Here is a 55,790-nt window from a genome sequence, read left to right on the forward strand (position 1 = left end):
AACGGCTCAATCACCGACCATTCGAAATCCGTCAAATCAAACCGCGCCATCTCAGCCTCCATGATCCGAAGGTTGAATCACGCCACAGCCGATTCGGGAATCCCGATAATGGGTCTATGACCTAGTCGATGCCGCTTGAACGAAGAATCCTGCGGCCTTGCGACGTCCTCGGCACGAAGCCGTGCGAGCCGTTTGCGAAGCATGACTGCGGCGCCTCAAGGGGCCAACGTCGAGACGGATGCAGCCGCGCGGCTTGACGCTGCTCAAGGCGCGCCGATACAACAGATCGAAACTTATGCGAGGCGAGCATTGGTCCCGCCAAACGGAGACGCGGCTGATGGCGAAACCTCGCATCTGGTCGCCCTCGCATGTTCAGCCTATATCTGGCGGCCGGCTGAGCTTGTTCGCGTTGAAGGGAAACGAAGGGCTTGGCCAAGCGATCAGCCGGCTCCTCGGGCGACTTGCTCCGCGAAGCGCTGGAGGCGTCCACGGGCCGGCCGGTCGGCAAAGCATTCGCGGAAAAGCATCGCAGCGCCGGCGTCGTCTCCGGCGACCTTTTCGCTGGTGACGTCGCGGGGGCCGTCTGAATAATCGTCGACGATCTCATCAGCACGGGCGCAACGCTCGTACGCGCGGCTCATGCCGCGCGCGATCGCGGCGCGCGGCGGATCATCGCCTGCGTCGCGCACGGCCTCTTCATGCCGGACGCCGAGAAAACGCTCGCCGATCCGGCCATCGAGCTCATCATCACGACCGATACGGTTCCTCCCTTCCGGCTTCCGTCTGGTCCCGTCCGAGACAAGCTCGCCATCGCATCGGCTGCGCCGCTACTGGCCGGGGCGATCGCCCGGCTCCACGAAGACAAGCCGCTCACGGATCTCCTTGTGTTTTGAGTCGCGGCTCTCGTGGAGGACTCGGCGGTATGGTCCGTCATGCGGCTGCGGCTAAACTTGAGCTCGGTCGCACGCGTCTGATCGGGCTCCTCGGTGAAGCGTTAATCATGAGATCGGCGCTGGGCACAAGAACGCGCCGTATGCATGTCAGCACGTCAACCGACCGCATCACGCCAGCGCAGCGTCAGTCTCCCGTCTGGCGTCAGGCGGACCCGCGCGCCGAACGGAGAGCTTTCGCGATCGAGCGTCCGGCGCATCCACTCGACATCAGCTCTCGATGCTGGAACAAGCTGAAAACGCCGGATTTGAAGCACCGAGAGTTCGAGACTCGCAAGATGTCCGGTCAAGGCATCGAAACCGGCGAAATACATCACGGCGAGATCGCCGCGAAATTCCTCGTAGCCGCGAATGCCCTCATAATCGTTCAGGAAGTCGCCGCATCCGTAGAGGATCAGTCGATCCTTGTATATTTCGATGGCTTTCGCGTGGTGCGAGGAATGGCCGTGGACAAGAGAAACATTGGCCTGATCGATGAGGCCGCGCGCAAATCGTCGTTGCTCTTCTGGAACCTCATATCCCCAATTTGCTCCCCAGTGAATGGACGCGATGACCAGATCGCCTGGCCGCCGTACGCTCTCCACCTGTTCCGCGATCCGCGCGACGCTTTCATTGGCACAGTCGGAGAGAAGGTTCACGCCAGCGGCCACCGGAGTCGCTCCCCAATTCCGTGGGACGCCGCTCGTCGGGGACGCGAAAGAAAATACCAGCAAGCGTCCTCTGCCGGCGATCTCGAGGATCGCCGGCGCGCGCGCTTGCGCCAGATCCCGGCCAGCTCCGGCTGTCCTGATCCCCAAACGTTCGAGCGTAGCCAATGTTTCGAGCAGCCCGGCGCGCCCCCAGTCGAGGACATGGTTGTTGCCGAGGACGCAGCAGTCGACGCCTGCGGCCGTCAGGCACTCGGCGTTTTCGGGACTCATCCGATAGTTGATGCCCTTGTCCGCAAAGGAGTCGCTGCGCGTAATGCTGGTTTCGAGATTGATGATGCGCGCGTCGGGCGCCTTCCGGTTCAGCTCGTCCAAAGCGGCGCCCCAGATATAGGACGGCGCAACCGGCGCTGGAATCGATCCGTTCGCCTGCTCGGCGAGACGAACATATCCATTTGCCGAATGCACATAATCTTCATGCAGACGAGGGTCGCACGGATGCAGCAAGATCTGATCGATGCCGCGCCCCGTCATCACGTCGCCACAGAGAAAGACGCGAATGATGTGGCGCGGCGCCGGGGAGTCGAATGTGGACCGAGCCGAGGGGCTCATGCTCAATACCTTGCTTTCGATCGCCTTTGACGAAGGCGATCGGATCATTGCGCCGCTGGAACGTCGGGGCTAAGGCTAGCCGACGCGGCAATGTCCAAATATTGTTTGGCCAGGGGCAACCATTTCTTCGGCTTGCGCTGGTCATGCTCCAGAATGTGGACGAGCGATAATCGGGCGCGCAAACAGGCGCGGTAGGTCCGATAGAATGAAACGAGCTCCGGCGACGGCGTGTCGTCGCCTGAACTCTTAACGTAGACACTCACGAGGACTGGCTCTACCCAGTCCGCCCCCAGCCGGCTGCATTCGAGGCCGAGATAGGTGAGCTCATCCACCGGATCGACAAGGCGGAGCCGCCGATTGAACTCCAGGCAGTCAATAATGACCGGCGGTTGGCTGAGGTAGACATGCTCCGGCCTCAGGTCGCCGTGTCCCTCGACGATCCGGCCGCTTTCGGCGCGCGTCTCCAGGAGGCCGCTGCGCAAAGTATCCTCGACAAGACCCAAAAGCCGTTCGATGCGCCTACCATCGAGGTCGAATTCCGGAGCAGTCAGCACGGCTTCGTTCCGGGCGTGCTCTTCAATGAATTGCGCCACATAGGCCGCCGGGGCGAGATCCGCGGGCTGAGCGTGCTTGTAGAAGCCGACGAGCCGCTCAGCGACGGACGCTATTTCCGCGCCGCTGAGAGTGTGGGCGATAATGGCGCTGTCGAGCATGCGATCCCGTGGGAGGCGTCGCATGACGACCAGCCAGTCAACCGGACGCCCTTCCCCGTCTATCGAGAGGCGTCCATTATCGTTTCGAGTCAACGGCGCCACGCCGAGATAGATATCCTGCGCCAGACGACGATTGAGTCGAAGCTCCTCGCGACAGTTCTTCTCACGTGCTTCGATAGACCCGAAGTCGAGGAAGGAATGGCGGACCGGCTTCTTCAACTTATAAACGCGATCTCCCGCCAGAAAGACCCAAGACATATGGGTTTCCTCAACCTCAACCTTCGCCGGCTGAGGGCGATAGGCCGCTGGGCTCTTGAGGAAACAGACCTTCTCCTCGAGGGAGGTCTCGGGAATATCCGTCACGTTGCGCTCGATCATCTGACTGACTATTTACTCATCATAAATTCGATGCGTAAAGTGTTGACGCAGATCAAGGAGAGGAGTCTTCGGCGCCCTCATGTTGATCCGTGGCTCGTTGGATGGCTGCCGGAGACCGAGCGCTTGGGGGAATGACTTGACCACGCTCGCCGTGTCGCCGCCCCATCTCGCGCGCCTTTTCAATCGCCTTGACGCCGCCGATGCGAGCGACCCCCTTTTGAGACTAGAGCTTGAATTCTGGCGCGACAAGCGTGGAAGCCGGCTCATGCCGACCGCCGCCGATCTTACTCAGGGACCGGACGAAATTGCGGCCGGTATTTTCGTGTTCCAGCGATCTGACGGGACGAATGAATGGGAAGCGAGTCGGACCGGGCCTGAAGCAGGTCGTCTCCTGGGATTGGCGTCCCAAGAAAAAAGGCTTTCGAAAATGCTCGCGCCGCGCATCACCGCGCGTCTGCGGCGGCTTTTTGAGACGGTCGCTGAAACGGCCGAGCCTTTGGCCGCGGCGTTCGAGCTTCGCGTCAAGCCGGGCCGTCGCCAGTGGATCGAGGTTCTTGCAGCTCCGCTATCGTCGGACGGGCGCGACGTTGACGGCATATACGGCGGCATTGTATCCCGCGCGGAGGCGGCGAGCCCGATCGCGAGCTGACGCCGCCTCCGGCACTTCTGGCCCGGCGCTACCCGCTGTGACGTATGTCGATGCCGGCGATCATGAAGGGCTATATCGACACCTTCGCGCGCGGCTTCGCTTCTGAATCGACAAATCAAACTGCGATCAGAAGGTTAGGACCATTCGGCCATCGACCTCAAGACAGCGCGATAATTCGAAACCCATTTGGCGGAGCGCAATACGAAGGCGTTGGAATTGACTTTGCGGTAGAGTTTTTGGATCCGAAGAGATGAGCCTCAGGAGCGCTGGCGTCTTGATGTATAAGCGCATGGATGGGCAGCTTTTTGTACTTCTCGTGCATCCCGGCGGTCCGTTCTGGCGCAATACGGACCTTGGCGCATGGTCGATTCCCAAGGGCGAAGTGGCTGAGAACGAGGATGCCGAAACCGCCGCTCGCCGCGAATTCGCGGAAGAACTAGGCGCCATGCCGGCGGGCGCGCTAAGGCCGCTGGGCAGTGTTCAGCAGAATGCGCGGAAAAAGACCGAAGCCTTCACCATGGAGGCCGATTTCGATGCGACCTGCATCAGCAGCAACTTGTTTGAGATCGAGTGGCCGCCTCGCAGCGGGCGCATGCAGTCCTTTCCGGAAATCGATCGCGCCGCCTGGTTCGCGTTGCCGATTGCCCGCCAGAAGATCCTCCCCGGCCAGCAGATCCTGCTCGATCGTCTCGAAGCGCTTTTTGGGCCCGATGGGGGCGTCAATTGATCCGTCTGGCGCTGCCCATGGCGACCAACTTATGAGCCAGATTCTACTTATTCCGCCATGCCGTATGGAGACGGCCTACGCAGCCGGCGGAGCGTGAGCGACCGAGAGCGTCAAGTTCGTTGATGAAGATGATGCTCGGTGAACGCCGCTTTGCGCGCCTGTTCCAACGTCCCGGAAAACTGTTCGGCCTTTTCGATCAGAAAATGCTTCAACTCGATGACTTTGGACAAATTCTGTCTCGATTTGAACATCGTTTTCATTTGATCGGATTGCGGCCTAAGGCGAACTGTTCCCCTCTGAATGGGCGCGCGGGACAGCTATTGAGCTGCATCAAAGCTCGTCCGAGCCAGGAGATTAACGCTATCAATTAGCTGATCTGCCATTATTGCTCAGCGCGACCCTGAAAGCATTCTGGCGATCGATCGAGGGAACGGGAATGGCAGGCATCGAGACGATGATCATCGAAACGAAGGCGCTGACCAAGCGCTTCGGAGATTTCACCGCCGTTGATCAGGTGAATTTGAACGTCGGGGCGGGTGAAATCTTTGGCCTGATCGGGCCGAATGGAGCTGGCAAATCGACCCTCATCAAGATGTTGACGACGCTGCTGCCTCCCAGTTCCGGCTCCGCGACGATCGCAGGATTTGATCTCGCGAAACAGCCGCAAGAGATCCGCGCCCACATAGGTTATGTTCCTCAACTTCTGTCCGCGGACGGCGCATTGAGCGGCTATGAAAATCTGTTGCTCTCGGCGCGTCTTTACCTGGTCCCGCGAAGCGAGCGGCCGGCCGCATCGCCGCCGCCTCGAAGATGATGGGACTGGAGGACGCCGCTGCGAAGCTGGTGCAGGGTTACTCCGGCGGCATGATCCGCCGGCTGGAAATCGCCCAGAGCATGATTCATGAACCCGCTATCCTTTTCATGGACGAGCCGACGGTGGGGCTTGATCCCGTCGCCCGGCAAACGGTTTGGGACCACGTTCGCGAACTGAGGGATCGCCTGGCGCCGCCTTTCGTGCTTGATTACCTCGCGGCGCATGAGGTCGCGCACCTCCAGCACATGAATCATTCGCTCGCGTTTGGAAGACCGTGGGAAGCTTGTCCAAAGACGTGGCTGCCGCCGATCCTGGCTGAGGACGCATGGGATGGGCTTGCATCTGATCGGTCCCAGGACGAACGAGGCGGCCGGCGTGGCTACTTCCCCGAAAGCCGCGACTTCGCTGTAAGAGCAGAGAGCGGCGCGTATGCTTGCGAACGACGTCCGGCGGTTTCGGCCAGGAACCGGTCGACGGCTGGGCGACGCGCCGCGGCCTGCGCCCTAGTGAAAATCCCGCGCCTTCACCCTTATCGTGTCGAGGCGGCGATCCTCGACGTAAATGCCGCGGCTCTTTGCTCCGGGTTGCGGTCGCTCGCGCGGATCGACGCCGGAGGCGCCGCGATGGAATTCGTCGCCGCGCCCATGCGGTGGGCGGAAAGACAGAATCGCGGTCGCCGATGCTCGCAAGCGACGCCGACAAATCGGTCAAAGAGTTGGCGACGAGATGCACGACCTCCCCTTCCCGTTGAACACGGCCGGCGACGGCCAGCATTCCAGCGGATTGGATGATGCGGCGTTGCTGTTCGAAGAGCTTTGGCCAAATGACGAGATTTGCGATGCCGGTCTCGTCTTCGATGGTGATGAACATGACGCCTTTGGCGGAGCCGGGCATCTGCCGGACGAGGACAAGCCCGGCGGTTTGAACCCGGCGCCCTTCGGCTGACGAACCCTCTCGAATCTGGCTCGCCCGGACGCGCTCGTCGAGCCGGGCCAGGGCATCCTCGGCGGCGGCGAGTGGCGCTTTCAGCGCCGGCCACGGGATCGACTCGCGAAACAAAGCGTCTGTCAAATCGGGCGCTCCGCTCGTCGACGACCCGTCCTCTCCGGCGAGCGGTGGCGAGCTATCGCGATGATCCCGGTGAACGAAAAACAGTTTGGGTTCTCCACCTGATGATATATGATGCTGTTATCACATATTATGGAGGAGGACAATGCGAACACTGGTCGATCTCGGCGACGCGCAGCTCCAAGAGCTGGACAATCTCTCGAAGCACGAAAAAACCTCCCGCGCGGCGCTGATCCGGCAGGCGATCGACGATTATCTGGCCGCGCGGCGGCGCCGGCGGGACCGCGACGCCTTCGGCCTCTGGGGCGATCGCGCCGAGGACGGGCTCGCCTACCAGGAAAAGGCGCGCGACGAATGGTGAAGGCGCTCTTCGACACCAATATCCTCATCGACTATCTCAACGCGGTTCCCGAAGCCCGCGTTGAGCTCTCGCTCTATGCGGAGAAAGCGATCAGCATCATCACCTGGATGGAGGTGATGGTCGGGGCCGCAGCGGATCTTGCGGCGCCGACGCGCGATTTTCTCGGCGGTTTTGAGCTTGTCGGCCTCGACGCGCGCATCGCCGCGCGGGCGGTCGACCTGCGCCGGCGCCACAAGATCAAACTGCCGGACGCGGTGATCTGGGCGTCGGCGCAGGACCGCGCCATGCTTTTGGTGACGCGCAACGTCAAGGATTTCCCGGCCGGCGACCCCGGCCTGCGTGCGCCCTACGCTCTTTGAATCATAAGGTATTGAAGAAAATAGATATTGCTTCTGTCACTCGGACGCCTGTACGACCTCAGGCCTTTCGACCAGCTCGATCTGAACGCCTTTTCCAATGCGCCATCGCAATCTCCCACGCGGGCGTTGCGACGACCGATTGAATCCGCCCAATATGTCTCGATCAAATGCACGGAACGCCTGAAAGAAGCCGGCGTCGAGCCGTCCGTCGGCAGCGTCCGCGACAGCCACGACAACGCCCTCGCCGAGACGATCAATGGCCTCTACAAAGCCGAGGTCATTTGGCGGCGCGGACCGTGGCGCAACTTCGAGGCGGTCGAGTTCGCAACGCTCGAATGGGTCGACTGGTTCAACAACAAGAGACTGCTCGAGCCGATCGGAAACATTCCACCGGCCGAAGCCGAAGCGCGCTATTATGCGCAAATCGACGAGCCCGCCATAGCGGCGTGACTCAAACGAAATGGCCTCCGGCAAACCCGGGGCAGTTCAATACTACCTTCAGGCCATCAATCTTCTGTTCCGCGAAACCAGCTTGCCCGCGGGGGCTTCATCGCGCTCGGACGTCGCGTCGCGCTGCGGGACATCCGTTACCCGCTCTACCTGCTGGCCGGCGAGGCAGACGACATAACGACCAAGGAGCAGGTTTTCGCGGCGGCGGAGAGATGAGGAAAATGTAATGGCGAACGAACCTTTTCATGAATCGATCAGATTGTCTTTGGCTGCCGTCGGCGTCGGGCTTACAACCACGCTTGTCGTGATCTATGTCGCATGCGCGCTCGTGGCGTTGCTGCTGCCGGGCTTGCAAGTCTCTCACGCCTGGCTCGGACTCTTTACCGCAGCCCCACTGCTGTCGGCGGCCGGACTGGTCGAGGGCATCCTGAGCAACGTCGCTTTCGCTTGGCTCGCGGCAGCAGTGTTTGTTCCCGTCTTCAACGCCGTATCATGGCGCTGCGCCTAGAAGAGCCCAATTATGGAAAATGATCAGACGACGCCCGGTCGCAATCGCCCGCACGACGGACACAACCATCAGCATGGCGGAGGCCCGACCGGCATGGCTGGCTCCCAAAAGGTCACGGACCCCGTGTGTGGAATGACGGTCGATCCTCAAACGGCGAAGTTCCGCGCCGAGGATGCTGGCAAGACTTACTTCTTTTGTTCCGCGGAGTGCCGCGAGAAATTTCTCGCCGAGCCTTCGCAATTCCTCAAGGGCGGAGCCGCCGCGCCGGCCGCCGATCAGCCGCCGGCCGGAACGATATACACCTGCCCGATGCATCCGCAGATCCGCCAAATTGGGCCGGGCAATTGCCCGATTTGCGGGATGACCCTCGAACCCGTCGTCACAACGGGCGAGACCGGCCCCAGCGCCGAACTCACCGACATGACGCGCCGGTTCTGGATCGGCCTTGCTCTCGCCATCCCGGTGTTTATCCTTGAGATGGTCGGCCACCTAACGAATCTCCACATGGTGCTCGGCGCGCAGGCGGCGAGCTGGATCCAGCTGATGCTGGCGACGCCCGTAGTGCTGTGGGCCGGCGCGCCGTTCTTTGCCCGCGCATGGCGATCGCTCGTCACGCGCCATCTCAACATGTTCACGCTGATCGCGATGGGGACGGGCGTCGCCTGGGCCTATAGCGTCGTCGCCACCGTCGCGCCGGGCATTTTTCCCGCCACCTTCCGCTCCGCGGACGGCTCCGTCGCAATCTATTTCGAGGCGGCGGCGGTCATCACAGTGCTGGTGCTGCTCGGCCAGGTGCTGGAGCTTCGCGCCCGCGAACAGACCGGCGGCGCGATCCGCGCGCTGCTGGATCTCGCGCCGAAAATCGCGCGGCGCATCCGCCCCGACGGGACCGACGAGGACGTCGCGGTTGAAGCAGTGGCGGTCGGCGACAGGCTGCGCGTCCGGCCCGGGGAAAAAGTCCCCGTCGACGGCGAATTGATAGAGGGTCGCAGTTCGATCGACGAATCCATGATCACCGGCGAGTCGATGCCTGTGATCAAGAGCGCGGGCGCAAAGCTCATAGGCGGCACGCTCAACCAAAGCGGCGGTTTCGTCATGCGGGCCGGAAAAATCGGAAGCGACACCATGCTGGCGCAGATCGTCCGCATGGTGGCCGAGGCGCAGCGCAGCCGCGCGCCCATCCAGCGCCTAGCCGACGAAGTTTCGGGCTGGTTCGTCCCCATCGTCATCCTTGTCGCCGCGCTCGCCTTCGGCGCCTGGGCGATCTGGGGTCCTGAACCGCGCTTCGCCCACGGTCTGATCGCGGCCGTCGCTGTGCTGATCATTGCCTGTCCCTGCGCGCTTGGCCTCGCGACGCCGATGTCGATCATGGTGGGGGTCGGGCGCGGCGCCGGACTTGGCGTGCTGATCAAGAACGCCGAGGCTCTTGAGCGCTTTGAGAAGATCGACACGCTGGTCGTCGACAAGACCGGCACCCTGACCGAAGGCAAGCCGAAGGTGACGGCCCTGAAAGCGGTCGGCGGTCTCGATGAGGCTGAGCTGCTGCGCCTTGCGGCGACGCTGGAGCGCGCCAGTGAGCATCCTCTAGCGACCGCCATCGTCAACGCCGCAAAGGAGCGCAATCTGCTGCTCGGCGTCGCGACTGATTTCGACAGCCCGGTCGGCAAGGGCGTCAGCGGCGTCGTCGACGGAAAGAAGCTCGTCATCGGCAGCCATCGCATCATGGTGGAAGCCGGCGTCGATTTCTCTGCTCTCACCAGCGAGGCGGAAGCTCTTCGCGCCGAAGGCGCGACCGTGATTTTCGTGGCGATCGACGGAGGGGTTAGCGGCCTTCTCGCGATCGCCGATCCAGTCAAGGAGACGACGCCCGCCGCGCTCAAGGAACTGCGGGACGCGGGCGTCCGGGTCGTCATGCTGACCGGCGACAACAAGACCACCGCCGACGCCGTAGCGCGCAGGCTCGGCATCAGCGAAGTCGAGGCGGAAATCCTGCCGGAGGACAAAGGCAAGGTCGTCGCCAAATTGCGCAAGGAGGGTCGCATCGTCGCGATGGCGGGCGATGGCGTCAATGACGCGCCAGCGCTCGCCGCCGCCGATGTCGGCATCGCCATGGGCACCGGCACGGACGTCGCGATCGAGAGCGCCGGGGTCACCCTGCTGAAAGGCGATCTTCAGGGCATCGTGCGAGCCCGCAAGCTCAGTCACGCGACCATGAGCAACATTCGCCAGAACCTGTTCTTCGCCTTCATCTACAACGCGGCTGGCGTGCCGATCGCGGCCGGGGCGCTCTACCCCGCCTTCGGCCTGTTGCTTTCCCCGATTATCGCGGCGGCGGCCATGGCGCTCTCCTCCCTCAGCGTCATCGCCAACGCGCTACGGCTTCGCCACACGCCGTTAAACTGAGGAGGCCGTCATGATGGGATTTGATGGAATGACAGGCGACATGTGGGGGATGTCGCTGTTCGGCCTCCTGATTTTCGTTCTGGTCGTGCTCGGCGTCGCTGCGCTCATCAAATATCTCGGGCGCTAGGGCGCCAATCCGACGCTTAGCGCCCGAGCCCAAGGGCGTAGGTAATGTCAACGTCCGTAAATTGCTTTCGGTCAATGCCAAGTTTGATAGAGAGAATAATGTTCTGAGTTATGTTGTCGATTTAGAAAAAAGAAAGAGCGCTGCAATGAACAAATTCTTCGCAACGACGGCTCTCGCCTTCACCTTGAGCGGAGCCTTTCTCTCGCCGTCCATCGCCGAAGACGACGATCAGGCAGCGCCCACGATGGGGATGATGGGCGGCGGCTGCCCGACGATGGGCATGATGGGGCGCGGAATGATGGGCCAGGGCATGATGCGCGGCGCCCAGGCAAGGATGGGCGCCATGGTTTCGGGGCGGCTCGCCTATCTGAAGGATGAGCTTAAGATAACCGACGCCCAAACCGAAGCCTGGAACGGATATGCCGAGACCGTCAAGGGCCGGGTGAAGGTCATGCAGGACATGCGCGAAAGCATGATGGGAGCCATGCAAAAGGGCGGCGTCGTTGAGCGGATGGACGCCCGCATCGGCGGCATGGAGGCCATGCTCGAATCCCTGAAGGCTGTCAAACCGGCGACGGTCAAACTGTACGCAGTTTTGACTGACGAGCAGAAGAAAATCGCTGATCAGCTGATTGGCGTCGATTGCGGCGCAATGTGATAGAGCCGCCGGCCGTGCAAACGAGGGTATCGGATTTCACCAGATCTCGTCGTGGAACTCTGAACCGGCGAGGAAAGGCAAATTGCCTTTCCCTTCCGAATGCATACATGAATTTTAGTCGAACTGTGCCTGGACTGTGGCGCCGGACGGGGACGTGATCTGCACGGCCCCCTTTGGCTCGCCCTTGACCTCGGCAGGCGCTGTCCCAGTGAGCTTGTCGCTTCCAACCGGAGCCAGCGGAATGCGGGCGGCGTTGCCGCCAACGATGAGAATCGCAAGCCCCTTGTAGCCAGACGCATCGACTGGCTTGGCCAGTTCGTCGGCGAGATAAACGTCGATCGTGGCGTCCTTGACGAGCAATTCGACATGCATCTTTCCCGCATCGACCTGATGGCCACCATGCGGACCCTTTTGGTCGTGCGCAAGCGCAAATCCGGCGGCCGCGAACAGCACCCCGGCCGAAATGAGCATCGCTTTCATGACCTTCTCCTTTGTTGGGTCAATAAGATTGCAAGGGCGTCGCCGCTGTGGAAGGCGATAGGCGCGCCTGGTCCATCGCATGTAAATTCTCTAATGGCTTGCGGCCAAATTGCATGAACAGGATGGGCGTTAGGAAGGCATCGAGCAGCGTCGCGCTGACGAGGCCGCCGAAAATGGTGACGGCGACCGGATGCAGAATTTCCTTGCCCGGCGCATGGCCGTCGATCAAGAGCGGCACGAGCGCAACTCCGGCCGATAGCGCGGTCATGAGCACCGGCGTCATGCGTTCGAGGCTGCCCCGGATCACAAGCTGGCGCCCGAAGGGAACGCCTTCGCGGAGCGACAGATTGATGGTGTGGCTGATCTTCAATATGCCATTGCGCGAGGCGATCCCGGTCAGCGTTATGAAGCCTATCATCGAAGCGACCGACAGAGGTTGTCCAGCGATCCAAAGCGCCGCGACGGTGCCGATCAATGCGAGCGGCACGCTGCCCATGATCATCAGGGCGAACAAGGCTGAGCGATAGCGGCTGAAGAGGATCGCGAATACGAGCGCAAGCGAAATGAGAGAAAGGAGACCGATCATCCGGGTCGCCTCTTCCTGCGCCTGAAACGCCCCTTCGAGGCTCGTGAAGAACCCCCTCGGCAAATGCGCCGCCGCGATTTCGTTACGAATGTCCGCGACGATCCGCGCCATATCGGCCGACCCGTCGGCGTTGGCGAGCACGACGATGCGACGTTTGCCATTCTCGCGCAGGATCTGGTTTGGCCCGTCGGTCTCCGTGACCTCGGCGACATGGCGGATCGGGATCCAGCCCGACGGCGACTCGATGAGGAGGTCCGCCAGGCGGTCAGTCGTGCGAAGGCTATCGTCGAGGCGCAAGATGACGTCAAAGCGCCTGTTGCCGTCCACGATACGCGACATCAGTTTGCCATTGGACAGCCGTTGAAGCTGATCGGTGATCGCAGCGGGCTGCAGTCCATAGAGCGCTGCTCTTTGGTAATCAACCGCAATCTCGATCTGCGGAACGCGGACCTGCTTCTCGACTTGAAGATCGACCAGACCCGGAATTTTTGCGAGCCTACCGCGCAGGTCCTCCGCAACGCGCGTCAGGCCGTCCAGATCCTCGCCGAAGATCTTGAGCGCGATCTGCGCGCGCACGCCTGACAGCATGTGATCGAGCCGGTGTGAAATCGGCTGGCCTATATTGACGGACATAGGGAGGACGCGGAGGCGCGACCTGATGTCGGCGACGACTTCGTCGCGCGATCGTGCGGATTTGCCGAGATCGACCTCAATTTCGGATGAATGTACCCCTTCCGCATGCTCGTCAAGCTCGGCGCGCCCCGTCCGCCGGCCGACGGATTTGACCTCCGGCGTCTCCATGAGAAGTTGTTCGGCGACGAGGCCGATACGGTTCGATTCAGCGAGGGATATGCCCGGCGTGAAGACCGTGTTGATCGTTAAAGTGCCTTCGTTGAAAGGCGGCAGGAAAGCGCGGGGCAGCATGACGGCGGCGCCGCCTGCACCCATTACGCCGATCAAAGCAGCCGCCATGACAAGGCGGGGATGATCAAGGGCGCGCTCGAGCGCCGCCCGGTTCGCCCGCTTGAACATGCGCACGAGCGCGCTTTCGTGCTCGTGCAGGCTGGCGATGGGCGGCAGCAGGTAATACGCCATAACCGGCGTCAACGAGATCGAGACGATGAGGCTCGCCAGGATCGAGATGATATAGGCTTGACCGAGTGGAGCGAAAAGTCGCCCTTCGATGCCGGAAAGCGCGAACAGCGGCATGAACACGAGAACGATGATCATCGTCGCATAAATGATGCCGGACCGAACCTCCTGACTCGCAGAGACAATGACATCGAAGACGGAGCGAGCTTGCGCAGCGTGCCGGTTTTCTCGGAGCCGCCGGAATATATTTTCGACATCGACCACGGCGTCGTCGACGAGTTCGCCTATGGCTATGGCGAGGCCCCCAAGCGTCATCGTATTGATCGATAATCCCATCAAGTGAAATATGATGGCGGCGCTGAGGATCGAGACCGGGATCGCCGTCAGCGAAATCGCGGTTGTGCGCCAGTTGAGGAGGAAAGCGAAAAGAACGATGGCGACGACGCCGATGGCCTCGATCAAAACGCGCTCGACGTTCTGGATCGAGGTTTCGATGAAGTCGGCTTGCCGGAACAGTATGTTGTCGGCCCTGATGCCCGAAGGCAGGCTCGCCGAAATCGCTTTGAGCGCGGCCTCAATGTCGCGCGTGAGCCGAACAGTGTCGACGTCCGGCTGTTTTTCGATCGACACGACGACCGCAGGCTTACCCATGTAGCCGGCATCGCCGCGCTTCGTTTTGGCGCCGAAGCTGACTTCCGCGATCTGGCGCAGATAGATAGGGGCGCCGCTGGCGTTGGCGACGACGGTATTCGCCAGATCCTCCAATTTGAGCGTGCGGCCGATATTGCGCACCAGGAACTCGCGCGAAAATTGATCGGTAAAGCCACCGCCCGTGTTGACGCCGAACTGGGTCAACGCCTTCTCCAACTGGTCCGAAGTAACGCCGAGCGTGCGCATTGCCGCCGGGTTAGGCGACACCCGGTATTGACGAACCTCGCCGCCCATCGGGATCACCTGGGCGACGCCCGGAATGGCGAGGAGACGCGGACGGAGCAGAAAGTCGGCGGTCTCGCGCACGTCCATCGGCGATACTTCGGCCGGCGCTGTCAGGGCCAGCAGCATGATCTGTCCCATGATCGAGTTGATAGGCCCCATCTGTGGCGTGACATTCGCAGGCAATTGATCGCGCACGAGAGTCAGTCGCTCGGCGATCTGCTGGCGATTGCGATAAATGTCGGTCCCCCAGTCGAACTCGACGTAGACGATCGACAGGCCGACGCCTGAGACCGAGCGCACCCGCGAAACGCCGGGCAGCCCGTTCATTTGCGTCTCGATGATGAAAGTGACGAGCTGTTCGACCTCGGGCGGCGCAAGGCCCTCGGCCTCCGTCATGATCGTGACGGTCGGCTTGTTGAGATCAGGAAGGACATCGACCGACAGGCGGCTCAGCGTAAGGCCGCCCCAGAGCACCAGGACCATCGCGATCGCGAGGACGAGCAGGCGATTGCGCAGGGACTGTGTGACGAGGAAGGTGAACATCGGCGTCACCTCACCTGATTGAGAAGTTCAGCCGCCTGGGTCACGACCCTGCGCCCGGCTGAAAGACCGTCGATGACAAGGACATTGTCGCCATCGAGAGGTTGGGTTCTGACGATCCGCGCCTCAAATCGCTCCGCGCCCACATGCTCATAAACGACGTTTTCGCCGTTTGAACGTCGAACGACGCTCGCACGCGGCAAAGCGAGGCCCGCGGTCGCCTCGGACGTCTCCGCAAACACGCTCACGAACTGCCCGAGCCGAAGTCCGGCGGGATCTCTGATCGAAAAATTAACCGGCGCCGCCTGATTGCGATCCGCGAAGCCGGCCCCAATAAAATCGAGTGAAAGGCTGCGACCCTCCGAGGTGCGCGCGGAAGCTTTTAGACTGGCCGGCATGGGGTTGAAGGACAGCGCCTCGACCCATAGGTGGGCCGGATCGACGATCTGAAACAGTACGGCGTTGGGATCGGCGATCTGGCCAGCCACCGCATTGGCTGCGGCGATGACGCCGCCGACGGGCGCGACGAGCGCCTCCGGATCGCGCTTGACCGTGTCGACGGTGGCGCGGCGCGCCTTAAGGCCCTGGAGTTCGAGGCGAGCGTCATCGAGCGTCACCTGCGCGATGGCGGCCGACTTAACAAGCGTCTCATAGCGCGCGACACGCCGTTCGACGATCGAGATCTGTTGGGCGAGATCGCCCGCCTGTTGACGCAAGGTGGGCTGGTCGAGTGCAAGAAATGGCGTGGTCACATAGGCGAGGACGTCGCCCGCCTCGACGCGGGCTCCGAGACTTGGGAATCCGGCAGGCGGCGCCGAGAGACGGCCGGCGGCCGCAGCCTGGACGAGACCGCTTTTGTTTGGATCCGGAATGATGCGACCTGGCAGTTCGACCGTTCTTTTGTGCTCCTCCTCCCGGTTCACCGTCGTCCGCACGGCAAGGACGCGTTGGGTCGGCTTCGGCATGAAAATCGAGCCGTCAGGCAGGATCTGCGAGCGGTCGCCTTTAGCAGCAGGACTGCCTTTCGCTTCGTCCGGGTGATCGTGCCCTTCATGCGCCAGCAGCCGGACCGCCCCGACCGCGATGACGAGAAAAGCGGCGATCGCCGGCGCCCACAAGATTGGACGCTTCCGAAAGGCCAAGGCGGAGAATGCACCGAACAAGAGGCTCGCGACCGCGACGGCCATGGTCGATACGCCTCCGAGCAGAGAGCCCTGATTGGGACCCAGCAGGGGCTCCGTTTTTCTGGAACTTGTGACGGGAACTACGAGGGTGGCCGTGAGCACGTCGACATTCCCCCCATCCGTGACCGTGAAGATCAGATCGTAGCGGCCCGGGGCGCTCGCCCATGCCGCGGGGATGCGATAGGAGCCGTTTGGCGCCTTGACTGCCGTTGCTGGACCAGCAGGCGTCTCGACATCGATGATCGCGTCTCGAACGGGTTCGTTCGTCTCAAACCGGTCGAGCCAGGTTTCGAGTTCGGCTCCCTGCTTGATAGCGACGAGTTCAAAGGCTGAGGATGCCGCTTCGGCGCGGGGAAAATTGTTTGAGGCGACAGGCGCCGCGGTCTCGTGATCGTGACCCTCATGCGCCATGAGGCGCGGCGCTCCGACGAGGAGCGCGCACAGAAGTGCCGCGGCGACCGCGGCGAATTTCATTGACATGGAATTACCTTCGAGCTGAACGGTCAGCGGCCGCCGGACCCTTGGATTCGGCAGCGGCGGAAAGCGATCAGAGGAAGGCGTTTGGCGGTTCGAGCAGGGATGCCGGCGTTATTCCCCTTGCGGAGACGGGGCGCGCGACCAAGTATTTTGCGTTCGCGCCATAAAGAGGCGCAATTGGAGCTTTGCAGACAACGCAGGCCCCAATACAGCAGCCCATGCCCGAGCAGCAACATTCGTCCTGACAGGATCCATGCTCCGGCAGAGCGTCAAGGAGCGTTAGTTCAGCGGAAAGGTCCCTCACAGCCTGGCTAAATACCGCGTAGACCGGGGAGATCTGACCCCGCGCCACTGTTTTCGGAGAGGTTATGTCGATCATTTGTTGATCGCGGTGGGAGACCATTTCCGAATCGCGGTGACCCGGATGGGCCGAAGCTGAGACCGGAACAAGCGCTATCGCGGCCGCAAGTACGGCGACGAACCAAAGCGCAAAGCAAACGGTCGGACGGTTCACATCTCACCTTTCATAGGTTGGCATTTAGCACGGAAAAGCGGGCGTCACTATGGCAAGGCGTGGTCCAGACTGTTAATTTTCACGTCGAATTGACCCGGGTGGATGATGTGTCCCGCGTTGCGGACGGTGGGCCAAGTGGCGGAATTTTCTTTTCGTGTTTTGGGAGCTGCGGCGCTTGCCTTGAGACGGTCTCTCGTCCTGTACTGGCGCGGCGATACCATTGAGTTGCCCAAAGGCTCCGCTTGGACTCAAGCATGGAGGTTACCGGTTTTGGTGATGGCGTGCGTCGGATGGTCAGACCGTTCAATCGCTGATGGGCTGCGTCTATGCCGATTTTTTCTACCTGCGCGTTGAAACGCGAGGATGGTCAGCCCTGTTGGCGGGAGAGCATGCTCTTTCGCATTTGACGCCTCTCCAAATCGTCATTCTTTCGAGGCGATGCCCTCAATGCCGCTTTTCGCCGGTGGCGCTGGCTCGGCTTTGGGCGGCGCCTCGGCCGAGCACGCGAGCGGCGCCACGAAGGGGCTGAACACGGCGAGCGCCTGCATGAACACAGCCATGTTCTTGGGGGCCGTTTCCCTAAGGGAGCCTAAACTCGACACAATCTCCTGCGAGCCAAAACCGCCGCTGGCGACATTGTCGCGGAACTTGCCCTGCTCGCTCGTCAGCCTGTTGATCGAGAATTCGAGATAGCTCGGCACCAGCATCTGTATGCTTTCGCTATAAAAGCGGATGAGCGCCCGCAAAAGGGCGATGGACAGAAGGCTCTGGCCACACTTCCTTTCCTCTTCGAAAATAATCTGGGTTAGGACCGACCGGGTGATGTCCTCGCCGCTCTTGGCGTCGGAGACGACGAAATTTTTGCCTTTCTTGGCCATTCCGGCGAGTCTCGGCGCGTCACATATGCGCTCGCGCTTCTATTGTAGAGGCGCGCCTGTTGGCGAATCTCTTGATCGTGATCATTTGATTTTCTGATTACGCATGAACGTCGGCCACCTTCGGCGGTGAATATGGCATGGGCGGGGGCGCCCATATTCATAAATGAACGCACACCGAGGGCCGGCAGCCGATTTGATCTTGTGCGGGAGCACGGCTCTTCGAGCCCGCTAAGGTCGCCCACCCAGATGCCGCTGGCTCGGGTGCTTCGCCCGCAGTTATGCGAAACATTATGTCAGCCTCCCGGCATCTGTATAATTGATATCACAGATATCGAAAAGCGTTCTTGAAGCGGCAATTTACATTTGATAAGCTTCACAATGGATAGTTAAGATGGGCTCGCGAAGGACAAATCATGCTCACAGCGGCACAGTTGCGAGCCGCCCGCGCGCTTCTTGGGATCGACCAGCGCCGCCTGGCCGAGCTGTCGGACCTGTCAGTCCCGACGATCCAACGAATGGAGGCCAGCGAAGGGATGATCCGGGGCAATGTCGATTCCTTAATGAAATTGGTTGGGGCTCTAGACGCGGCGGGAATCGAGCTGATCGGCGACGGCGCCACTAGCCCAGGCGGGGGACGAGGCGCACGGCTCAAAGCCTCCGCCCGTAAGGACGCCGCGACCGGTACGCAAACCTATTCCCCTGAGCCGCGGCAAATGGCCGTCTCCCGCGCGCGGGAAAGGTAACTCTATGCCGCTCATGGCCGCACTTTCGCCCGTGGTCGGGCTCATTTGCGTCGGCGCCTTTTTCGCCGCCGCCGTCCTCGCCATCCCAATCTGCCGCTGGAAAAGCGCCGCGCCGATCATTTATGGCGCGTGCCTCGCGATCTCGCTGGCCGGGCTCGCCAACGCCCTTATCCGCCTTCTTTCCAGCGCGCCCGCTCTCGACGTCGTCCTGCCTTTGGGGCTGCCCTGGCTCGGCGCGCATTTCCGCATCGACGCACTCTCCGCCTTCTTCCTCGCCGTCATCAACATGGGCGGCGCCGCGGCCTCCCTCTATGGCGTCGGCTATGGCCGGCATGAGCGCGAACCGCAGCGCGTACTGCCGTTTTTCCCGGCCTTTCTCGCCGGCATGAACCTTGTTCTGCTGACCGACGACGCCTTCAGCTTCCTGCTCGCCTGGGAGTTCATGTCGCTGGCGTCCTGGGCGCTCGTGATGGCGCATTCCCGCGATCCCGAGAATGCGCGCGCGGGCTACGTCTATATCCTCATGGCGAGCTTTGGCGCGCTAGCCCTCCTTCTCGCCTTCGGCCTGCTGGCCGGCGCCGACGGCGGATACGCCTTTGCGGCGATCCGCGCCCATACAGGGTCGACGCTGCGAACCGCGCTCGTCCTTGGCCTCGTCCTGCTCGGCGCCGGATCCAAGGCCGGGCTCGCGCCGCTCCATGTCTGGCTGCCGCTCGCTCATCCGGCGGCGCCGAGCCATGTTTCCGCGCTGATGAGCGGCGTCATGACCAAAGTCGCAGTCTACGCCTTCATCCGGATCGTTTTCGATCTGCTCGGGCCGGCGTCCTGGTGGTGGGGCCTGCCGGTCCTCGCCATCGGCGGCGGGACGGCGGCGCTCGGCATCCTCTATGCGCTGATCCAGACCGATCTGAAGCGCGTCCTCGCCTATAGCACGATCGAGAATATCGGCGTCATTTTCGTCGCTCTCGGCCTCGCCATAGCCTTCGAGGCCAACGCCTTTCACGCCGCCGCCGCCCTCGCGCTGACGGCGGCGCTGTTCCATGTCTTCAACCACGCACTGTTCAAGAGCGTGCTGTTTTTCGGCGCCGGCGCCGTGCTGACCGCGACCGGCGAGCGCCAGATGGATCGCCTCGGCGGCCTTATCCACAGGATGCCGGTTACGAGCTTCCTGTTCCTGATTGCCTGCGCCGCCATTTCGGCGCTGCCGCCGCTCAATGGCTTCGCCTCCGAATGGCTGGTGTTTCAGGCCATTCTGCTCAGCCCACAATTGCCGGAATGGGGTTTGAAGCTGCTGGTGCCGGCGGTCGGCGCCCTGCTCGCTCTGTCGGCGGCGCTGGCGGCGGCCTGCTTCATTCGCGTCTTCGGCATCGTCTTCCTCGGCCGGCCGCGCTCGGGGCCGGCGGAGACCGCCATTGAAACCGATCGCTGGTCGCTCGGCGCCATGGCCGCGCTCGCGGCCCTTTGCGTCCTCGCCGGAATCCTGCCGGGGTTTGTGATCGACGGCGTCGCCCCGGTCGTCGACGCGCTGGCCGGCGCGCGAATGCCGGCGCAATCCAGCCTGCAATGGCTCTCGATCGTGCCGGTCGCGGAAAGCCGCAGCTCCTATAACGGCCTTCTCGTCTTCATCTTCATCGCGGCGTCGGCGGCGCTCGCCGCCTACGCCATCCATCGCTTCGCCTCCAAGGCCGTGCGCCGCGCGCCTGCCTGGGACTGCGGCTATCCGGACGCGAGCCCAATGACGCAATATTCGGCGGGCAGTTTCGCGCAGCCGACCCGCCGCGTCTTCGGCTCCGTCGTCTTCCGGGCGAGCGAGCACATCGACATGCCGGCGCCCGGAGACATGCGCCCGGCGCATTTCAGGCTTGAGCTGCATGATCTCGCCTGGGAGCTCATCTACACTCCGATCACGCGCGCCGTCTCCTTCGCGGCGGAGCGCCTGAACCGCCTGCAGTTCCTCACCATCCGGGTCTATCTCAGCCTCGTCTTTTTCGCCCTCGTGCTTCTCCTGCTGGCGCTCGCCGTATGGCCGTAATCATCGACATCGCCATCCAGAACGCGCAGATGCTGCTGGTGCTCGCGCTGGCGCCCCTGCTCATCGGCTTCGTGCGCAAGGCGAAGGCGCGCCTCCTGCGCCGGCGCGGTCCCTCGCTGCTGCAGCCCTACCGCGACCTCCTGCGCCTTTCGCGCAAGGAGGTCGTCCTCGCCGAAAGCGCCTCCTGGCTGTTCCGCACCATCCCTTATCTGATCTTCGCCACGACCTGGGTCGCGGCCTCGCTCGTGCCGACATTCGCCGCGGGCCTCATGTTCAGCTGGTCGGCCGACCTCATCGCGGTGACGGCGCTGCTTGGCAGCGCGCGCTTCTTTCTGGCGCTCGCGGCGATGGACGCGGGCACCAGTTTCGGCGGCATCGGCTCGAGCCGGGAGATGATGATCGCGACCCTCGCCGAGCCTGCCATGATCATGATTGTGTTCACGCTCGCCCTCCTCGCGGGCTCGACACAGCTCTCCATCGTCGCCGGCTTCATGCAGTCCCCGGCGGTTGGCCTGCGCGTTTCGCTCGGTCTCGCGGCGGTCGCGCTGGTGATGGTCGCCATCGCCGAAAACGCGCGCATTCCGATCGACAACCCGGCGACGCATCTTGAGCTGACCATGGTGCATGAAGCCATGCTGCTCGAATATTCCGGACGGCACCTCGCCGTCATCGAGCTCGCGTCGTCGTTGAAGCTTCTCCTCTACATGTCGCTCATTATCTGCATGTTCGTTCCGTGGGGGCAGGCGCCGCCGGGCTCCAGCGCCGCCGCGCAGTTCGTCGGCGTCGGCGCCTATGTCGGCAAGCTTGCGGTCGGCTGCGTCCTGCTCGCCCTGTTCGAGACGGCGATCGCGAAAATGCGCGTCTTCCGCGTTTCTGACTTCCTCGGCGCCGCCTTGATGCTTGGCCTGCTAGGAACGCTTCTGCTCTTCGTCTCGCGGAGTCTTTAAAGATGGGCCATATCGAATTCGACGTCGCTCACCTTTTCGCCGGCGGACTTGTGCTAACGAGCTTCATGTTGCTCTATCAGGATCGCCTTTTCGCGCTTCTCAACGTCTTCACCCTGCAGGCCGTCGTGCTCGCCCTGTCGGTGTCGTGGCAGGCCTTTGTCCAGGACGCGCCGCATCTTTACGTCACCGCGGCGATCGCGCTGATCTTCAAGGCGATCGTCATACCTGTGGCGCTGCATCGGATCATCATACGTCTTGGCATTCACCGCGACGTCGAAAACGTCGTCTCCGCCGGTCCCATCATGCTCGCCGGCATGGCGCTCGTCGCGCTCTCCATGGTCGTCATGCTGCGGGTCACCGCCGACGCTTTCCCGCTGGCGCGCGAGGATCTCGCCTTCTCCCTCTCGGTCATCCTGCTCGGCCTTCTGATGATGGTGACGCGCAATAATGCGGTCAGCCAGATCGTCGGCTTCATGTCGCTTGAAAACGGCCTAATCCTCGCCGCCACGGGAGCCAAAGGAATGCCGCTGGTCGTCGAGATCAGCGTCGCCTTTTCCGTTCTCATCGCCTTCATAGTCATCGGCACACTTTTGTTCCGCATCCGCGAACGCTTCGACACCGTCGACGCCGAAGCGCTCGACCGCTTGCGCGAGGGACGGCGATGATGGGGCTTCCACTCAATGGCGTGACCGTCATCCTCGCCATTCCGGCGGTCAGCGCCGTGTTGCTCGGTCTGCTTCCCGGCTTTCGGCTGGCGGCGCGGATCAACATGTTCGCCACGCTCCTGACTTTCCTCGCGGCGCTGTCGCTTTTCGTCGCAAAGCCCGCGCCGAGCCATTACATTCTGGTCGACGATCTCAACATCGTCTTCATCGTGCTGAATACATTCGTCGGCTTCACCACCAGCGTGTTCAGCGCCAGCTACATCGCCCATGAGATCGAGACGGGCCGGCTCAGCGCGGCGCATCTGCGCTTCTATCACGCCATGTATCAGGCGCTGATGTTTTCGATGAATCTCGCGCTGGTGACGAACAATATCGGCGTGATGTGGGTGGCGATCGAGATGGCGACGCTGACCACGGTGCTCATGGTCGGCATATACCGCACCCCCGAAGCGATCGAGGCCGCCTGGAAATATTTTATCCTCGGCAGCGTCGGCATCGCACTGGCGCTGTTTGGCACCATCCTCGTCTATATGGCCGCCCGTCCGGCCGTCGGCGAGGGCCTCGACGGCATGGTCTGGACCGTGCTAATCGCGCGCGTGCCGGCCTTCGATCCGGCGCTGCTCAACGTCGCCTTCATTTTCCTCATGCTCGGCTATGGCACCAAGGTCGGCCTCGTCCCGCTGCACGCCTGGCTGCCGGACGCCCATGCGGAGGGCCCGACGCCGATCTCGGCCGTACTCTCGGGCCTGTTGCTCAATGTCGCCCTCTACGCGGTGCTGCGCTTCAAGCTGCTGCTCGCAGCCAATCCCGGCGCCATCTCGCCGGGCCCGCTGATGGCGACGCTCGGCCTTCTGTCGCTCGTCTTCGCGGGATTCATGCTGTACCGGCGCAGCGACGTCAAACGCATGTTCGCCTATTCCTCGATCGAGCATATGGGCATCATCGTCTTCGCTTTCGGCATTGGCGGCCCGCTCGCCAATTTCGCCGGCCTCCTCCACATGACGATGCACAGCCTGACCAAGTCGGCGATCTTCTTCGCCGTCGGCCATATCGCGCAGGTCACCGGCACCCAGCGGATCGCCGACATTCGCGGCCTCACGACATCGCATCCCGAACTCGGTTGGAGCCTCGTCATCGGCGTCATCGCCATCGCCGGCATGCCGCCCTTCGGCGTCTTCATGAGCGAATTTCTGATCGTCAGCTCGACTTTCGCGCGCGAGCCGCTGCTCGCCATTCCCCTCGTCGGCGGCCTGCTGCTCGCCTTCGGCGCCCTGCTGCTGCGCCTGCAGGGAATGGCCTTCGGCACGCCCGCCGGCCCCGGCGTCCCGGAGCAGGCGTCCTACCTGCCGATGATCGCGCATTTCGCCCTTGTCCTGATGGCGGGCGTCTATCTGCCGGGGCCTCTCGTCGCCTGGTTCCAGCACGTCGCCGGCATACTCGGATAGGAGACGCAACGATGCCGACGCTCGCCGAGACCTTCGCCAGCGCGCTGGCCGTCGAGAACCACAGGCCATGGCCGCGCCATGCCGGCGGCTCCGATCTCTGGCATTCGATGGCGGAGCGGGTCGCCGCAGGGCAATGGACGCTGTCGGGGCTCTGGGGCGACAAGGACGCGGTCCACATGGCCCTGCTTGATGAAGCCGCGCATCAGTTCGCCGTCGTCACGCGCCCGTGCCCAAAGGGCTATTTTCCGTCCATCGGCCTCAATCATCCGCCAGCCATCCGGCTCGAGCGGGCAATCCACGATCTCTACGGCCTCGAACCGAGGGGGCTTCCCGACCAGCGCCCCTGGCTCGATCACGGCCGCTGGGGCGTGCGCCATCCCCTTTCCGCCCATCCCAGCCCCACCGTCGCGCCGGAGCCCTATCCGTTCCTGCCTGTCGAGGGGGCGAGCCTCGATCAGATTCCGGTCGGTCCCGTCCATGCCGGCATCATCGAGCCGGGCCATTTCCGCTTCACCGCCAACGGCGAGGCCGTCGTGCGGCTCGAAGAGCGCCTTGGCTATGCGCATAAGGGCGTCGACGGCCTGACGACAGGCGCCTCCATCGAACAAGCGGCGAAGCTCGCCGCGCGGACATCGGGCGACAGCACGGTCGCCTATTCTCTGGCATTCTCGCGGGCGGTCGAGGCGGCGCTGGAAATCGACGTCCCCGTCCGCGCCGTCTGGCTGCGCGCGCTGATGGCCGAACTCGAACGCCTCGCCAACCATTTCGGCGACATCGGCGCGATCTGCAACGACGTCGCCTTCGCGCTGATGCTCGCCCATTGCGGCGTCCTGCGCGAGCGCGTCCTGCGCACGGCGGCGGCCTGTTTCGGCCATCGGCTGATGATGGATTGCATCGTGCCGGGCGGCGTCGACGCCGATCTTTCTGCCAAGGGGGCGGCGTTGATCCGCGACCTCATCGGCGCCGCGCGTCGCGCCTTTCCGGCGCTCGTCGAGCTTTACGACGACACCGCTTCGCTTCAGGACCGGACCGTGGGCGCCGGCTTCCTTCAGCTCGCACTCGCCCGTCAATATGGCTGCGGCGGCTATGTCGGCCGCGCTTCGGGCCGCAATTTCGATGCGCGGCGCGATCTCCCCTATCCGCCCTATGACGCGCTGAGCTTCACCGTTCCCGTCCGGGAGGATGGCGACGTCAATGCGCGGGTGTGGATCCGCATCCACGAAGTCGAACAGAGCCTCTCGCTGGTCGAACAGATCCTCGATCGCCTGCTGCGCGCGCCCGGCCCGCTGCGCGCGCCCGTGACGGCGGGCCGGCGCGGCGAAGGCGTCGCGCTCGTCGAGGGGTTTCGCGGCGACATTCTCGCAATCGTCCGCATCGACGCGGAGGGGCGCATCGAGCGCTGCCACCTGCGCGATCCGTCCTGGTTTCAGTGGCCCCTTCTGGAAGCGGTCATCGAGGGCAATATCGTCGCCGACTTTCCGGTCTGCAACAAATCCTTCAACTGCTCCTACTCCGGGGCTGACCTTTAGGCCGCACGCGCATGCGCAAGATTCTTTTCGAGAGCATTCTCAAAGGGCCGCTGACCGAAGCCGCGCCCGGCCCTGAGGACGTCGAACTGGCGGCCTACGCGGCGCAGGTCGATCACGCCGCCCGCGCCCGCCTGGGACGAAGCCTCTCCATTCGCGAGATCGACGCCGGATCGTGCAACGGCTGCGAACTCGAGATCAACGCGCTCTCCAACGCCTTCTACGATCTGGAGCGCTTCGGCCTCCGCTTCGTCGCCTCGCCGCGTCATGCCGATGTTCTGCTCATTACCGGCCCCGTGGCGAAGAACATGAACGAGGCGCTGCTGCGCACCTATCAGGCGACACCGGCGCCAAAATGGGTCGTCGCGGCGGGCTGCTGCGCGCTAGATGGCGGCGTCTTTTCCGGCGGCTACGCCTGCGCCGGCGGCGTTTCCGCGCTGGTTCCGGTCGACCTCTATATTCCGGGCTGCCCGCCGACCCCGACCGCGCTGCTCAAAGGGCTTATCGCGCTGATGCAATAGCCCTTGAGCCGCGTCGGAAGTCGTCAGCATTGTAAATTCACGCCCACTATTGCGTCTCATACGATTTCTGAGCAATCGTGGTAAGCTTCGACTGTACGTCTGTTCCTAGGCGCTTTGGCGTGAGAATTGTGGATCTTTCGTTCTTTTGGGCGCATGCAGATTGCATGAAGCTTATCATGTAGGAAAGATCGACGCTTCCAAATGAGATCCGACAGCGCTGTCTGGCAATTCACTGAATAGCATTTGCTCACGGTGCTTCATCATTTTGCATACGCGAGGGGCGTTCCGGCGAGGGTGAGACGGATTGCTTCGAGGGAGCCGATAGAGCGGATGTCGGCATGAAGTGTGACTCCCTACTCGGTGTGGAATCCGTTGGTGATTGTTCGGAACCGGCGCAGTGACGAAATGCGCGCTCGGAGCCGTTGTTCGTCGCGGGAATGTCGTGGTGCTTACGAAGACGAGGAGATGTTACCTCGTTCTCTTCTTGATCATGCGGTGGAGGTTGACGCCAGTCTCGCAGGCCGGTGAAAGACGCATGAGTCCGTCGAGGCGGGTATTGAGCCGTGCGGCGTAGATTTTCAGGGTCGTGTCAGCAAGGCTTTGTCGCCGCCCGATCCGGCAGGCGCGGCCGAGCAGATGCCGAAGCTCGGGCGCGAAAATGTCGTCACCGGCGTCGACATATTGCGCGGCGCGGATGAGATGAGTGAGGCGGACCTGATTGTCGACTGCCGCCCAGCCCATTTGGCCGCCGTAGCGGTCGGAGACCCAGAAATCGGGCGGGAAGCCGCCAAGGAAGTCCTCCAAACCGCTACAAATGAGAGAAGTTGATACGAGGGACTTGACGCCAAGCGGGCCATTACGGAAGCGTACAAACAATCACAAACCTTCGCTGACCTCCGCCCCGCCGAGATCGCCACGGAAATTGCACCGGGCAATCGCGCCGTCCTGCTGGTCGACCAAGCCGGCCGGCACGTGTCGAACCGGCTCATCCTGCCGCATGGAAGCCCGACGCGCGGCAGAGTTCGATGCCGGAGCAAAAGCGTTTTACGCGGGAATTTGAGGAGGAGGCGGTTCGCCTGGTTCGTACGAGCGGGCGGACGCAGCGAGAAGTTGCGCACGATCTTGGAATCGGGCTGTCGACCCTGGTCCGGTGGATTGCACGCGGCCGGGATCGCTTGATTGAGGCGCCCTGGTCCGAGGTCAGCAAGCGCCGCAATTGCTCAGGCAGCCGGGTGATTGTAGCGGCGATGGCGTCCCTAACGGCCTCTGCGCTATGGCCGGCCAGTGCGGGGCCGTTCTTCACACGGGCGATGTCGCCGTGACCTTCCATGCGCGGCAGATGCAACAAAATCGTGAAGCGCGTCGTTCGCTCGATCAGCTCGATCTGAACGTCTTTTCCAATGCAGCCATCGCAATCTCCCAAGCGGGCGTTGCGACGATCGATTGAATCCGCCGGGCTGACGCTCGACTCCATATCCAGCACGACGCCTTTCGGCGAACGACGGCCATGAACGCGGTCGATCCATTGGCCCGAAAGATCGGCGAGCACGCCGAGGTTCTTTTCATCCGTCAGCCATAGCGTCTCGAAACGTCCCATTTGGCTCGCCGACGCGGCGCATCGGGAGGCCGTTTTGCCGCCGACGATCCAGCGCATCGCCGGATCATGCCGAAGCCGTCCTGCGTCGTTCGCATCCTCGTATCCAGCCAGTCGCCCGAACACGGCCTACCGCAACATCCCCACGAGCGCGTGCCGGCTGTTCTTGCCGGTGCGGGCGTCGGCGCGCCTCCCGCCCCGCCATGGCGCTGAGCCCGAGTGCGTCGTCGAGTTCGCGGTATGCGAGCAGACCAGCATCGGAGGTCACGACCGAACCGCGAAATTGCAGCGTCAGCTGGCGCCCGAAATTGAGCATGAGAACGCGCTCGCTCGATTCACCCGCCGGGTCCGTCATCACAGCCGCCGTCAAATCACACTAACATTCTGATTATAATAGATGAATCGCGGCCCTGACGCCAGAAATCAATGAGCTATCCGGTGAATGCGGGTTAACAAGTCACCAACGCTGCCATGCACTGCGCTCGCGCCGCCATTTTTGGTCATTCCTTCGGCCGCCACTTATGTCACTGTTCAAAATCTAGGATTGCATAACAAGTCAAGGTCCCCGTGCCGCCCATGGCGCGTCGGTTGGGCTTTTGTTCCAGCAACGATTCGTCCGCCGCGCGCCATGCAGCCAAAAAAGTCGGGCGCCGCGCGAGAGCGGCAAAAACTCTGGTGTTCAAGCGGCACTGAGAAAAGGCGGGGTTGGTTGGAAGATCGGGTGGAGGGGCAGCGCCGGCAGGTCGGGCTTGTGCTGGAGCCGTTGCCGTAGATTGCGGTTCGCCATAGCCGCTCGAACCTGGATCGTCACCGTCCATTCCATCGCCGCCTCCTCAAGTCGGCGATCTTCATGAAACGTGCTTGGTTAAGGTTTCCTTTTCCCCGTCACCCCAGAGTTTTTGCCGCTTTCGTCGAATGCACGCGGCTCATTGCAACCGTAAGAGGCCAACCTAAGTTTGGGCGTTAGGGGTCGCAGCCCGAGCCGACAGGACGCCTCATGAAATCGAAGCATTTCCAATATCCCGCGGTCGACGAGCGCGAACCTATTTTGATCGGCGCGCGTAATCTCAAAATGGCCCGATCCGCGCACGCTTATGTACGCGGCAATACACTCCAATTTTACGAATGGCTCGACGCGCTCGACGTCGGCGTGTTGCCGGAAGGGCCGCCCATTTGGATTTGTGGCGATTGTCACGTTGGCAATATCGGTCCCATCGCGGACGCCGAAGGGCGGATCGAAATCGAAATTCGTGATCTCGACCAGACGGTGATCGGCAATCCGGCGCATGACCTCGTTCGGCTTGGCCTATCGCTGGCCTCGGCGGCGCGCGGTTCCGATTTGCCGGGCGTCGCCACGGCCCAAATGCTGGAGCAGATGATCGAAGGCTACGAGCAAGCCTTCGACGCGCCGGATGGGAAGGTGGCAGCCGACATCCCGCAAACGGTTCATTTCGCGATGAAGCAGGCCGCAAAGCGGTCATGGAAGCATCTCGCGCGTGAACGCATCGAGGACACTGATCCCATCATCCCGCTCGGCAAACGGTTCTGGCCGATTTCCGACGCGGAGAAACAGGATATAGTCCTACTCTTCGAAACCGAGCAAGTTCATCAGCTTGCGACGATGCTACGATCGCGCGCCGATGACGCGGCCGTCCAGCTGCTCGACGCCGCCTTTTGGATGAAAGGATGCAGCTCTCTCGGGTTGTTGCGTTATTGCGCCCTTCTTGGCGTCGGAGGGCCGTCCTTCGCCGATATGGACATGTGCCTGATAGACGTCAAAGAGGCCGCGAAGGCGGCGGCGCCCCGCTGCGCCGCAGTCGAGATGCCGTCCGACGACGCGCGGCGGGTCGTCGAAGGAGCGCGTCGTTTATCGCCTTTCCTCGGCGAGCGCATGCGGGCCGACCATTTGCTCGATCGCCCCGTCTTCATCCGCGAACTCCTGCCGCAAGACCTCAAGATCGAGATCAGCGCGATGTCTCACGACGAGGCCGGGAAAGCCGCGCGCTTCCTCGCCGCCGTGGTCGGAAAGGCGCATGCGCGCCAAATGGACGAAGGGACGCGGACAGGTTGGCGAATGGAATTGAGTAGGAGCCGTTCGAAAACGCTCGAAGCGCCGTCATGGCTCTGGTCGAGCGTTGTCGACCTGCTTGTGAGCCATGAGCGCGGCTACCTCGAACATTGCCGCAAGCACGCGTCAGCGGCCAATGTCAGCGCCGCGCCGCGCTTGCGGAGCGCTTTATGACGGAACTCGTCGGGTGGTCGGCTGCGGCGATCCTGCTTCTGACGATTTGCCGACAGGTATACACCCAATGGCGCGACTGTACGCGGCGCAGCAATATTAGGCCTCGGAGCGGCGGCGGACCATCAAAGGCTTCGAAGCCATGCTCTGGCTGCGCAAGGGCTTCGGCTTTACCGGCGAATGGACCGTCTGCGAACAGAATGGCCTGCTCGCGCGCTGTTTCGGACTTAAAATGGTTAACGAAACCTGAAACGCACTCTCTGCAAACCCTTATGGCGACTTGCTACGAAGATTGCGACACGCTCCGCCACACCTGCTCGGACTTCTCCCGTTCGACGATCGGCGCGAGCGCAGCCTGCGCAGCGTGTTTTACGATATCCTTGGCGCTCGATCATATTCCGATGAATCAGTTCGACCTGATCGACAAAACTAAGCTCGTATGAAACTGGACCTCTGCCCGATCGAATGACTCCATTCGATCGGAGAGCGCCCGAGAAGCCCAGCGAGGGCAAAAGGCTTCATCCGGCCTGTCCAGAGAACTTCGCCGTCATTGTCCGCCACAGTTTCAACGGAAAAGGCTGCGGGGCGTCGTCATGCGAGTCGATCGACACAGTGGTCGTGCGGCCGGCTATGAGCCGCACGCCGTCTGGAACCTGATCCAGGGCGATGCGCACAGGGACGCGCTGCGCAAGCCGAACCCAGGAAAAGGTCGGGTTGACGTTGGCGAGAAGATTTGCTCCGGCGCTTCTTTCCCGGTCCTCGATGCCGCCCGCGATGCTTTCGACCCGCCCTGAGAGTGGGGCGGGTTCACCCATCAGGCGTATCGTGGCCTGATCTCCGATATGAATGCGCGGCAGCTTGGTCTCCTCAAAATAACCCTCGACCCGCAGGGTGTCGCTGTCGATCAATGCCATGACGCCATGGCCGACAGAGACATAAGCGCCCGGCCGCAGATCCATGTTCGTGATCCGGCCGTTGACGGAGGCGCGCACCTCGGATCGCGCGAGATTGAGCCTGGCGACATCACGATCCGCCATGGCCTGCTCGTAGGCGGCCTTGGCCTCGAGGGCGGTCGCGCGCGCCAATTCGAGTTTCTGCTGCGTGACGGCGGCGTCGCTGAGCTTGGAGTAGCGCTGGTAGTCGGCAGCCGCCTGCTCGTCGGCCGCCTGCTTGCCAGTGACCACCGCCTCCGCCTGACGCAAGGCGAGACTGAAGCGTTCAGGGTCGATGCGAAAGAGCACGTCGCCGCGCCGGACGTCTTGGTTGTCCGCAACGAGAACATCCTTCACGAGCCCGGAGACGTCCGGGGCGACGGCGACCACGTCCACGCGCACGCGGCCGTCCCGCGTCCAGGGCGCCTCCATGTAGTAATCCCACAAACCCCATCCGACGATGATGGCGAGGGACAGCATCCCCAGGGTGAACATGAGGCGAAAGGTGAGAGTGAGCAGCCGGTTCATGAGAAGAGCCTGGTAGTGGTGGAGACAACGACCCCGAGGAGAACGACGTAGAGCGCGAGGTCAAACAGGGGCCGGCGCCAAATGAAGCGGTAGAGCCCGCACCAGCTCAGGATCCGACGAACCGTCAGGCTGAGAAAGAAGCCCGCCACCATCCAGATGAAGAGGCTCGGCACGAAGACGCCGTAGATGTCGATTTCGCCCATCATGCCGCGAACTCCGGTCGGACTGTCTTCGACGCGGTGGAATGGTAAGGCGGCGCGTTCGGAAACAGGGCGCGGCGCAGCCCAATCAATCCAAGCAGAGCACTGCGATTCTCGGCGCGCTTTCCCTCCGCTGCGGCTGCATCTAGCCCTGCGTCGACGACGGCGAGGAGATCCTTTGGCGCCTCGTTGGCGTCTGTGCGGAAGTGCCGGGCAAGGACGTCGAGGATGTGTTCGATTTTGGACCTGGCGTCGCTCGATAGGCTGGCTCGGACCCGCCGTAGCTCGACGAGATTGATGCCGATCCGCACCTCGGCGAGCAGATCGGCGGTCCATTCGGCGTCGTCGGGGGGCAAGGCGGCAAGGCGGGGCGCGATCAGGCCAACGCGGTCCAGCATCAAGGCGGCGAGTTCGAGACCATGCTGCGACCCATGCTCGCTGGCCTCTCTGACGAGGCTTTGGCGATTGATGCGCCGCAGACGGCGCGCGCTCCAGGCGCCGCCGACCGAACGTACGAGCCGCGTCACGACAGCTGCGGCCCAGACCCCGGCAATGACCGCCACGGCTGAGTTGATGAAGGGCGCGAAGTCGCCCTTATAGCCGTTCTGGATCGCTATCATGGTCGCGCCGTTGACAGCTGCGCCCATGGCGAGAGGCGCCGTCCGCAGCTGCGTCATAAAGACTCCGCAGATAAGAAGGCCCGGCGCGAGAGCGAGGGCGAGCATCTCGAAGCTCGTTGCAAGAGGCAGGATCGCGAACAGATAAGCGCCTGCCCCGATAGCCCCGAGAATGGCCGAGTTGGCGAAGGAGATGATGTGAGGCGCGGGATCGTCCTGAGCGGCGAAGAAGCAGCAGCCGACCGCCGCCATCATAGGCGCCGCGGAGCCGTCTGGCCAGCCCGTCGCGATCCAGATCAGACACGTCGCCAGGATCGCGATGAACGCGCCGATCGCGGAAAGGAGCGCCATTCCATGGTCGCGGTGGCGTATGGTTCGCGCCGTGGCGGTGTAACGGAAGACCAGCTGTTCGCGCTGCAAGGATCCGTCCTCGATGTGCCGCTGCAGCACCCGTGTGTCCTGACGCAGATCGATGAAATCCCGCATGCGAGCGATCAGGCTCGCAAGTATAAGATCGCCCCAACCCGTTTCGGGACCGAAGTCCGGGTCGGCTGCGCTTGCTCTGTCACGCAACTTCTTCGCCACAGCCGGTTCAACGCCGCCGGACGCGAGCCAATCGGACATGTCGGAGAGGAGCGACTGAATCGCAGAGGGAAGCATCCCCGCTCTTTCCAACGTCTCGATCCGGTCGGAAATCGAGGACACGATGGGCAGGAACATCAGCATGTGCTGGCGCAGCGTGGCCATCGCGTCCGCCGAACGCTCCGCTCCCGACATGTCGTAGCGGAGCGGCGTGGCGAGGGCTTCGAACGCCACCGCCTCGGCGGCCAGAAGCAATCGATTCGATTGCGTATCTCTCGCCATGCGAAATCGGCTGAAAACATCGATAACCCAGGCTCTGGCGTAGCGCAGCCAGAGTTCGAGCCGGCGCGCGATCGCCGACGCGGCCGACTGCGGCAGCACGACCGCCGAGACAAGGCTTGCGCAGAGAATGCCGAGCGTAATCTCTTCGGCTCGTGCGACGGCGGTATCGAAAATCGCGCCAGGACTGTCAACGGCCGGGAAACCGATCAGAGCGGCGGTGTAGCCGGCGAGCATCAAGAGGTAGCTGCGAGGCGTGCGGTCGAGGAGTGAGAAATACAGGCAGACGCTCACCCAAAGCGCGATAGCAAGGGTGAGTAGTTCCGGCGCGTTGACCAGGTTCGGCACCAGGATCACGGTGACGACTGCTCCGAGTAACGTACCGCACACTCGGTAGACCGCCTTCGAGCGGGTTGCGCCAGCGAGCACCTGACTCGTGATGTAGACGGTGCCGACAGCCCAGTACGGGCGCGGCAGGTCGATCCACATCGCAAGGAACAGGGCCAGCAACGCCGCGCCTAATGTTTTGATCGCGAAGGCCCAGTCGCGCCACCCGGGAATAGTCATCGCGCCCGCCCGTTTCGGTTAGGGGCCGCCTGCATCATTTGCCGCCTCGTCAATCGTCCGCGTCAAATCTTGCAGCGCTTGGAAAACGCGCAGGCTCGCCTTTAGGTCCGCGGCGCTCACATTAGCAAAGACCGTCTCGCGCAGCGTCGAGAGCTCAGCTTCGATCTTTGCGACAACCGCCTGCCCGGATGCGGTGAGGCTGAGCACCTTGGCGCGCCGGTCCATAGGATCTTCGCGACGGATAATGAGGTCCGCCGAACACAATTGGTCAAGAAGGCGGACCAGGGTCGGTCCTTCAACGCCCATCGCCTCGGCGAGCGCGTTTTGGCGTGGCTCGTCGTCAAGACGGGCTATCAGCACCAAAGGGTGAGCCGTCGCGTCCGAGAGCCCGTATTGCTTGACCACAGCATCGGCCGCTCGTCTCCAATGGCGACCCGCGAGAAGGAGCGCGTGGGTGTAAGCCTGGCGTAGCTGAGACAGGTCCTTCGACAATGAATTACGCGTCCTGCTGCTGACCCTGGAACGCTTTCCGGGGCTATCTGCATTCATATAGATAGCTCACGAATAAATAGATTGCAATCTATCAAGTTATCCGAACTGAAATATCAGGAAGCAACGCTAATCGCTGCAGGGCGCTTGCTGAGGTAAGCCAACACAATGATGATGCCGGAGCGTTTGGCGGTTCGCGCGCTTGACGTCGCGCGAGCGCTTGACCTTACCATCGTTGGAAGCCCCATCTCCTGTGCGACCAAACAAACAAGGAGTGATTCAGTGACTTCCGTTGCCCCGCGACAGAACACCGATCCATCGCCCCCGGCCGCCGCTCGCCTGAGCCTGCCGATCGAGGGCATGACCTGCGCCTCTTGCGTCGGCCGCGTCGAGCGGGCGCTCAAGGCGGTTCCCGGCGTGCTCGAAGCCAACGTCAATCTTGCCACCGAACGCGGCGATATCACCTTCGCCGGCGCTCCCGATCCGACAGCCGTCGTTCGAGCGATTGAAAACGCCGGCTATGCCGTTCGCGAAGAGACGATGGAGCTGGCGATCGAGGGCATGACCTGCGCCTCTTGCGTCGGCCGGGTCGAGAAGGCGCTCGCGCGCATTCCAGGCGTGACCGGAGTGAGCGTCAATCTGGCGACCGAGCGCGCCTTGATACGTCACCTCGCCGGCGCCGTATCGATCGTCGACCTTGAAGCTGCGGTCGACCGGACAGGATATGTCGCGCGGAGACTTTCGAGCGAGGCAGGCGCGTCCGGCGACCGTGAGGCTGAACGGCGCGAGCATGAAGGGCGGGCTTTGCAACGCTCGCTGCTGATTGCCGCCGCACTCACCCTGCCAATCTTCGTCATCGAAATGGGGTCGCATCTTATTCCGGGGGTCCATCATTGGGTGATCGGGACCATCGGCGAACGGACGAACTGGTATCTGCAATTCGCGCTCGCAACGCTCGTTCTTTTCGGGCCCGGTCTGCGCTTTTTTCGCAAGGGCGTGCCGGCCATCCTGCGCGGCGCACCCGACATGAATTCGCTGGTCTCCGTCGGAACGAGCGCCGCCTACGGCTACTCGGTCGTGGCCACATTCCTGCCGCGCGCGCTGCCCGCGGGCACGGCGAATGTCTACTACGAGGCCGCCGCCGTCATCGTAACTTTGATCCTGCTCGGTCGCATGCTCGAGGCGCGCGCCAAGGGCCGGACGTCAGAGGCGATCAAGCGGCTGATGGGTCTTCAGCCCAAGACGGCGCGGGTCCAGCGCGACGGCGACACGGTCGAGATCCCCCTCGGCCAGGTGGAGGTCGGCGACACTGTCCTCGTGCGCCCCGGGGAGAAAGTCCCGGTGGATGGCGAGGTCATCGAGGGCAGTTCCTACGTCGATGAATCGATGATCACGGGCGAGTCCGCGCCCGCGTCAAAAGGAGTCGGCGCCGGGGTTGTCGGCGGGACCATCAACAAGACCGGCGCTTTTAGTTTCCGCGCCACCAAGGTCGGCGCCGACACGGTGCTGGCGCAGATCGTCCGCATGGTCGAGGCGGCGCAAGGCTCCAAGCTCCCGATCCAGGGGCTCGTCGATAAGGTGACCATGTGGTTCGTGCCGGGGGTGATGGCGGCGGCCGCCCTCACCTTTCTGATCTGGCTGGCGCTCGGCCCCACGCCGACGCTCACCTTCGCCCTCGTCAATGCGGTCGCGGTTCTGATCATCGCCTGCCCATGCGCCATGGGCCTTGCAACGCCGACCTCGATCATGGTCGGCACCGGCCGCGCCGCCGAGCTTGGCGTGCTCTTCCGCAAGGGAGAGGCCTTGCAGGCGCTTCGCGACGTGACGGTGATCGCATTCGACAAGACAGGCACGCTGACCAAGGGTCGCCCCGAACTCACCGATCTTGTACCCACGGCGGGTTTCTCGCGCGACGAGATCCTCGGGCTGGTGGCGTCAGTCGAGACCCGCTCTGAGCACCCGATCGCGGAGGCGATCGTCGAGGCGGCTAAGAGGGACGGCGTCGCGCTGTCGCCCGTCGATTCATTCGAGGCTGTTCCCGGCTTCGGCGTGTCGGCTCTTGTCGCCGGCCGGCCCGTCGAGATCGGCGCCGATCGTTACATGAGCCGGCTCGGGCATGACGTCGGCAACCTTAGAAAGGCCGCCAAACACCTTGCGGACGAGAGCAAGAGCCCGCTCTATGTCGCGATCGACGGCCGCATCGCCGCGGTGATTGCCGTCGCCGATCCGATCAAGAAAACGACGCCCGAGGCGATCCGCGCCCTCCATGCCCTCGGCCTCAAGGTCGCGATGATCACTGGCGACAATGGCGGGACGGCCGCCGCGATCGCCAAGAAGCTCGGCATCGACGAAGTTGCGGCCGAAGTGCTTCCGGATGGCAAGGTCGCGGCGCTCAAGAGGTTCGGCGGCAACGGCGCGCGAGTCGCTTTCGTTGGCGACGGCATCAACGACGCTCCCGCTCTCGCTGAGGCCGACGTCGGTCTTGCCATCGGCACCGGCGCCGACGTGGCGATCGAAAGCGCCGATGTCGTGTTGATGTCGGGCGACCTGCGCGGCGTGCCGAACGCGATCGCGCTCAGCCAGGCGACGATCAGGAACATCAAGCAGAACCTGTTCTGGGCCTTCGCCTACAACATCGTTCTGATCCCGGTCGCGGCGGGCGCGCTCTATCCGATGAACGGCACGCTGCTTTCGCCAATCGTCGCTGCGGCCGCGATGGCGCTGTCCAGCGTGTTCGTGCTCGGCAACGCGCTTCGCCTCAAGCGCTTTCAGGCGCCTATGGCGATCGAAGTCCGCGATGAGCCGCCTGCAGATGGGCGGGGGCGTCCCGGAGGCGCGGTTGGTCATCCCGTCGAGCTCACGCCCGCCGAATGACCACTCCAATGTCACGTTCGGCCGTTTCCATCGATAACATCAAGGACGCCGGATTGGCTACCATCCAATTCGGGCGCTTATCTATACAATGCCGACGTGGGATTTGTCGCCAGGAAGGCCTGACCCGCCTGGCTGGAAAGGTCTCTTGGTGGCGTGGCCTGCGGAGGTCCGCCAGCGCGACGCCTGGAAGGAGAAAGACGATGAATATCGGCGAAGCGGCCAAGACCTCCGGCGTTTCGACAAAGATGATCCGCTATTATGAACAAATTGGCTTGATCCCGAAGGCGGTCCGCTCCGAGGCCGGTTACCGCAATTATAGTGCGACGGACGTGCACAGCCTGCGCTTTGTCCATCGCGCGCGCGATCTCGGCTTCTCGGTTGAGCAAATTGCCGAACTGCTGGCGCTGTGGCGCGACCGCGAGCGCGCTAGCGCCGACGTCAAGGCGGTGGCGCTAGCGCACGTTGCGGCTCTCAAGGCTAAGATTGCGGAGCTTGAGGCGATGTCGCGCACGCTCGAGCACCTGGTCGCGCACTGCCGGGGCAATGACCGACCCGATTGCCCGATCATTGAAGATCTAGCCGACCGGACCGCCGCAGCGGCCGAGGAAAGGTCCGCTCGGGCTCGCCATCGGGCGCCCCGCTTCGGGACTGACACGCCTGCCTCGGCGCGCGCGCGCAAGCTTGGCGGCGCCCGATCTTGAGCTCAGTCGGCTCGTCAGAGCGCGGCGATCGCCATCCTCATCCGCTATTTGGCCGGCGCCGGCGTCTATCAGCTTCTCCCGCGGCCTCGACAATGGGCCCATCGGGCGCCCCCGCGGCGGCGGCGCCGAAAGCAAGGACAGCCGATATCTGGCTCTTGACCTTACCACGGTGTCAAACCCTACCTTAATAAATGAAAGAACAAATCAGGAGATCCACCATGCTTCGCTTCCACATCCCCAACATGACCTGTGGCGGCTGCGCCAAGTCCGTCACAAAAGCCCTGCAAGACGTCGATCCAAAGGCCCGCATCGAAACCGATCCATCGACTCACGAAGTGCGCGTCGAAAGCACGGCTGACGCGAGTGCGCTGTTCGCGGCGCTCGAAGAGGCTGGCTTTCCGCCCGAGCGATAGCGGAGCAGCGCGGCCTAAACCCTTAAGGCCGCCGACGGAACGCGCGTTGAGGCCGGATGACCTACAATCGCCGGCCGAAAATTTTGGACAAAGTACGCGAGCAACGGAGAACTCATATGATAATTCGACTGGAATGAATATCGCAAATAAGTGGTGGCCCGCGTCAAAGAGGTCGGTCCGCTCCGAAGCAGCGTGCAAGCGGATCGTTTTGTTGACAGACGATCCATTGACCAGAAAGACCAAAGCCCTTGCGCAACCAAAGCATGGCCTCGAAGCCTTTGATGGTTCGTCGTCCTCTATTGAAGGATTGGAAGCAGCCGATCTTCGGCGCGTTCTTCTTCAATCGGAAATGGTCGCGACATCAAGCAACACAACAAGAGGTCAAAGCCATTCGCCTGGACTACCTCAGCATCGCCAATCTTCGAAAAGCTTGTCCAAATCCTTGAACCATCCGCTTGCGTCAGTGCACTAGCGTCCACCCATTCATAGGGCATGCGCGCCCTTCCAGAGCATGTAGGCTGCGACCGCGAAGATCAATCCGGCGAAGACCATATTCAACGCGCCTTTTCGCGCCGAGAGCGCATAGGCGGACCGTGTTCCCATCCAACCGCCAAACACGCCTCCGCCGCAGAACGCCAGCGCTAGCGGCCAATCGAGCAGGCCGGACAGCGCGTAGTTGAGCGCGGTCGCCAGGCCAAAGGCGGTGATCGCAACAAGCGACGATCCGATCGCGTTGATAATGGGCATGCCGGTTGAAGCCACGAGGCCGGGCACGATGAGGAAGCCTCCTCCAATTCCGAAAAAGCCAGAAAGCAAACCGGTGAGGCCGCCAAAACAAAGTACCTTCGGCAGATTGCGCCCTTCGCATTCGACAGCGGCATTGCCAACGTCGCGGCGGCTGCGAAGCATGAGGACGCCGACGGTGATCATGAGCAGGGCGAAGAGGAAGAGAAGCTTCTGTCCGTCGATTATCTTGCCAAGCGTCGAGCCGACGAGCGCGCCCGCGACCCCCATGCCCGCATATTGCGCGGCGCAGCGCCATTTGACGGTGCCGCTCCGCGCGTGATTGATCAGATTTGTCCCGGCATTGACTGCGACGGCGAATGCGCTGGTTCCGATCGCCAGATGTGGATCTGAGACGCCAACGAAATAAATCATGAGGGGAACGGCAAGGATGGAGCCGCCGCCGCCGGCCAGCCCCAGGACGAAGCCGACCATGCCTCCGGCCCCAGCGCCGAAGACATATTGCACGGGTTCGAGCGTCATCTCTCCGCCTCAGGCGCTTTGTGCCAGTTACCACGGGCCATAGTTTGGCGCGGGGCAGACCGGACGCCGGAGGCCATCGTGGCCTCTTTATCGCCGTTGAGCGGGATCTTGAGGTAGCGCTTGCCATTGTCCTCCGGTTCTGGGAGGCGGCCTCCGTTTATATTGACCTGAAGAGAGGGCAGGATGAGGTGAGGCGCGGTGAGCGTGTGGTCACGTTCGTTACGCATCTTGACGAATGCATCCTCGCCAACTCCGCCGCGAAGATGAATGTTGCCGGCGCGCTCCTCCCCGACGCTGGTTTCAAAAACGAAAGCGTCGCGTCCCGGCGCTTTGTAATCATGGCAGAGAAAAAGCCTTGTCTCGTCGGGCAGCCTCAGCAATCGCTGGATCGACCGATACAGCTCGCGTGCGTCGCCCCCGGGAAAATCAGCACGGGCGGTTCCGTAGTCGGGCATGAACAAAGTGTCGCCGGTAAATACCGCGTCGCCCACCACGTAAGCGAGATCGGCCGGCGTGTGACCTGGAACCGCAAGCGAAATCGCCGAAAGGTCTCCGATCGCGAAACCGTCCCCGTCGTCGAACAGAACGTCGAACTCCGAGCCATCCTTAGCGAACTCTGTTCCCGCGTTGAAAAGTTTGCCGAAGGTATTCTGGACGTGAAGAATGTTGCGGCTGATCGCAATTTGTCCGCCGATTTGCCTTTGCAGATAAGACGCGGCGGAAAGGTGGTCGGCATGCGCGTGCGTCTCGAGCAGCCATTCAACCGTCAAGCCTTGCGAACGCACATAGGCGATGATGGCGTCGGCCGAGCGATAGGAAATCGTGCCCGAGGCGGGATCGAAATCAAGAACGCTGTCGATGACGGCGGCCCTGGCGCTGGCGGGATCGAGGACGAGATGGGTTGCGGTGAAAGTCGCTTCGTCGAAAAAGCTCCGAACCACAGGCCGCGCCGTATTGTCCCGCCGGCTGTTCAGGATTAGCAGAGAGGCTTGATCGAGAATCCAGTCCGTCGTCATTGTTCCTCGCTCGCGCCGAAGAGTTCCTTGTCGTCTCCAGTTCGGACTGGAACGCAAAGAGCCTCGGCGCCGACATCGAAAAGTGTTTGCTGAAGGAGCGTGTGACTCAGTAAGAGTTGTAAGGCAGGAACTTGCCGGACAGGACGACGCGAACCCGGTCGCCTTTGAGATCAGGCTCGCGTTCGATGTTCATGGAAAAGTCGATGGCGCTCATGATGCCGTCGCCGAACTCTTCTGAGATGAGCTCCTTGATCGTCGTCCCGTAGACGGAGACGATTTCGTACCAGCGGTAGATCAAGGGATCGGTCGGGATAGCGCTCGGCAATGATCCTCTGTAGGGCGCGATCTGTAGCCACGCGACGGCTTCGTCTGGAAGCCCGAACAATTTACCGATTGTCTCGGCCTGTTCCTTGGAGAATGTCATCTGCCCGAGGCATCCCGCCGTGGTCCACTCTTTGCTCAGGTTTACTGCCTTGGCGACGCTCGCCCAGGTTAGCTTTCTTTCGACCTTGGCCGCAAGGATCATCTTCGTGACATCGGTGCGATCGGCAATCATATCCAGTCTCCAGTGTGTTGCGTTGTCTATTGGGCGGCGATGGGGAGCGCGCTCCCGTCGAGAGTCCCAAATCCGTCTTCGTCAACGCCGGGGCGCACGATCAGCGGCCCTGTACGCTCGCTTCCGACGTTCGCGGCGGCGTTTTCCTGCTGGATCGTCTTCGAGCGGCGGACGAGGAAATCGACCAGATGATTTCGGATTCGGTAGAATTGTGGATCATGATGCATCGTCGCCCGAGCCCGGTTGCGGGGCATCGTGTTGACGACGATTTCGGCGATCCGGGCGTGCGGGCCATTGCTCATGAGCAGGATTCGATCGGCCAATAATATCGCCTCGTCGACGTCGTGGGTAATCATGAAAACAGTCTGGCGCGAAGCGGCGCAGATCCGCAGCAATTCGTCCTGTATGACGCCGCGCGTCAGCGCATCGAGAGCCCCAAAGGGTTCATCAAGCAGCAGCATTTTGGGCTCAACCGAAAAGGCCCGCGCGATGCCGACCCGCTGCTTCATGCCGCCGGAAAGCTCAAATGGTTTTTTGTTGGCGGCCGCAGACAGTCCGACCATCGCAATGAAGCGCGCGCCATGGGCGCCTATCTGCACACGCGTCCAATCGGGATGGCGCGAGCGGACCGCAAAGGCGATATTGTCCGCAACAGTCAACCAGGGTAGCAGCGCGTGACTCTGGAATACGACGCCACGATCGAGACCCGGCCCGGTAATCTCCTTTTCGTCCATGATGACGCAGCCTTCGCTCGCCTCTTCAAGACCGGCCAACACATTGAGGATTGTGCTTTTGCCACAGCCGGAGTGGCCGATGACGCAGACGAACTCGCCGCGATCGATCGCGAAGCTGACGTTCTCGAAAACAGGAGGCATATCGGCCCGATATCGCTTCGAGACGCCATCCACCTTTAGGAAGGGTCTGTTCGCGAAGGCAGACACGGCGTATGCGTCTTCTCGCCCCTTATTCCGCATAGGTCACTGCCTTCTGAAGTTGGCCAAAGAGTAGATCGAGAGTCATGCCGACGAGGCCGATGAGCAGGACGGCGAAGATCACATTGGCGATAGAAAGATTGTTCCACTGGTTCCAGACGAAATAGCCGATGCCGGTTCCGCCGATCAGCATTTCACCGGCGACGATAACGAGCCAGGCGATGCCCATCGAGATCCGCATGCCGGTGATGATAGTCGGCGCGGCGGCCGGCAGGATGACGAGGAACGCTTTGCGGAACTGGCCGACCTCGAGCGTCTTTGCGACGTTGAGCCAATCCTTGCGAACGCCGGCGACGCCGAAAGCCGTGTTGATCAGTATCGGCCAGATCGAACATATGAAGATCACGAAGATACCGGATATTGACGAGTCACGGATCGTGTAGAGCGCGATCGGCATCCAGGCGAGCGGCGATATCGGCTTAAGGACCTGAATGAAAGGAGCGAAGGCGTGATAGATCAGAGGCGACATGCCGATAGCAAAGCCAAGCGGGATCGCGACAAGGACGGCGATCAGATAGCCTAACGCCACGCGCCCCAGCGAATAGGCGAGTTGCAGCCCGATCCCTTTGTCGTTAGGCCCATTATCATAGAACGGATGGCGCAACTGTTCCGCGGCGACCACGAAGAACTGCGCCGGCGTTGGAAAGCCGTTGACCTTGGCGTCGCCGCTCTCAGCCTCCGATTTCATGCCCATCAGCTCGGCGTATTCGGCCTGCGCGAGCGTCATCGCCGCCTGCTTCGCGGCCGGTCCGGAGCTCGTGGCGATCTGCCAGACGGCAAGGAGCGCCAAAAGAAGAGCCAATGAGAGAATTGCCGCCCTGAGGCGAAGAGCGTTGTCCATGGGGAGGGTCCTTGTGCGTCAGCTTCGTTTGATGGCGAAGCCGTCGAGATAGGCCGCTGGCTGAGCGGGATCGAAGGTTCTCCCCATGACGTCGAATGACCGATAACCTGACGTCAGGGCGTCTGCGTCGGCGCCTATGTCAAGCTGCTTCATCAGGCGCCGCGCGTCGGTCAAGAGGAAGACCTGTTCGGCGAGCTTGTTGTAGTCGATATGCTCCTTGACATAGCCCCAACGCTTCATTTGCGTCAGCATCCACGTCGCCATCGAATACCAAGGAATTGGATCGAAGCCGGATCGATCGGGCTCGTTGCGGACATTGCCGAGACCGTCGGCATATCGGCCTGTCAGGGCTTGTCTCACCACGATCTCGGGCTGGTTCAGATATTGCGCCGGCGAAATCGCCTTCGCAATATCCGCGCGGTTTGCCGGGCTGTTGGCAGCGGCCGAGGCTTTCAACATCGCGCGCATGAGGGCGGCGAAGGTGTTGGGATTTTTCTCGATGAAAGCGCTCGATGCGCCAAAAGCGCAGCAAGGATGGCCGTTCCATATGTCCTTGGAGAGAATATGAATGAAACCGATTTCGTCATAAATGGCGCGCTGGTTGAACGGCTCCGGACCGAGGAATCCGTCGATGTTGCCCGCGCGAAGATTAGCGATCATTTCTGCTGGGGGCGTGATCCGTAGCTGAACGTCGTGATCGGGATCGATTCCGTGTTCGGCGAGATAGTATCGCAAAAGGAAATTATGCATCGAATATTCAAAGGGAATTGCGAACTTCATTCCCTTCCAGTTCTTCGGATTGCGGTTGTCGCGATGCTTCAGCGCGAGCGTGATCGCCTGCCCATTGATGTTCTCCATGGCGGCGACGCGCATCGGTTGCGGCGACGAGCCGAGTCCCATCGTGATCGCGAGCGGCATCGGCGCAAGGAAATGGGAGGCGTCGAGTTCGCCGTTCAGCATCTGGTCCCGGACGAGAGCCCAGCCGGCCGTCTTGGACAGGGTGACGTTGAGGCCCTGTTCGCGATAGAAACCCATCGGAACGGCCATGATGAGGGGCGTCGCGCAACTGATCGGTATAAATCCAATCTTCAGCTCCCTCTTCTCGATCGGCCCCCGCGCTTCCGCCGCCATCGCGGTTAGTGCGGAGATCGGCACGACGCTAGCGATCGCCGCCATGGCGCTGGCTTTGCCGACCGCCGAGAGAAATTTGCGGCGCAGCGCGTCATTGGGAAAAAGCGCCTTGACCGCCGCCGCCTCGACGACGTCACAAGTCAGCGCCTCAGGGTCGCCGGCGCGGCGGCTTCCCGCCTTCGCCAGCTCTGCGTCATGATCGGGCTGGCTATCATGCGCCCCGCAGCAGCAGCGTCCGAGCGCAACCTCTGCATCAAAGGGCCGATAGATATTGTCGTCGCCGTGCATCTCTTGGGCTCCAGGTTTAGCGCTCGGCTCGATCGGTTTGCATCTATTGGCTCAACGATCTATCGATCATTATGCGTCCTGGGCTCCGCCACTGCGCCTCATGCCGCCAGTCGCGATGTGAGTTCACCATTTTGCCACTGCTCCATGACGAGCCGCTCGGTGTCGTCTTCCACGATGCGCCACTCGCCGTCCGGATGCGGCGTCCCGTACATGACGAGCGGCATCGAGCGCGTCTTCAAGCGGATCACCGGCGAGCGATGATCGTAGCCCTGGTGCGCCTTGCCAAGCAGATGATGCGCGATGGCGTCGGCCTGTTTGGCGATGGGCTCGATGAAGCGGCATGGCGAGCCATTGATGCTGATGCAGTCTCCGAGGGCGTAGATGTCGGGCGCGCTTGTGCGCAGCGTGAGCCTGTCGACGACGACGCCGCGATCGAATACGAGGCCGGCGTTGCGGGCAAGCCGCGATTGCGTGACCAATCCTGTCGCCGCGATCAGTTCATCGGCGTCGATCTTGCGCCCACATTGCGTGAAGATGCTCAAGCCATCGCCGGCGCGGTCAACCGCACTTACCTCGATCGGACCGATGAAGCGGACGCCGAGGGATTCGAGGCATGTCCGCAGCCGCCGCGAGGCGTATTCTGGAAGCAGTCCGGCAAGCGGTCCGGCGTCTCTGCAAAGGAGCGTGACGCTGTGTCCGCTGCGCGCAATATCTTCGGCCAGTTCGCAGCCAATCATGCCGGCGCCGACGATCGCGACCTGCTTGGGACGGTCGGCGAGCCGGCGCTGCAACCCTGACCAGGCCTCCAGATCGTTGACGCGCCAGCAAAGATCCGCCGGCAAAGTTGATGGCAGGGACGGACGGGCGCCTTGCGCAAGGATGAGGTGCGTGTAGCGCAGCGTCCCACGCGTCGTGCGCAATTGATGTTGCGCGGGAGAAATTCCGACGGCGAAAGAGCCGCTCAGCAGCCCCACGCCGAGACGCTCCGCAATATCAGATCCAAGCTCGCGGCGAAGCGTCTCGGCCGATGATCCTCGAGCCATCGCGCCCGAGAGTTCAGGCTTGTTGTAGGCGTCCCCGGCACAGGCGGTGACGAGAGCAATCGGCTTCGTCACATCGAGCGCCCGGATGGCTTCGGCCACCGCCCAGCCAGCCGCGCCGGCTCCGACAATCACGACGCCGATGTCTCTTGATCCCGACGACGCAGGAGCCAGCGCTGGCGCCTCGCGTCGGACAAAGAGTTCAAAATCGGTCTTCGTGACGCCGCAGAGCGGACACGCCCAATCATCGGGGATGTCCTCGAAGCGCGTGCCAGGCGCGAGACCGCTGTCCGGGTCGCCCAAAGCTTCGTCATAGATCACTCCGCAGGCGCGGCAGATGTATTGGCGCCAAGGCAAAAGATCTTGCGTGGGATCTTCATTCATGCGGGAAGCACCTCTTGAGAAAGTCGCGCCATCTCCCAGCGCAGATGTTTGATCGCCGGCGTCACGATGGCGACGAAATGCGCTTCTCGGACCCGGCGCTGAGGCGCCGCTGAGGCGAGATAACCTTTCGCGCCCTGATGGAGCAGAGACGATTGCGATGCGCGCAACGCCAGTTCCGAACACTGGACGCGGGCGTCGAGGACGTCGAGAAGGTAGTCTTTCGACCCGTCGTAAGGCGTTTCGGCAAGCTTCATCACCCGCGCGCCGAGGTCGTCGAATTCCGCCTGCAGTTCATCGGGCCGGTCGCTGAGATGCTGGTTGACATGCCCGAGCGCGGGCTCGACTTCTCGGATCGAATCGATGCTTCCTTGCACGACGCCCATTCCCATGCCCGCCTGCAAAAGGACGAAGACCGCGCGGATTTCTGCGATCAGCGGCCGCGCCGGGTCGGCGACGAGATCGTCGTCGCCGACGAAATAATCCTTGAGCCCGATCCCGAAAGTGCTCGTCCCCTCCATCCCCGAGAATGTCGGGCAGGACCGCAGAACGACGCGCTCATCGCAGCGTAGGATGAAAAGAATCTCATGTGACCGTTCGCCGTTCCTATAAACTCCGGCCACGGCGCCGCAATATTGACCCGGCCCGATGTGGCTGACCCAAGGCAGCGACCCGTTGACGCAATAGCCGCCAGGAACCTTCTCGGCCCGCAGCAGCATAGGCTCGATGCCGGCCAGCGCCTTCATCGGATTTGATAGCGCCGTGCCGCCGAAGGTCAGTCCTCGGGCATGCTGATCGAGGGCTGTTCCGTTTAGCGCCGGATTGCCGGAGCGCTCCATATAGAGACCGCAGACGGCATGCGCCCACATCAGGAAGCCGGTCGCGCCACAGGACCGGCTTACCGCCTGCGCCGCTTTGATGGCGAGGGCGACGTTATTGCCGTGGCAATCGAGATGGGCGCCCAGAGCTCCAGCCTGGCCAAGGGAGCCCATGATGTCGAGCGGATAATAGCCGTGATCTATGCGGGTCGCGGCGGCCTTCAAAGGGCCTTTGGCGATCGCGATCGTCCCATCGATGACGGCGGCTGCGCTCCACTCGGTCTGATCGTGAGGCGTCAAAGCCATGGCGCTGTTCATTCGAAACCTCCGGCGGGATCGACTTGAGAGCGACGGGAAGCCCGCGGACAGCTTCCCTGGCGCTTAATCAGTCGGCAAGACCGATGCTGAACGGGATTGGATTGCGCATGGTGTTCGCGACCGGCGAATACATGTTCGCCTGCTTGACGATGGCGTCGAGTTCCTCGCGGATGGCGTCGCCTTCGATTGCGACTTTGACGCGGATCTCCTGGAAGCCCATTTGCGCGGGCTGCATTTGCGCGCCGCCGGCGCCCCACGCCGCTGGATTGCCGATGTCACCTTCGAGGAAGAGCTCCAGCCGAGAAAGCCTGACGTTCTTCCAGGTGGCGACGGCCGTGATCCCGACCGCAAGACATCCGCCAAGCGCCGACAACACAATCTCTCCTGGCGCCGGCGCCGTGTCCTGACCGAAGAGATACAGCGGCTCGTCGACGACAACCGGCTGGTGTGAGCCGACGTAGCTGAGGGTGCGATATTGCCCGTCGGAGACCGTGTGGACAACATTCGTGCCGCGTCTTTTCGGATCGGCCCGTCCCTTTTCGGCGAAGGCCATGAGGCCATCGCGATCGATCGGCCGCAAATAAGCCTTGGCGGTCGTCTGCGTTTCTGTTGCGGCGTCCATCGGGCGTCCCTTCAATATGTCCAGATTGAAAGAGTGTGAAATGCACTCGGACATAGTGTTATCAAAGGACATGCCAGACGCTACGGTTCTGCATATATACTAGAATAATCAATATGTTGACTGAAATTTCGCGAAAGCACTATTCGGAAAAAATCTACACAATGTAAACAATGTCGACAATTTGTTGATATTTCAGATACATAATCCGCTTAACCGCCTCAAGCGCTATCAAGCCCGCATTTACGCCAACGATAGGCGAGTTGCCGCGCAGTCAGTCCGAGCATTTGCGCGGCCCGCGACTTGTTGCCGCCGCACTGAAGCACGGCGCGCTGAAGGTCCGCGGCCGAATGCGAGCCTGCGCCAAGATAGGGGCGGACCATTTGCGGAAATGGCGGCGCAAAAGCAGGCGTCTGGGACAACGCTCCTTCTCCCGCATATTGACCGGTTGGAGTGTTGCTGTCGCCCGCGAGAAACAGCTCGATATCGGCGCCTGTCAACATCGCCTTGTTCGCCAGTAGCACGACGCGTTCGATCAGATTCGACAGCTGACGGATATTGCCGGGCCAGCGATGATCCTTGAGGCGTTCGATGGCGTCGGCCGTCAGATTGACGTTGCGTTGGTTCGTCACATTGGCTCGATTGACGAAATGCATCACCAACGCCGGAATATCGCCGCGCCGTTCGGAGAGCGACGGCAACTGGATCGGAATGACGTTGAGACGGTAGTAAAGATCCGGCCGGAAGCGCCCCTCGGAGGCCTCTGCTTGAAGACTCTTGTTGGTGGCGGCGACGATGCGCATATCCACCTTGATCTCGCGCTTTCCGCCAAGCCGCGTGATCGTGCTTTCCTGAAGGGTGCGGAGGAGCTTTGTCTGCATCGTCAACGGCAGTTCGCCGATTTCGTCGAGGAAGATGGAGCCGCCATTGGCCTGTTCGAACCAGCCCGCCCGAGCCTCGGTCGCCCCCGTAAAGGAGCCACGCTCATGTCCGAACAATTCGGATTCGAACAAGGCGTCGGGGATCGCCGCACAATTGACCTTGACGAACGGCTTGTCGCGGCGCGGGCTCGCAAGATGCAGGGCGCGCGCAAACAATTCCTTGCCGGTGCCCGACTCGCCGAGCAAAAGCACAGGCGCGTTTGCCGAAGCGACCTGCTCCAATTCGGCGATGGCCTTCAACAAAAGCGGCGACGTGCCAATGATGCCATATCCCGCCGTCCGCGTCTCGAGAGCCCGCGCCAGCATGTCATTGTGTTGCTCGAGTGCGCGCGTCTTCTTCTCAAGGTTCGCGTTCAGCTCCAGGATCTGCCCGACAAGAGTCGCGAAGATGCGAAGTATCGTCATGTCATCGGAAAGCGCGCGGTTGCGATGACGAATCCGGTGACACGCCAAAGCCCCGACCGTCTTCTGGTCGATGCGCACAGGCAGGGCTATGAAGGACACCGGTCCCTCAGGGAGCTTGCGACGTTCGACGGCCCGCGCCAGAAAAGCCGGCTCCCTGTCGATGTCTTGCACCACTATCAGCTGCTCGCGGGCGATGACGCGTCCTGTTATGCCCTCGCCCAGCGCATAGGCTCCTCTCTCGGCTCCCTCTTTGGTCAGCCCGTATGAGTAGCGGATGCGATAGGCGCCGGTGTCGGCGTCAAAAAGAACGATCCTGCCGCGGTTCAGCCCAAGCATCTCCGACATCAGTTGAAGCATCTCGCGCAGGATCTGCTCGATCTGCAACCCTTTGCCGATGCGCCCCATGATTTGCTGGATCAGCAGCATCTCCTGCGTCCGCCAAAATGCGGACGATCCGTCGGAGCTGTCCCTGGAACGCGATTTCTGGCTTGCGTCGGTCATTTGCTCGTTGCGCGGGTTTGCGGCCGTCGGCTGGATATGCGCACATGACCTATGTACCAAAACAGGAAGACGATCGCCATCATATTGGCAGGCGGGCTACGGGCGGCGGGAAGGGAAACCTTTCGTCTCATTTGCCCATCGTCGCGGCGATCATTTTGAAGATCCGCGGCTCGGCGCATTGAGACACGTTGAAGCCCAGGAAATTGCACGCAGACTGAGAACGGCCGAACACATTGCCGGGCGCAACGACGATGTCGCTGGCAAGCGCGCGGCGCGCAATGTCGGCGGGGTCGAGACCTTCAGCGAGGCGGCTCCCAAGAATATGCCGGTCCGAGGCTCGATCCATGGCGCGATCCCGATGGATTTCAGCCGCGCGCTTGTCCTGCCCGTCGCATGCGGCAGGCGTTCGCGCAGTCCGTCGATAAGCTTTCGATAATCGCCGTCCTTCAGAACGGAGAAAAGGAGGTCGGCGGAAAGATGGCCGCCGACGAATGACGCGGACGACGCGATCCAGGCCATCGACAGCCGCAAGGCGCGGCGCGGGAACTCAGCGAAGATGTTGTCCTCGATGATTGTATGATCCGACTGCTCCGCGAGCTTCAAAAGCCCGTGGGCGCTGGACGCAGCGCTATGCGCGCGCGGGCCAGCCTCACCCGACGGCCCAAGCGCGGTAGCGTTTGCGGCCGGTGATTTCGCGCAGCCCTGGGCCGATCTCGGCGACGAGGCCCTGGGCGGCCTGTTGGCTGACGCCGAGCTCCCTGGCGATGAGCGGCACGGTGGCGACCGGCCTGCTGATGAGAAGCTCGGCGAGGCGCGGCATGTTTGAGGATGCCCTGCGGCCCTTGCACTTTCGCTCGAGAAGCTGGCGCGCCAGCATCAGGCGGTCGTGCTGGGCGAGGCCCTCGCGGGCGGCCGCCTCGACGATGGCGAGGCCCTGATGGAGGCGGGCCCTCATGGTTTTGGCCGATCCCGGCTTCGGCCTAAGCGCGCGAAGGCCGAGATGGAGGCATAAGAGATGGGCTTTCGCGCGGCCTCGCCGGCGCAGATGGAGAGCGGCGAGGAGCGGCGCGAGCCAACCCTGGCGCTGGATCGGCTCAAGCTCGCGCCAGGAGTGCGCCAAGGTGAGCGCGCCAAGAAGCGGCGGCAAGTCGTCGATGTCCGCAACGCCGTGACGCCAGGCCGCGAGGCGCCCGGCCTCGTCCCATTGTTCATCATAGACGAAGGCGTCTTTTGACAGCGCGAGCGGCGTTGCGCCGGCGCGCTCCAGCGCGCCCGCCGCCGCCTTTGTCGCGGCGGTGAGTCCGGCGAGCGCGGCGGCAAGATCCGCGTCTTGTCGATCGTCGCGATCGTCCGCCGTCACCGTGTCGCTCTCGTCGTCTTCAGGCATTTCAGCCGATGGCGCCGGCGCGGCGCGGCCCGCGAGGCGGAGCAGCGTCGTGGGCGACAGCTGCGTCCTGGGATCGAGCGCGAAGGCTTTTCGGCGGAGGTTCAGATAGGCGCAGGCGCGGGTCAGCGCATGACTGGGGCTGCGCGCGTCCATGCCGGCGTCATTGAGGACGAGGTCTTCGAGATGGACGAGTTCGCCCTCGGCCCAAAGGGCGGCGCAGCTCTCGGTGAAATCGGCGCGGGCGATCCAGCCGTCACGCACAGGGCTCGCGCGCAAGCGTTCGTCGAGGCGGGCGAGCGCGTCGTCGGCGGCCGACAGCGGAACGAGGAGGCTGGCGAGATCGGCGGCGGCGACGGCCGCGCGGGAAGTCCGGCCCGGCCCGGCCTGGGCGGATTTTGCGGGGCTTTGCGGAAAAGCATAAAACATCAGAAGAATCAACATCGAGAACAAGCACAGACAAGGTACCATGGCAGCAGCCTGCTTCATAGAGGGTCCAGCCAAGCGCGTTCCAGCTATAAGCACGCCTTCCGGGCCGCGCGCCCTCCCCTGCCCTGCTCTGCGGCTGAAAAAGACGCCTTTTGCCTCTGGCGAGCGGCGCGAGGGCGCGCGTTTGGCAAGTTAGCGACGCCGATAAACGGTCATTTACTGAGAACTTATGAGTGTGTACAAACGGTCTGGGCAGCCGCGCGAAGCGCTGATTCGGCCGGCAAAGTCCCGCATTGGGGTCTAAAGGACTGTAATATGCGCCGTTCGGCGACACGAAACGCCTCCCCTGCCCCGCGCGGCCGCCTCATCGGCTACGCACGGGTCTCGACCGAGGATCAGGCGACCGACGCGCAGACGGACGAACTCAAGCTCGCCGGCTGCGACGCGATCTATCGTGAGACCGGCTCCGGCGCCTCACGGACGCGGCCTGAGCTTGCCCGGCTCATGCGGGATATAAAGGCCGGCGACGTGCTGGTCGTGGTCCGCCTCGACCGCCTTGCGCGCTCGGTGAGCCACCTCCTTGACACCATCGAGCGACTGGAAGACCGCGGCGCGCATTTCCGCTCGCTGCGTGATCCGATCGACACTTCGACGCCGCAGGGCATGTTTTCGCTGCAGGTGCTGGGCGCCGTGGCCCAGCTCGAGCGGGCGCTGATCTCGGAGAGAACCAAGGCCGGGATCAAGGCCGCGCAGGCGCGGGGCAAGCGCTCGGGCAATCCGGGCCTGCGCGAGCGTCGCCCCGAGGCTTTGCGGAAAGTGTCCGACGCTCGCGCAAAAACCTACGTCGACGCCCTGCTCGCGTCCGTCGACGTCTGGCTGCCGACGGTGCGCCGGATGCGTCCCGATCACCCTTGGGAGGACGTCGTGCGCGTACTCAATCTGAAGCGCCCCGTGCGACCCTGGACGGTCGAGCGCCTGCGCCGCGCGGTGCGGCGTCTTGTCAGGGAGCATCTGGCCGAGCCGCGCCTCATCGAACGCGCGCAGCGCAAGCCCGCGGAGGACCGCCTGACGACGCTGGTTTCTGGCATCGCCATGGCCAATCCAGACATGAGCCTGCGCGAGATCGCCGCCCAGCTCGAGGCGATGCGCGAGCGCACCCCGCGCGGCGGCGCCCACTGGTCGCCCTCCTCCGTCAAAAACCTTCTCGATCGCGCGAAGAAACTCGGATTGGCGACAGTGATGAGTCTGTCTTGAGCCCGGCGTACCGCCGGCGGCGGCCGACAGCTTTCCTCTTACTGGATTTGCGAACCATTATCCTATGCGGAGCAAATGAGCTGCTGCGTCAACCAATTCTCGAGCGTCGGTCGCCGCCGCATCGAAACTCGCGCATGTTTGCGTGACGAGAGCGGCGTCGCGCGCAGGCATGGGCGGCGATCAGCAGAGCAGGCGCCGCCGAGTTTCCTTCTTTGCGCCCGGCGCACGAGTTCCGTTGCGACAATCATGGTGACGCAGATTTTGTCGTCTCCGACCCAGGAGATTTGGCGCGCCCCTGCCCCGGTGATTTTTGATGAGCCTGCGGTGACGCCGGTGTCGAGCAAGTAGCGCGTCAGAAGACGTCTTTGGGTTTGGCGGGATCGTCCTCAATCTCCAGAAAATCCGCGTCGATCGGCTCCAAGACCGCCAATGTGCTCGCGTGCACGGGCGGTTCGATCATCAGGGCGTTCGAATTCGATGGGAATGCGCACGGCCTGGTTGCGGCGGTTATAATCTGATGTATCGCTGTTCTGACATCGAAATCCTTGAGCCTATGGCATAGACGCCTGCTCGTCCTTGCTGCGTTTCAAGCACTTTCTGGCGCCGCTTTTAGCATATTCCTCGTAACTGCGGCGCTAATCCTTCAGGGGATGTGAGACGGGTGGGCTCATCCGGGCGGGTTCGCTAATGGCTCAAGTGGAGGCCAATGTCATGGGGCGACCAAGGTGGCGGCCTTCCGATCCGGTCAGGCGCGGCCACCAGGCGAAATTTCAACAGCGCAGATCTGGCAGGCGCGCGGTGCGCTCAATGATGTTGAAAAACAGCCTGTCATAATGCGCGGCGCCTCTGGGTTGAGCGCTATTTGCCACGCATCAAGAGTTAGCCGCGGCTAACAAACGGGATGGGTAGCGATCGCCCAGCGATATATAATTGTTAGCCAAGGCTAACAACAGCAGGCGTCTATCCTCGGCGTTAACTGTTCATTAACTCAAAAGCGCTTGCAGAGCGTAGAGAATCGGTCCAGTTTTAAGAAATGCGGTAAACTTTCCAATATCGGTAAAACTCCGCAGATGACGCTCCAGCCGAATTCGGATATCGACATGGCGAAGACGCCCGTAGCAGACATAGCCCCCACCCGGGCCGAGTTGAGGGCGCTGATCCAGCAGCATGGCGCCGAACTGTCGAGCCAGCTCCAGGCCCATCACCGCAGCATATTTCCGCCCGAAGCCGAAAAGTCGATCCGGCATTTCAGTCCGGCCGAGGCCGCGAACCTGATTGGCATTCACGAAGGATATTTGCGCCAGGTGGCGGCGGAAGGGAAGGGCATTTCCCCCACGATCAAGAATGGCCGCCGCAGCTATTCCGTCGATGCGATCCAGGAAATCAGGAAGCATCTCGACCAGGGCGCGCGCGGAAGCCGCCGTTATCTTCCCCACCGCGCCGCGGGAGAGCATCTTCAGGTCATTAGCGTCATGAATTTCAAGGGCGGCAGCGGCAAGACGACGACCTCAGCCCATCTCGCGCAGTATCTCGCGCTGCATGGTTATCGCGTTCTCGCAATCGACCTCGACCCGCAGGCCAGCCTCTCGGCTTTGTTCGGCCACCAGCCGGAGCTTCATGTCGGCGAGAACGAAACCCTGTATGGGGCGATCCGCTACGATGAACGCCAACGTCCCATCGCGGAGATCGTGCGCGCAACTTACATTCCCGACCTTCACATCATTCCGGGCAACCTCGAATTGATGGAATTCGAGCATGACACGCCTCGCGCGCTTATGCGGCGCGCCGCCGGCGACACCTTGTTCTTCGCGCGGATCGGGCAGGCGATAGCCCAGGCGCAAAATCTCTACGACGTTGTCGTGATCGATTGCCCGCCGCAGCTCGGCTATCTGACGCTTTCGGCTCTCACCGCCGCGACCGCCGTCCTCATCACCATCCACCCGCAAATGCTCGACGTCATGTCGATGGGGCAGTTCCTCCAAATGACGGGAGACCTGCTGGACGAGGTCTCGCGAGCCGGCGCGTCGACAAGCTATGACTGGTTGAAGTATCTCGTCACGCGCTTCGAGCCCGGTGACGGTCCGCAGAACCAGATGGTCGCTTTCCTTCGTTCGATCTTTGGCGATCACGTCCTGATCCATCCCATGCTGAAAAGCACGGCGATATCCGACGCCGGCCTCACCAATCAGACGATCTTCGAGGTCGAGAGAAACCAGTTCACCCGGGCGACCTATGACAGGGCCATGGAATCGGTCAATAACGTCAACGCGGAAATTGAAGGTCTGATCCGTCAGGCCTGGGGCAGGGCGGCATGAGCCGAAAAGCACTTTTCACTAATCTCGGCGGCGCCGGCAAGATGAGCGAGTCCGCCGCGACGACGCCGGCCGATCCATCCTCAGCCGGCGAGCCGCCTCGCGTCAATCGGCTTCGCATGCGGCCGATCCTTGGTTCTCCGGATTTGATATCGGACCCGGCGGCGACTCCCGTCGGAGCGATTGGTCAATCGCTTGGCGAGTTCAGCGAACGGGCAAAACGCGCCGACGAGATCGAGAGGAAACTGACAGCGGGGCAGGTCATCGTCGAACTCGATCCGGCATTGATTGATCCGTCATTCATCGCCGATCGCATGCCCGCGTCGGCGGAGACGGTGGCGAATTTGGCGGAGGCCATTCGCGAACATGGGCAGCTTAATCCGATCCTCGTGAGGCCGCATCCCGGCGAGGCGGGGCGGTTCCAGGTCGCGTTCGGCCATCGGCGGCTGCGAGCCGTCGCTTCGCTGGGGCAGTCGATCAAAGCCGTCGTGCGCGAGTTGACCGATGAGCAGCTCGTCATTGCGCAAGGCCAGGAAAATCACGAGCGGAAGGATCTGTCTTACGTCGAAAAGGCGCGCTTCGCGCATCGCCTCGAACAGCGGTTCAGCCGCGCGACGATCATGGCGGCGCTGTCGATCTACAAGAGCGATCTGTCCAACATGCTGTCGGTGGTGAGCAAGATCCCGGCGGAAGTCATTGATGCGATCGGACCGGCTCCCGGCACGGGTCGGCGCGGCTGGATCGAGCTCGCCGAGCGCTTCGCGGATGGAAAGTCAGGCGCCGTCATCCGCCGGATGATCGCAGACCCGGGCTTTCAAGGTCTCGACAGCGATGAGCGGTTCAAAAAGGCGCTCGCGGCCTTGAAGCCGCGCTCGGATCAAAGCCAAATGGAGGTCTGGCCCATGGCGGGGGGCGGCAGCCTCGCAAAGGTTACACGCAGCGACGCACGCATTTCGTTGACGATCGATCGGCGGAAATCGCCAGAGTTCGCAGACTTTGTGCTGAACCGGCTGCGCGATCTTTATCTTGAATTCGAGGCCGCGTCCAAAGAGCGGCCTTGATGACGTGAGCGTATTTCAGAACCAGCAATCAGGAGAGTGACAGGCAAAAGAAAAAGGCCCCCGAAACGGAGTTCCGGAAGCCCTTCTCGTGTTTTGGCGAATTCGAGAATCTCACTTCCGCGAATCACAGTCAAGAGTCTTGTCTGAGATTTAGCGTCGATTCGGCGAGCTGATTTCCTTTGCCCGAGCGAGGCTAAGGAAAATGGAAGAACAGCATCATCCAACGACGCCC

At 62.3% G+C, this 55,790-nt stretch carries 49 protein-coding genes and 8 pseudogenes; 28 read left to right on the forward strand and 29 right to left on the reverse strand.

Going from position 1 to position 55,790, the window contains the following annotated elements:
- Positions 1-440: 440 nt before the first annotated feature.
- Positions 441-689: a hypothetical protein gene (locus MPC4_RS21240; RefSeq protein ID WP_244628973.1), complete on the reverse strand. Its 249-nt coding sequence runs from the start codon at positions 687-689 to the stop codon at positions 441-443.
- Here MPC4_RS21240 and MPC4_RS21245 point away from each other — a divergent pair.
- Positions 606-893, forward strand: a complete 288-nt coding sequence (locus MPC4_RS21245; RefSeq protein WP_244628978.1) for a ribose-phosphate diphosphokinase — start codon at positions 606-608, stop codon at positions 891-893. The genes MPC4_RS21240 and MPC4_RS21245 overlap by 84 nt on opposite strands.
- A 155-nt stretch (positions 894-1,048) precedes the next feature.
- Here the strand turns inward: MPC4_RS21245 and MPC4_RS11665 are convergent, their stop codons facing one another.
- Both MPC4_RS11665 and MPC4_RS11670 read right to left on the reverse strand, forming a co-directional pair.
- Positions 1,049-2,209 carry a CapA family protein gene (locus MPC4_RS11665; RefSeq protein WP_174512662.1) on the reverse strand — a complete coding sequence of 387 codons (1,161 nt, stop codon included), beginning with the start codon at positions 2,207-2,209 and terminating at the stop codon, positions 1,049-1,051.
- Positions 2,210-2,253: 44 nt separating this feature from the next.
- Positions 2,254-3,285, reverse strand: coding sequence for a hypothetical protein (locus tag MPC4_RS11670; RefSeq protein ID WP_244628974.1), 1,032 nt, complete (start codon positions 3,283-3,285; stop codon positions 2,254-2,256).
- Between the two features lie 151 nt (positions 3,286-3,436).
- Between MPC4_RS11670 and MPC4_RS11675 the strand changes: the two genes are divergently transcribed.
- The 5 genes and pseudogenes from MPC4_RS11675 to MPC4_RS21770 all read left to right on the forward strand — a co-directional run.
- Positions 3,437-3,949, forward strand: coding sequence for a PAS domain-containing protein (locus MPC4_RS11675; protein ID WP_174512663.1), 513 nt, complete (start codon positions 3,437-3,439; stop codon positions 3,947-3,949).
- Positions 3,950-4,199: 250 nt separating this feature from the next.
- A complete protein-coding gene (locus tag MPC4_RS11680) occupies positions 4,200-4,676 on the forward strand; it encodes an NUDIX hydrolase (RefSeq protein ID WP_174512664.1) in 477 nt (158 codons plus the stop codon).
- 122 nt (positions 4,677-4,798) lie between these two features.
- Positions 4,799-5,047 (forward strand): hypothetical protein, encoded by a 249-nt coding sequence (locus MPC4_RS11685; RefSeq protein ID WP_174512665.1) that lies wholly within the window; start codon positions 4,799-4,801, stop codon positions 5,045-5,047.
- Between the two features lie 65 nt (positions 5,048-5,112).
- Positions 5,113-5,490: an ATP-binding cassette domain-containing protein gene (locus tag MPC4_RS11690; protein ID WP_210253634.1), complete on the forward strand. Its 378-nt coding sequence runs from the start codon at positions 5,113-5,115 to the stop codon at positions 5,488-5,490.
- A pseudogene (locus tag MPC4_RS21770) lies at positions 5,490-5,747 on the forward strand (ATP-binding cassette domain-containing protein); the annotation flags it as partial. The gene MPC4_RS11690 and the pseudogene MPC4_RS21770, both read left to right, overlap by 1 nt.
- A gap of 246 nt (positions 5,748-5,993) precedes the next feature.
- Here MPC4_RS21770 and MPC4_RS21775 read toward each other — a convergent pair.
- The gene (locus MPC4_RS21775) at positions 5,994-6,179 is read right to left on the reverse strand and encodes a hypothetical protein (RefSeq protein WP_425312462.1); all 186 of its coding nucleotides are present in this window, start codon (positions 6,177-6,179) and stop codon (positions 5,994-5,996) included.
- A gap of 70 nt (positions 6,180-6,249) precedes the next feature.
- Positions 6,250-6,384 (reverse strand): annotated as a pseudogene (locus tag MPC4_RS21780) (OB-fold nucleic acid binding domain-containing protein); the annotation flags it as partial.
- A 319-nt stretch (positions 6,385-6,703) separates the two neighbouring features.
- On the opposite strand from MPC4_RS21780, the gene MPC4_RS11700 reads away from it, so the two are divergent.
- From MPC4_RS11700 to MPC4_RS11725, 6 genes and pseudogenes are all read left to right on the forward strand, one after another.
- Positions 6,704-6,919 carry a ribbon-helix-helix domain-containing protein gene (locus MPC4_RS11700; RefSeq protein ID WP_174512666.1) on the forward strand — a complete coding sequence of 72 codons (216 nt, stop codon included), beginning with the start codon at positions 6,704-6,706 and terminating at the stop codon, positions 6,917-6,919.
- Complete coding sequence (locus MPC4_RS11705) at positions 6,913-7,278, forward strand: type II toxin-antitoxin system VapC family toxin (protein WP_174512667.1); 366 nt, start codon at positions 6,913-6,915, stop codon at positions 7,276-7,278. Before MPC4_RS11700 ends, MPC4_RS11705 begins: the two co-directional genes overlap by 7 nt.
- Before the next feature lie 147 nt (positions 7,279-7,425).
- A pseudogene (locus tag MPC4_RS11710) lies at positions 7,426-7,728 on the forward strand (integrase core domain-containing protein); the annotation flags it as partial.
- 226 nt (positions 7,729-7,954) lie between these two features.
- Complete coding sequence (locus tag MPC4_RS11715; protein ID WP_174512668.1) at positions 7,955-8,236, forward strand: hypothetical protein; 282 nt, start codon at positions 7,955-7,957, stop codon at positions 8,234-8,236.
- A 12-nt stretch (positions 8,237-8,248) separates the two neighbouring features.
- Positions 8,249-10,639, forward strand: coding sequence for a heavy metal translocating P-type ATPase (locus tag MPC4_RS11720; RefSeq protein WP_425312459.1), 2,391 nt, complete (start codon positions 8,249-8,251; stop codon positions 10,637-10,639).
- 272 nt (positions 10,640-10,911) lie between these two features.
- Positions 10,912-11,424 (forward strand): Spy/CpxP family protein refolding chaperone, encoded by a 513-nt coding sequence (locus MPC4_RS11725; protein WP_174512669.1) that lies wholly within the window; start codon positions 10,912-10,914, stop codon positions 11,422-11,424.
- A 114-nt stretch (positions 11,425-11,538) separates the two neighbouring features.
- Here MPC4_RS11725 and MPC4_RS11730 read toward each other — a convergent pair whose 3' ends face one another.
- From MPC4_RS11730 to MPC4_RS11745, 4 genes are all read right to left on the reverse strand, one after another.
- Positions 11,539-11,904, reverse strand: a complete 366-nt coding sequence (locus MPC4_RS11730; RefSeq protein ID WP_174512670.1) for a hypothetical protein — start codon at positions 11,902-11,904, stop codon at positions 11,539-11,541.
- 19 nt (positions 11,905-11,923) lie between these two features.
- Positions 11,924-15,061, reverse strand: coding sequence for an efflux RND transporter permease subunit (locus MPC4_RS11735; protein ID WP_174512671.1), 3,138 nt, complete (start codon positions 15,059-15,061; stop codon positions 11,924-11,926).
- Between the two features lie 5 nt (positions 15,062-15,066).
- Positions 15,067-16,722 carry an efflux RND transporter periplasmic adaptor subunit gene (locus tag MPC4_RS11740; protein ID WP_174512672.1) on the reverse strand — a complete coding sequence of 552 codons (1,656 nt, stop codon included), beginning with the start codon at positions 16,720-16,722 and terminating at the stop codon, positions 15,067-15,069.
- Positions 16,723-17,655: 933 nt separating this feature from the next.
- Entirely contained in the window at positions 17,656-18,111 is a 456-nt protein-coding gene (locus MPC4_RS11745; protein ID WP_244628975.1) for a PHB accumulation regulatory domain-containing protein, read from the reverse strand.
- A gap of 413 nt (positions 18,112-18,524) precedes the next feature.
- On the opposite strand from MPC4_RS11745, the gene MPC4_RS11750 reads away from it, so the two are divergent.
- From MPC4_RS11750 to MPC4_RS11780, 7 genes are read left to right on the forward strand one after another with little or no spacing between them, the layout of a single operon-like run.
- Positions 18,525-18,854, forward strand: a complete 330-nt coding sequence (locus tag MPC4_RS11750; protein WP_174512673.1) for a helix-turn-helix domain-containing protein — start codon at positions 18,525-18,527, stop codon at positions 18,852-18,854.
- 4 nt (positions 18,855-18,858) lie between these two features.
- Positions 18,859-20,886: a hydrogenase 4 subunit B gene (gene hyfB, locus MPC4_RS11755; RefSeq protein WP_425312460.1), complete on the forward strand. Its 2,028-nt coding sequence runs from the start codon at positions 18,859-18,861 to the stop codon at positions 20,884-20,886.
- On the forward strand, positions 20,877-21,833 hold the full coding sequence (locus tag MPC4_RS11760) for a respiratory chain complex I subunit 1 family protein (RefSeq protein ID WP_174512674.1): 957 nt from the start codon (positions 20,877-20,879) through the stop codon (positions 21,831-21,833). The genes hyfB and MPC4_RS11760 overlap by 10 nt, the downstream gene beginning before the upstream one ends.
- A gap of 2 nt (positions 21,834-21,835) precedes the next feature.
- Positions 21,836-22,498: a hydrogenase-4 component E gene (locus MPC4_RS11765; protein WP_174512675.1), complete on the forward strand. Its 663-nt coding sequence runs from the start codon at positions 21,836-21,838 to the stop codon at positions 22,496-22,498.
- The gene (locus tag MPC4_RS11770) at positions 22,495-23,943 is read left to right on the forward strand and encodes a hydrogenase 4 subunit F (protein ID WP_174512676.1); all 1,449 of its coding nucleotides are present in this window, start codon (positions 22,495-22,497) and stop codon (positions 23,941-23,943) included. The genes MPC4_RS11765 and MPC4_RS11770 overlap by 4 nt, the downstream gene beginning before the upstream one ends.
- Positions 23,944-23,954: 11 nt before the next feature.
- Positions 23,955-25,472, forward strand: coding sequence for a hydrogenase large subunit (locus tag MPC4_RS11775; RefSeq protein WP_174512677.1), 1,518 nt, complete (start codon positions 23,955-23,957; stop codon positions 25,470-25,472).
- 11 nt (positions 25,473-25,483) lie between these two features.
- Positions 25,484-25,990, forward strand: a complete 507-nt coding sequence (locus tag MPC4_RS11780; RefSeq protein WP_174512678.1) for an NADH-quinone oxidoreductase subunit B family protein — start codon at positions 25,484-25,486, stop codon at positions 25,988-25,990.
- Between the two features lie 468 nt (positions 25,991-26,458).
- Here MPC4_RS11780 and MPC4_RS11785 read toward each other — a convergent pair whose 3' ends face one another.
- Complete coding sequence (locus MPC4_RS11785) at positions 26,459-26,731, reverse strand: hypothetical protein (protein ID WP_174512679.1); 273 nt, start codon at positions 26,729-26,731, stop codon at positions 26,459-26,461.
- 284 nt (positions 26,732-27,015) lie between these two features.
- Here MPC4_RS11785 and MPC4_RS21250 point away from each other — a divergent pair.
- A pseudogene (locus MPC4_RS21250) lies at positions 27,016-27,180 on the forward strand (transposase); the annotation flags it as partial.
- Here the strand turns inward: MPC4_RS21250 and MPC4_RS21255 are convergent.
- Both MPC4_RS21255 and MPC4_RS21260 read right to left on the reverse strand, forming a co-directional pair.
- Positions 27,168-27,368 (reverse strand): annotated as a pseudogene (locus tag MPC4_RS21255) (IS30 family transposase); the annotation flags it as partial. The pseudogenes MPC4_RS21250 and MPC4_RS21255 overlap by 13 nt on opposite strands.
- A 75-nt stretch (positions 27,369-27,443) precedes the next feature.
- Positions 27,444-27,939 (reverse strand): annotated as a pseudogene (locus MPC4_RS21260) (transposase); the annotation flags it as partial.
- Between the two features lie 642 nt (positions 27,940-28,581).
- Here MPC4_RS21260 and MPC4_RS11800 point away from each other — a divergent pair.
- Both MPC4_RS11800 and MPC4_RS11805 read left to right on the forward strand, forming a co-directional pair.
- The gene (locus MPC4_RS11800) at positions 28,582-29,826 is read left to right on the forward strand and encodes a DUF2252 family protein (RefSeq protein ID WP_174512680.1); all 1,245 of its coding nucleotides are present in this window, start codon (positions 28,582-28,584) and stop codon (positions 29,824-29,826) included.
- Between the two features lie 112 nt (positions 29,827-29,938).
- A pseudogene (locus MPC4_RS11805) lies at positions 29,939-30,073 on the forward strand (IS6 family transposase); the annotation flags it as partial.
- Between the two features lie 268 nt (positions 30,074-30,341).
- Here the strand turns inward: MPC4_RS11805 and MPC4_RS11810 are convergent.
- Genes MPC4_RS11810 through MPC4_RS11825 form a run of 4 tightly spaced genes read right to left on the reverse strand, consistent with a single transcriptional unit; the run spans position 30,342 to position 33,933 of the window.
- A complete protein-coding gene (locus MPC4_RS11810; RefSeq protein ID WP_174512681.1) occupies positions 30,342-31,283 on the reverse strand; it encodes an efflux RND transporter periplasmic adaptor subunit in 942 nt (313 codons plus the stop codon).
- Positions 31,280-31,489, reverse strand: coding sequence for a DUF1656 domain-containing protein (locus MPC4_RS11815; RefSeq protein ID WP_174512682.1), 210 nt, complete (start codon positions 31,487-31,489; stop codon positions 31,280-31,282). The genes MPC4_RS11810 and MPC4_RS11815 overlap by 4 nt, the downstream gene beginning before the upstream one ends.
- The gene (locus tag MPC4_RS11820; protein ID WP_174512683.1) at positions 31,486-33,528 is read right to left on the reverse strand and encodes an FUSC family protein; all 2,043 of its coding nucleotides are present in this window, start codon (positions 33,526-33,528) and stop codon (positions 31,486-31,488) included. Before MPC4_RS11820 ends, MPC4_RS11815 begins: the two co-directional genes overlap by 4 nt.
- Positions 33,529-33,546: 18 nt before the next feature.
- A complete protein-coding gene (locus tag MPC4_RS11825) occupies positions 33,547-33,933 on the reverse strand; it encodes a MarR family winged helix-turn-helix transcriptional regulator (RefSeq protein WP_342343631.1) in 387 nt (128 codons plus the stop codon).
- Between the two features lie 423 nt (positions 33,934-34,356).
- Here MPC4_RS11825 and MPC4_RS11830 point away from each other — a divergent pair, with 423 nt between their 5' ends.
- The 3 genes from MPC4_RS11830 (at position 34,357) to MPC4_RS11840 (ending at position 38,005) form a co-directional block, all read left to right on the forward strand.
- Positions 34,357-36,891 (forward strand): heavy metal translocating P-type ATPase, encoded by a 2,535-nt coding sequence (locus tag MPC4_RS11830; protein ID WP_280514795.1) that lies wholly within the window; start codon positions 34,357-34,359, stop codon positions 36,889-36,891.
- A gap of 200 nt (positions 36,892-37,091) precedes the next feature.
- On the forward strand, positions 37,092-37,592 hold the full coding sequence (gene cueR / locus MPC4_RS11835; RefSeq protein WP_174512705.1) for a Cu(I)-responsive transcriptional regulator: 501 nt from the start codon (positions 37,092-37,094) through the stop codon (positions 37,590-37,592).
- A 218-nt stretch (positions 37,593-37,810) separates the two neighbouring features.
- Entirely contained in the window at positions 37,811-38,005 is a 195-nt protein-coding gene (locus tag MPC4_RS11840) for a heavy-metal-associated domain-containing protein (protein ID WP_174512685.1), read from the forward strand.
- A gap of 163 nt (positions 38,006-38,168) precedes the next feature.
- On the opposite strand, the pseudogene MPC4_RS11845 reads toward MPC4_RS11840, so the two are convergent.
- From MPC4_RS11845 to MPC4_RS11905, 13 genes and pseudogenes are all read right to left on the reverse strand, one after another.
- Positions 38,169-38,360: pseudogene (locus MPC4_RS11845) on the reverse strand (DDE-type integrase/transposase/recombinase); the annotation flags it as partial.
- Positions 38,361-38,488: 128 nt separating this feature from the next.
- Positions 38,489-39,271 carry a sulfite exporter TauE/SafE family protein gene (locus tag MPC4_RS11850; protein WP_174512686.1) on the reverse strand — a complete coding sequence of 261 codons (783 nt, stop codon included), beginning with the start codon at positions 39,269-39,271 and terminating at the stop codon, positions 38,489-38,491.
- Positions 39,268-40,287 (reverse strand): MBL fold metallo-hydrolase, encoded by a 1,020-nt coding sequence (locus MPC4_RS11855; protein WP_174512687.1) that lies wholly within the window; start codon positions 40,285-40,287, stop codon positions 39,268-39,270. Before MPC4_RS11855 ends, MPC4_RS11850 begins: the two co-directional genes overlap by 4 nt.
- A gap of 106 nt (positions 40,288-40,393) precedes the next feature.
- Positions 40,394-40,843, reverse strand: a complete 450-nt coding sequence (gene cynS, locus MPC4_RS11860) for a cyanase (protein WP_174512688.1) — start codon at positions 40,841-40,843, stop codon at positions 40,394-40,396.
- A gap of 26 nt (positions 40,844-40,869) precedes the next feature.
- Entirely contained in the window at positions 40,870-41,718 is an 849-nt protein-coding gene (locus MPC4_RS11865) for an ABC transporter ATP-binding protein (protein WP_244628976.1), read from the reverse strand.
- Between the two features lie 88 nt (positions 41,719-41,806).
- Entirely contained in the window at positions 41,807-42,676 is an 870-nt protein-coding gene (gene ntrB, locus MPC4_RS11870) for a nitrate ABC transporter permease (RefSeq protein ID WP_174512690.1), read from the reverse strand.
- An 18-nt stretch (positions 42,677-42,694) separates the two neighbouring features.
- Entirely contained in the window at positions 42,695-44,095 is a 1,401-nt protein-coding gene (locus tag MPC4_RS11875) for a CmpA/NrtA family ABC transporter substrate-binding protein (RefSeq protein WP_174512691.1), read from the reverse strand.
- A 98-nt stretch (positions 44,096-44,193) separates the two neighbouring features.
- Positions 44,194-45,519 carry an FAD-dependent oxidoreductase gene (locus tag MPC4_RS11880; RefSeq protein WP_174512692.1) on the reverse strand — a complete coding sequence of 442 codons (1,326 nt, stop codon included), beginning with the start codon at positions 45,517-45,519 and terminating at the stop codon, positions 44,194-44,196.
- Positions 45,516-46,652, reverse strand: a complete 1,137-nt coding sequence (locus MPC4_RS11885; RefSeq protein ID WP_174512693.1) for an acyl-CoA dehydrogenase family protein — start codon at positions 46,650-46,652, stop codon at positions 45,516-45,518. Before MPC4_RS11885 ends, MPC4_RS11880 begins: the two co-directional genes overlap by 4 nt.
- Positions 46,653-46,719: 67 nt before the next feature.
- Positions 46,720-47,274 carry an OsmC family protein gene (locus tag MPC4_RS11890; protein ID WP_174512694.1) on the reverse strand — a complete coding sequence of 185 codons (555 nt, stop codon included), beginning with the start codon at positions 47,272-47,274 and terminating at the stop codon, positions 46,720-46,722.
- A 218-nt stretch (positions 47,275-47,492) separates the two neighbouring features.
- On the reverse strand, positions 47,493-49,118 hold the full coding sequence (locus MPC4_RS11895) for a sigma 54-interacting transcriptional regulator (protein WP_244628977.1): 1,626 nt from the start codon (positions 49,116-49,118) through the stop codon (positions 47,493-47,495).
- A gap of 127 nt (positions 49,119-49,245) precedes the next feature.
- On the reverse strand, positions 49,246-49,464 hold the full coding sequence (locus MPC4_RS11900) for a hypothetical protein (protein ID WP_174512695.1): 219 nt from the start codon (positions 49,462-49,464) through the stop codon (positions 49,246-49,248).
- Between the two features lie 303 nt (positions 49,465-49,767).
- Complete coding sequence (locus MPC4_RS11905) at positions 49,768-50,931, reverse strand: RHE_PE00001 family protein (protein ID WP_174512696.1); 1,164 nt, start codon at positions 50,929-50,931, stop codon at positions 49,768-49,770.
- Between the two features lie 315 nt (positions 50,932-51,246).
- Between MPC4_RS11905 and MPC4_RS11910 the strand changes: the two genes are divergently transcribed.
- The 3 genes from MPC4_RS11910 (at position 51,247) to repB (ending at position 55,558) form a co-directional block, all read left to right on the forward strand.
- Positions 51,247-52,185 (forward strand): recombinase family protein, encoded by a 939-nt coding sequence (locus MPC4_RS11910; protein WP_174512697.1) that lies wholly within the window; start codon positions 51,247-51,249, stop codon positions 52,183-52,185.
- Between the two features lie 1,100 nt (positions 52,186-53,285).
- Positions 53,286-54,500 (forward strand): plasmid partitioning protein RepA, encoded by a 1,215-nt coding sequence (gene repA, locus MPC4_RS11920; protein WP_174512698.1) that lies wholly within the window; start codon positions 53,286-53,288, stop codon positions 54,498-54,500.
- Positions 54,497-55,558, forward strand: a complete 1,062-nt coding sequence (gene repB, locus MPC4_RS11925) for a plasmid partitioning protein RepB (RefSeq protein WP_174512699.1) — start codon at positions 54,497-54,499, stop codon at positions 55,556-55,558. The genes repA and repB overlap by 4 nt, the downstream gene beginning before the upstream one ends.
- Positions 55,559-55,790 lie beyond the last annotated feature (232 nt).

It is taken from the genome of Methylocella tundrae (assembly GCF_901905185.1).
Classification (GTDB): Bacteria; Pseudomonadota; Alphaproteobacteria; order Rhizobiales; family Beijerinckiaceae; genus Methylocapsa; species Methylocapsa tundrae.

Bases quoted from the DNA above. Each gene is read 5' to 3' on its own strand.
- MPC4_RS11665 (WP_174512662.1), bottom strand. From the start codon at position 2,209: ATGAGCCCCTCGGCTCGGTCCACATTCGACTCCCCGGCGCCGCGCCAC.
- MPC4_RS11680 (WP_174512664.1), top strand. From the start codon at position 4,200: ATGAGCCTCAGGAGCGCTGGCGTCTTGATGTATAAGCGCATGGATGGG.
- MPC4_RS11685 (WP_174512665.1), top strand. From the start codon at position 4,799: ATGAAGATGATGCTCGGTGAACGCCGCTTTGCGCGCCTGTTCCAACGT.
- MPC4_RS11690 (WP_210253634.1), top strand. From the start codon at position 5,113: ATGGCAGGCATCGAGACGATGATCATCGAAACGAAGGCGCTGACCAAG.
- MPC4_RS11700 (WP_174512666.1), top strand. From the start codon at position 6,704: ATGCGAACACTGGTCGATCTCGGCGACGCGCAGCTCCAAGAGCTGGAC.
- MPC4_RS11705 (WP_174512667.1), top strand. From the start codon at position 6,913: ATGGTGAAGGCGCTCTTCGACACCAATATCCTCATCGACTATCTCAAC.
- MPC4_RS11715 (WP_174512668.1), top strand. From the start codon at position 7,955: ATGGCGAACGAACCTTTTCATGAATCGATCAGATTGTCTTTGGCTGCC.
- MPC4_RS11720 (WP_425312459.1), top strand. From the start codon at position 8,249: ATGGAAAATGATCAGACGACGCCCGGTCGCAATCGCCCGCACGACGGA.
- MPC4_RS11725 (WP_174512669.1), top strand. From the start codon at position 10,912: ATGAACAAATTCTTCGCAACGACGGCTCTCGCCTTCACCTTGAGCGGA.
- MPC4_RS11730 (WP_174512670.1), bottom strand. From the start codon at position 11,904: ATGAAAGCGATGCTCATTTCGGCCGGGGTGCTGTTCGCGGCCGCCGGA.
- MPC4_RS11735 (WP_174512671.1), bottom strand. From the start codon at position 15,061: ATGTTCACCTTCCTCGTCACACAGTCCCTGCGCAATCGCCTGCTCGTC.
- MPC4_RS11740 (WP_174512672.1), bottom strand. From the start codon at position 16,722: ATGTCAATGAAATTCGCCGCGGTCGCCGCGGCACTTCTGTGCGCGCTC.
- MPC4_RS11745 (WP_244628975.1), bottom strand. From the start codon at position 18,111: ATGGCCAAGAAAGGCAAAAATTTCGTCGTCTCCGACGCCAAGAGCGGC.
- MPC4_RS11750 (WP_174512673.1), top strand. From the start codon at position 18,525: ATGCTCACAGCGGCACAGTTGCGAGCCGCCCGCGCGCTTCTTGGGATC.
- hyfB (WP_425312460.1), top strand. From the start codon at position 18,859: ATGCCGCTCATGGCCGCACTTTCGCCCGTGGTCGGGCTCATTTGCGTC.
- MPC4_RS11760 (WP_174512674.1), top strand. From the start codon at position 20,877: ATGGCCGTAATCATCGACATCGCCATCCAGAACGCGCAGATGCTGCTG.
- MPC4_RS11765 (WP_174512675.1), top strand. From the start codon at position 21,836: ATGGGCCATATCGAATTCGACGTCGCTCACCTTTTCGCCGGCGGACTT.
- MPC4_RS11770 (WP_174512676.1), top strand. From the start codon at position 22,495: ATGATGGGGCTTCCACTCAATGGCGTGACCGTCATCCTCGCCATTCCG.
- MPC4_RS11775 (WP_174512677.1), top strand. From the start codon at position 23,955: ATGCCGACGCTCGCCGAGACCTTCGCCAGCGCGCTGGCCGTCGAGAAC.
- MPC4_RS11780 (WP_174512678.1), top strand. From the start codon at position 25,484: ATGCGCAAGATTCTTTTCGAGAGCATTCTCAAAGGGCCGCTGACCGAA.
- MPC4_RS11785 (WP_174512679.1), bottom strand. From the start codon at position 26,731: ATGGGCTGGGCGGCAGTCGACAATCAGGTCCGCCTCACTCATCTCATC.
- MPC4_RS11800 (WP_174512680.1), top strand. From the start codon at position 28,582: ATGAAATCGAAGCATTTCCAATATCCCGCGGTCGACGAGCGCGAACCT.
- MPC4_RS11810 (WP_174512681.1), bottom strand. From the start codon at position 31,283: ATGAACCGGCTGCTCACTCTCACCTTTCGCCTCATGTTCACCCTGGGG.
- MPC4_RS11815 (WP_174512682.1), bottom strand. From the start codon at position 31,489: ATGATGGGCGAAATCGACATCTACGGCGTCTTCGTGCCGAGCCTCTTC.
- MPC4_RS11820 (WP_174512683.1), bottom strand. From the start codon at position 33,528: ATGACTATTCCCGGGTGGCGCGACTGGGCCTTCGCGATCAAAACATTA.
- cueR (WP_174512705.1), top strand. From the start codon at position 37,092: ATGAATATCGGCGAAGCGGCCAAGACCTCCGGCGTTTCGACAAAGATG.
- MPC4_RS11840 (WP_174512685.1), top strand. From the start codon at position 37,811: ATGCTTCGCTTCCACATCCCCAACATGACCTGTGGCGGCTGCGCCAAG.
- MPC4_RS11850 (WP_174512686.1), bottom strand. From the start codon at position 39,271: ATGACGCTCGAACCCGTGCAATATGTCTTCGGCGCTGGGGCCGGAGGC.
- MPC4_RS11855 (WP_174512687.1), bottom strand. From the start codon at position 40,287: ATGACGACGGACTGGATTCTCGATCAAGCCTCTCTGCTAATCCTGAAC.
- cynS (WP_174512688.1), bottom strand. From the start codon at position 40,843: ATGATTGCCGATCGCACCGATGTCACGAAGATGATCCTTGCGGCCAAG.
- MPC4_RS11865 (WP_244628976.1), bottom strand. From the start codon at position 41,718: ATGCCTCCTGTTTTCGAGAACGTCAGCTTCGCGATCGATCGCGGCGAG.
- ntrB (WP_174512690.1), bottom strand. From the start codon at position 42,676: ATGGACAACGCTCTTCGCCTCAGGGCGGCAATTCTCTCATTGGCTCTT.
- MPC4_RS11875 (WP_174512691.1), bottom strand. From the start codon at position 44,095: ATGCACGGCGACGACAATATCTATCGGCCCTTTGATGCAGAGGTTGCG.
- MPC4_RS11880 (WP_174512692.1), bottom strand. From the start codon at position 45,519: ATGAATGAAGATCCCACGCAAGATCTTTTGCCTTGGCGCCAATACATC.
- MPC4_RS11885 (WP_174512693.1), bottom strand. From the start codon at position 46,652: ATGAACAGCGCCATGGCTTTGACGCCTCACGATCAGACCGAGTGGAGC.
- MPC4_RS11890 (WP_174512694.1), bottom strand. From the start codon at position 47,274: ATGGACGCCGCAACAGAAACGCAGACGACCGCCAAGGCTTATTTGCGG.
- MPC4_RS11895 (WP_244628977.1), bottom strand. From the start codon at position 49,118: ATGACCGACGCAAGCCAGAAATCGCGTTCCAGGGACAGCTCCGACGGA.
- MPC4_RS11900 (WP_174512695.1), bottom strand. From the start codon at position 49,464: ATGGATCGAGCCTCGGACCGGCATATTCTTGGGAGCCGCCTCGCTGAA.
- MPC4_RS11905 (WP_174512696.1), bottom strand. From the start codon at position 50,931: ATGTTTTATGCTTTTCCGCAAAGCCCCGCAAAATCCGCCCAGGCCGGG.
- MPC4_RS11910 (WP_174512697.1), top strand. From the start codon at position 51,247: ATGCGCCGTTCGGCGACACGAAACGCCTCCCCTGCCCCGCGCGGCCGC.
- repA (WP_174512698.1), top strand. From the start codon at position 53,286: ATGGCGAAGACGCCCGTAGCAGACATAGCCCCCACCCGGGCCGAGTTG.
- repB (WP_174512699.1), top strand. From the start codon at position 54,497: ATGAGCCGAAAAGCACTTTTCACTAATCTCGGCGGCGCCGGCAAGATG.